The sequence below is a fragment of the Sphingomonas longa genome (genome assembly GCF_016892685.1).
Lineage (GTDB): Bacteria > Pseudomonadota > Alphaproteobacteria > Sphingomonadales > Sphingomonadaceae > Sphingomonas > Sphingomonas longa.
The window spans coordinates 55,697-113,367 of sequence record NZ_JAFEMC010000004.1; the positions used below are offsets into that span (position 1 = coordinate 55,697).

The following is a 57,671-nucleotide window of genomic DNA, read 5'->3' on the forward strand; positions in this document are numbered from 1 at the left end:
GGGGTCCAACCGCGCTATTTTGGAGTAACCTTAGGCCGTGAGGCCCTCAGTTACGCCGCAATCGCGAGTGCTTCGTTATCGTTGGCACTTGTGTAATGGGCCGTTACGGTGGTCCCATTCCGAGCGAAGAGCAGCGTTTTTCAACACACGTCGATCCTAGTTCGGCCCCGTCAGTTACGCCGTCCCGCCACCCGCCGAAACGGTTGCAGATCGGCGTAAATGGTGGAGCCGCCGGGTACCGCCCCCGGGTCCGCTGCATCTATTGCGCGCCGCCTTTTATCGCCATAGCCGGGTAAACCCGGCAGCCACGGATGTAGGTAGTCGCGCGCATCGACGCAACGTCTTTCACGACATCGGGTCCGGGGCCTTCCGCTTGCCACAATGCGGGTCCATAGCGGCCCGATCATGTTGACCCAGCGTTCCCGTTATGCCCTGCGCGCCATGCTGTTTCTGGCACGCGCGCCGGCCCAGAGCCCGCCCATTCCGATGACCCGGATCGCGGCGGAGGCGAACGTCCCGCGCAAGTTTCTGGAACTGATCTTCGCCGACCTCCGCGATGCCGGACTGGTGCACAGCCACCGTGGCAAGCTCGGCGGCTATTGCCTGTCCCGCCCGTCGCACCTGATCTCGCTCGGCGACATCATTCGCGTGATCGAAGGACCGCTGGCGCTGGTCCCCTGCGTCAGCCGCACCGCCTATCGTCGCTGTGCAGACTGCGCCGACGAGGCCGCCTGCGCGATCCGCCATGCGATGATGCGCGTCCGCGACGAAACCGCTCGCATCCTCGACGGCACCAGCCTCGCCGACGCCACCGCCGAGGACCTGGTCGCGGCGTAAGCCGGATGCCGATCCCGGCCTGTCATGCCGGCGCGAACCCATTCCGGAACGTCATGGCAGCACCGGCGCGCGCAGGCGAGCGCGGATAGCGGTGTCTGAACGGACGTCGGCGCTATGGCGCACCGATCGACCGTCGCTCACCCTCCGGATTTCGAAATTACGACCCGTCGCGATCAAGACCCTGTAACTACTTCACAAACAAATTTTGCGCCCGACCGATCGCTGTTCTAGCTCCGGTCAAGATCAGGATCGATCTGCGTGGAATATTGACTCGCGTTCGATGCTGACGGATTGTCCCCGCAATTGTCAGGGGGATAATCAAGATGACCGTCGACCGATTGGTGTTCATCCCGTTCAAAAGGGATCAGGCCGGTGATTTCATCGCGGAAACCAAGAAGGCGGAGGCACTCGGCGCCAGCACTCATCACGGGCGCAAGTTCGCGCTCGTATGCTATGACGACCCTGGCAAACCCTTGGCGAGTCTCGGATTTTCTCCGATGACACGGGTCATGATCGCCGGTCACGGGTCGGCGGGACGGCCGTACGTCAGCAACTCGGCGGGTTACGGGCAGAAGGAATATCTGCCGTACAATGTCGTCGTCGACAGGTTGATCGAGAAGGGCCTGCCGAAGCGCTATCTCGGCGCGATCTCCTGCGACGTGTGCTACAGTTCCATCAAGAACGACAACAATCCTGCCTTTGCCGATCTCGTCGCCCGCTACCTTCACAAGAAGGGATATCGGCTTGCCCACACGATTGGGTATCTCGGTCCGTTGGGAGCGGTGCCGGAGAAGATAAGCGACAAGCACAAGTTCCTGCACCGCGTCGTTGATCTGATGAAGGACGGAGTCGAAGTAACGGTGAAATCCACCGATGCGAAGGAGCGTTTTCTGGGTGCCCGGTCGATCCCGCGGCATCTCGAGAATCTCGCGGCTGTCGCGAACACGTGCCCGGCCTATTGATCGACCGCCTACGATCGACAGACGACATCTGCGCCTGATCCGGGATGCTTGTTCGAAAGCATTCCGGCCGCGCATTCGTGAGACGCGTTTCGCACCGTCAGAACGTGGGAGCGCGTGCCATCCGCTCGAACCGTTCGTGTCGAGCCCTGGCGAAGCACGCGCGCCTTGCCGCCGATCACGCCGACCGGCTCCCGTTAGCGCAGTGATGGGAGCCGACAGGTGGGCAGCGAAGCCTCAGACGCGCGGCCGCGCCTTCAGCTCGTCGCGGATTTCGCGCAGCAGCGTCACGTCGGCCGGTTCCGCCGTCGCGGGAGCTTCGGGTTTCGGCAGCAGCTTGCTGACCGATCGCACGATCAGGAAGATGATGAAGGCGACGATGATGAAATTCACCGCCTGAGTCACGAACTCGCCATATCCGAGCAGCGGCACGCCCGCCTTCTTCAGGGCGGCATAGTCGCTCGACCCCTGCAAAGCGGCCGGCACCGGTCCCATCGTCAGGAAGTAGCTGGAGAAATCCAGTCCACCGAACAGCTTGCCGATGATCGGCATCAGCACGTCCTCGGTCAGCGAGGTCACGATCTTGCTGAACGCCGCGCCGATGATGACCGCGACGGCCAGGTCCAGCACGTTACCGCGCGCGATGAACGCCTTGAATTCCTTGAGCATCATCGGCCCCTTTCGCCGTCGTTGATCCTGGCGCGAGGTTAACCCCCGTTTTCCCCTTCGCCAAGCGGCACGAGTGTCCTATATCCATAGGACAGACAGCAGGAGCTTCACGCATGTCCCGTCGTTCGATCACCGTTCTCATCGGCGCTTCGGCCCTGTTGGCCGGGTGCGGCATCAACTCGGTGCCGACCGCGGAGGAGAATGCGAAGGCGCGCTGGGCCGATGTGCAGAACCAGTATCAGCGGCGCGCCGACCTGATCCCCAACCTCGTCTCGACCGTACGTGCCGCGGGTGCGCAGGAGAAGGACATCCTGACCCAGGTGACGCAGGCGCGCGCCTCCGCCAGCCAGATCCGCGTTGCACCGGACCAACTGACCGACCCTGCCAAGGTTCAGGCGTATCAGCAGGCGCAGGCCGGGCTGACGCTGTCGTTGCAGCGCCTTCAGGAGGCGTATCCCGAGCTGAAGTCGCAGGGCAACTACACCACCCTGATGAGCCAGCTGGAGGGGACGGAGAACCGCATCACCATCGCCCGCACCGATTATAACCAGGCGGTGCAGGCGTATAACACGCGCATCCGCACCTTCCCCGACGCGGTCGGCGCGCGCATCTTCTACGGTGCCAAGCCGCTGACGCCGTTCGCGGCGACGTCGCCCGGCGCGGAGCAGGCGCCGGCGGTGAACTTCGGTAACGCCAGTTAATCGGGCCAGCTGAGCGTCATGATGCGCTGGATCGCCGCGCTGCTCCTGCTGATGACGGCAGGAACCGCGCAGGCGCAGACCTTCCCGAAATTCACCGGCTATGTGGTGGACGCGGCCGATGTTCTGTCTCCGGAGACGGAGGCGGTACTGACGACGAAGCTGGAGGCGTTGCAGAAGGATACCAAACGGCAGGTCGTGGTCGCGACGATCGCCGACATGCAGGGCTATCCGCTCGACGAATACGGGTATCGGCTCGGCCGCAGCTGGGGCGTCGGCCTCCGTGACGTCAACAACGGCGCTGTGCTGTTCGCCGCGCCGAACAATCCCGCCGGCCAGCGCGGTCCGCGACTGGAAGTCGGCACCGGGCTGGAGCCGATCCTGACCGACGCGTTCAGCAGCGTCATGATCCAGCAGCAGATGATGCCGAAGCTGCGCGCTGGTGACGACATCAACTCGGCGATGATCGCCGGCGTCGACGCGATCGACAAGCAACTGCGCGCTTCGCCCGAAGAGGCGCAGGCGCGCACCGACGCGGCGATTAAGGAGTTCGATCGCACCCACAAGACGCAGCGTCAAAGCAGCGGCGGCGGCATTCCGATCGGCCTGATCTTCTGGCTGGTCGTGCTCGGCTTCGTCATCCTGCCCGCGATCTTCGGACGCAAACACGGTCGTGGCCGACGCTTCAGCAACGACGGCGGCGCGCTGCCGATCGTGCTGTGGTCGATCGCGAACGAGATCGGCCGATCGAGCCAGAACGGCGGCGGGTTTGGCGGTGGCTGGGGTGGCGGCTCGTCGGATGGCGGCGGCGGTGGCGGCTGGGGCGATGGCGGCTTCTCCGGCGGCGGTGGCGGCGGCTTCAGCGGCGGCGGCGCTTCGGGGGATTGGTGATGCAGTTGAGCGAAGCGGATCGCACCCGCGTCACCCAGGCCGTCACCGCGGCGGAACTCCAGACCGATGGCGAGATCGTCACGATCGTCGCGCGCCAGTCGGACGCGTATCACGATGTCGGCCTGCACTGGGCGGTGGTGACGATGCTGCTCGCGCTGGCCTTGCTGGCGAGCGTACCGGGGCTGCCCGACTGGCTGCACGCGCTCGTCGCCGACCCGTGGAGCGGACCGGCGACGCCCGCCGCGCTCTACACGATCGCGCTGGTGGTGGTGACGGCGGCGTTCCTGATCGGCCGTTACGTCTTCGCGCTGCCTGCTTTGCGCATGGCGCTGACGCCCGGCGCGACCAAGGCGCGGCGGGTCCGCGCCCGGGCGATGACGCTGTTCCGTACCGCCGCCGAACAGCGCACGCGCGGCCGGACCGGCGTGCTCCTGTACCTGTCGCTGGCGGAGCACCGGGCGGAGATCGTCGCCGATGCCGCCATCCACAGCCGTGTCGCGCCCGAACGCTGGGGCGAGGCGATGGCGGCCTTGGTCCTCGCGGTGAAGGACGGTCGCCCCGGCCACGGCATGGCCGCTGCCGTGACGCAGATCGGCACCGTGCTCGCGGAGCATTTTCCGCGCTCCGATAACGACACCAACGAATTGCCGGACCGGGTGATCGAGCTATGAAGACCGTCGTTTGGGAAGGCCGCTTCCTCACCGTGGTGACGGAGGGGACGTGGGAATATGCAGAACGCAAGGGCCAGATCGCCGCGGCGGTGATCGTCGCCGTCGATGGCGAAAACCGACTCGTGCTGGTCGAACAGCACCGCATCCCGGTCGGCAAGCGCACGATCGAACTACCCGCCGGTTTGATCGGCGATGAAGAGGCCGGCGAGTCGGTCGCGACCGGCGCCCGCCGCGAACTGGAGGAGGAAACCGGCTTTCGCGCCGATTCCGTCGAGGAACTGGGGCTGTTCTACTCGTCGCCCGGCATGACCTCCGAATGCTTCACGATCGTCCGCGCCACCGGCCTGACCCGCGTCGGCGACGGTGGCGGCGATGCGCAGGAGGACATCACCGTGCATCTGGTGCCCGTCGAGGACGTACCCGCCTTCATCAGCCTGAAGCGGGCGGAAGGGTTGGGGATCGACGCCAAGATCCTGCTGGTGCTCGACGCGGCGACAATGTGAGAGCTGCCTGCGCAGGATCGCAGGCCGTTACCAGAGCCCTCCGGCGACGGCAGACGCGCAGGTTCGGCAACGCCACCAAGATTCCACGCGTCGGAGGCGATTGAATTCCGGCCCTTACCGGGGCCGCACATCGGGGCTGCAAGCACCGCCGGTAAACCGCTGTCCTACAACCCGGCACCAGCGTAAACCGCGAACACGAGCCGCTCTTTGGACATGCCTTAAAAACGAACTCAGCCCTTCGCGAAAGACCGCGTTGGACTAACCTTAGCCTAACCTTCCGACGCCTCTACGGGCTCGATTCAGCGGAAATTGTCCGCGTAAGCCTGCAACTTCAGCATCTTCTGCGGCGCGGGGATCACGACCGACTCATGCCCCTCCCGCTCGCACCACGCGACGGCGGCCTCGGCGGTGGGGAAGAACAGGCGGAGCTGTTCCCGCGTGTCGCCGCTGCCGGCCCAGCCGGTCAGGGGGTCGGGATGCTTGGCCTCGGAGGGCTCGAATTCGAGTTGCCACAGGTCGGTGCGCGCCTTGCCGGACTGCATCGCGTTCTTGGGGCGCTGGAATATGCGAGCAATAGCCATATGCCTCCCCTAGCCGGATCGCGCGCGCCGTGCATCCGCATTTTTCGTCCGCAGCGTCGCACTCGCCGCTGCCGGATCGTCGGGCCAGGGGTGACGTGGATAGCGTCCGCGCATCTCCCGGGCGACATCGGCCCAACTGCCCGCCCAGAAGCCCGGCAGGTCGCGCGTGGTCTGGATCGGGCGACCCGCAGGGGAGGTCAGCGACAGCACCAGCGGCACCCGCGCCTCGCCGATCACCGGATGCTCGGCCAGCCCGAACAGCGCCTGCGGACGCAACTCGACGCGCGGCCCACCCTCCGCCGCATAGTCGATCGCATGCGTGCTGCCCGCCGGACTGGTGAAGTCGGCGGGTGCAAGCCGGTCCAGCCGCTTCAGATCGTCCCACCCGATCAGCCCGCGCAGCGCGTCGGTCAGGTCGCCCGGCGCGATCGCATCCAGCCGACGCCGGCCGGCCAGCAGCGGTACCAGCCACTCCTCCGCCCGGTCGAGCAGGTCGGCATCGCCGAGCGCCAGCCCGGCGTAATCGGCCCGCCGCCGCAGCGCCTCCGCCGCCCGACTCCACGGCAACAACTCCAGCCCGTGCGTCCGCACCCCCTCCAGCAGCGCCGCCGCAATCGCCGCCGGATCGGCATTCGCGTCCGGCCCGGATTGCAGGCGCAGGCTGCCCAGCCGCCGCTCGTGCAGCGCCTGCACCCCGCCCGTTGCCGGGTCGAACGTCACCGTCCGCCGCCGCTCGATCCGGTCGGCGAACAGCGCTTCGATCGTCGCAAGGTCGATCGCCGCCGCCGCCAGAATGCGCGCGCCGGACGCCGCCCCTTGCGTCTCCGCCACCGCGAGCCACTCGGCCGACGCCAGCGACGATGTCGGATCCAGCCGGAAACCGCGGCCCCCGGCGGCGGCCCATAGCTCCCCCGACGCATCCCGCCGCCGCGCGACCCGGTCCGGAAAGGCGATCGCGATGCAGGTGGCGACGTCCTCCGCCGATCGATCCTCCCTCGTCTTCGGCGGAGGGGTGCCGGCGCGCGCCACGTCGCTGGATCGCGCCCACCGCACCGCCAGCTTGCGCGACGCCTCCGCCTTGGGCCCACGCTCGGTACGCCAGCGTCGCCGCCGGACCTCCAGATCGGGATCGTTCCCGCCCAGCCCGCGCTCCGAGAGCAGCACCGCGACCTCCGCCGCCACCTCCGCCAGTCCGCGTTCGCTCGCCCGGACCAGCATGTGCGCCAGCCGCGGCGACATCGGCATCGCCGCGATTGCGCGGCCATGCGGCGTCGGCCGGCCGTCCTCGTCCAGCGCCTCCAGCAGCGTCAGGCGGGCGCGGGCCTCCGCCACCGCCGCCTCGGGCGGCGGGTCGAGCCAAGCCAGTGCACGCGGATCGGAGACGCCCCAGATCGCGGTCGCGAGCAGCAGCGCCGACAGGTCCGCCTCGACGATCTCCGGCGGGTCGAACCGCGGCAGGCCCGCCGTCGCCGCCTCCTCCCACAACCGGTAGGCGACGCCCGGCCCCTGCCGCGCCGCACGGCCAGCACGCTGCGTCGCGGCGGCCTGGCTGGCGCGCTCGGTGACGAGGCGGGTCATGCCGGCCGCACGGTCATAACGCGGTCGCCGCGCCAGCCCGGCGTCGACGACCACGCGAATGCCGTCGAGCGTCAGGCTGGTCTCCGCGATCGAGGTGGCGAGCACCACCTTGCGCTCCGCCGAAGGCCGGATCGCGACGCGCTGTTCGGCCGGGTCGAGGCTACCGTGCAACCGGTGCAGCATCGTGCCCGCCGGCAACCGGTCGAGCCGCTCCGCCACCCGCTCGATCTCGGCGACGCCGGGCAGGAACGCGAGCACCCCGCCCTCGTCCGTCGCCAGGGCGTGGCGAACGGCGGCGGCGACCTCGTCCTCGATCCGCTTCGCTCCGTCGCGCCCGAGGTAGCGCAGGGCCAACGGATAGCTGCGGCCCTCGCTCTCGATCACCGGCGCGGGTTGGCCCTCTGCGCCCATCAACGCCGCGAACCGCGCGCCGTCGAGCGTCGCGGACATCGCCACCAGCCGCAGGTCGGGCCGCAGCCCTGCCTGCGCATCCAGTGCAAGCGCCAATCCGAAGTCGCCGTCGAGGCTGCGTTCGTGAACCTCGTCGAACAGCACCGCGGCGATGCCGGCAAGTTCCGGATCGGCCTGTATCCGCGCAACGAAGATGCCCTCGGTCACGACGGTGACGCGCGTCGCGGCGGAGCCTTTGCTGTCGAGCCGCGTGGCGTAGCCGAAGGTGCGGCCGACCGGCTCCTCCGCCAGCGCGGCCATGCGTTCGGCCGCCGCCCGCGCTGCCAGCCGCCGCGGCGACAGCAACAGCACCTCGCCGTCGCACCAGTCCTCCCTCAGCAGGGCCGGTGCGACGGCGGTGGTCTTGCCCGCTCCCGGCGGCGCGACGAGCACCGCGTTCGGCGCTTGCCGCAATGCCATAAGCAGGTCCGGCAACACCGCTTCGATCGGCAGGCGCTCGCTCATACGAGCGTCGCCGGCGACGGGTCGAACGGAGGAAGCAGCGGGCCGGTCATCGGCGCCCCATGCCACAGCCGGGGCGCCTTAGGACAGGGTCAGGCGATCGCGATGGTCGCCTTGGGACGACGGACGCGGGCGGCACCGCCGACGGCACCGATGCCGACGATCATCATGCCCCATGTGGCGGGCTCCGGCACCGCGCCGGCGACCTCGAAGTTGTACGTCGTGCTGCCGCCGACCGTGTACAGCGTCACGTTGTCGGCAAAGGCGTGATACGCACCGGCACCGCCGCCCGAGCCGACGCTGATCGCCGCCACGAACGAGCCGGCGGCGTACCGCTGCGCCCAGTCGGCGACGGTCCGGCCATTATTCTCGTTCCCCGCACCGACATAGAAGGAGTCGGCCAGTGTCGAGCTGTACCAGGTGTCCGGCACCGTCTGCGGCCCGTAGGCGCCGTTATACGCACCCTCCCAGATGATCTCGCGGCGGACGCCCGCACCCGCATCCCAGATGTGGAGGCGCAGCGCCGGGGTGTAATCCGGGTTGTAGGGGTTCACGGAGTCGCCGGCGATCCGCCAGTCGAAGGTCAGGCCGGTGACCTGATCGAGAGCGATCAGCGGCGTCGTCTGTGCGTTGGGATAGATGTTGCCGATCGCGAAGCGCGTCCGGGGGCCGGTCAGCTCCAGCGAACCGTTGCCGGACCGCGGTGCGGTATCGGTGATGCCGGCGGTCGCGTTCTCGCGCAGTTCGCCCGGCAGGTTCCGCCACGCAGTGTCGGTCGGCAGCACCTTTACCTCGCCGGCAAAAGCCGGGACGGACAAGGCAGTGGTGGCGATAAAGGCGGCGCGCACGGCGGCGCGAGCAAAATGCTTCATGATCTCAGATATCCCCCGAATCCGCCGCCCCGATGGTCGGCGTTGACAGTTTCGTAACCATGAAGGATTTTCGAGAGAAGCGCTAAAGATAGTAAATTCATAAGCTTCTCAATTTGGTACAGATTACCGGATCAGCGACCTGTCCTGCGATCGATTGTATTTCGATGCGGCGCCCTCCAAGGATGGGCTTTATCTATGGGAAGTCGGCGCGATGGGCATTCTGGACGGCACCATGGGACAGATTCCCGGCGGCTTCGACGCGGAGTCGCTGGCGGCCCGGGTCGGGCTGACGCCGGATCAGGTGGGTGCAGCGCTGGCAGCGCTCGGCATCGCACAGGCCCACCCCGGCGACACCGCGGCGGAGGCGGCAGATTCGTCCGGCTTGCCGATCGAACCGCTCCGTGCGCTGCTGGAGCAGATCGGCGGCGAGGAGGTGCTGGCGAAGATGGGCGGGGTCGGCGGACTGGCTGGCGGATTGGGCGGCCTGTTCGGGCGCTGATCTCCGTCATGTCGCGGATATGAGGTACAGGCACCCCGGCTGGCTTCGACGGCATTGGGTCGCTCGCGCGGAACGACCCGGCGTTCAGTAGGCCCGCGCCACCGCGAACTCGACCGCTTCGATCATCGCGTCCTTCGCCTGTCCGTCCGCGAAGCCGGCGATCGCGTCGATCGCGCGCCGGCCATAGTGGCGCGCACGGGCGATCGTGTCGTCGACTGCGCGGGTGCGCCGGACGAGGTCGATCGCGTGCGCGAAATCCTCATCCGAGTCGCGGCGTCCCTCGATGGCGTCCTTCCAGAACTTGCGATCCTCGGCATCGCCGCGCGCATGGGCCAGAATGACGGGCAGCGTCATCTTGCCCTCGCGGAAGTCGTCGCCGGCGTCCTTGCCCATCGTACCGGCGTCCGACACGTAATCGATCGCGTCGTCGACCAGCTGGAACGCGATGCCCAGATTGCGGCCATAGGCGTCCAGTGCCATTTCGTCGCGATCCGATCGCTCGGCGACGACGGCGGAGATGCGACACGCGGCGGCGAACAAGGCGGCCGTCTTCGCACCGATGATGTCGAGATAGCGGTCCTCGCCCAAATCGACGCGGCGGGCGGCGGTCAACTGGTTGACCTCGCCCTCCGCGATCACCGCGCTGGCGTTGGACAGGATCTTCAGCACCTTCAGGCTGCCGTCCTCGACCATCAGTTCGAAGCTGCGGCTGAACAGGAAATCGCCGACCAGCACGCTGGCGGGATTGCCCCAGATGATGTTGGCGGTGCGCTTGCCCCGGCGCAGGTCCGATCCGTCGACCACGTCGTCGTGCAGCAGCGTCGCGGTGTGGATGAACTCCACCGCCGCCGCCAGCCGGTGGTGACGATTGCCGGTGTAGCCGATCAGCCGCGCGCTCGCGAGCGTCAGCATCGGCCGCATCCGCTTGCCACCGCCCGCGATCAGGTGACCGGCGAGTTCGGGGATCAGCGGGATCTCGGACTGCATCCGGTCGAGGATCACGGCGTTGACGCTGTTCATGTCGCCGGTGACGAGACGGACCATCGGGTCGAGCGAAGGCTGCGGTCGTGAACCGAGGCGGTGGATCGTGGCGGTCATCGGATCGGCACCCTCTACGGTAACCGCCGGGTGACGCAAGCCTTGCCGGGCTTGTGATACGATCCATGACGCCGCATTGAGCGCGAAACAGGGGGCACCGGATGACGGACGACGTGTTGCAGGGTTATCGGAAGTCGATCGACAACATCGACGCGGCGCTGGTCCACCTGCTCGCCGAGCGGTTCAAGGTGACGCAGGCGGTCGGCCGCTACAAGGCGACGACCGGACTGCCCCCCGCCGACCCGGGCCGCGAGGAGCGGCAGGTCGCGCGCCTGCGGCATCTGGCCGAAGAGGCGGAGCTCGATCCCGAGTTCACCGAGAAGTTCCTGCGCTTCATCATCGACGAGGTCATCCGCCACCACGCCCGGATGCAGGCGTGACCGGGTTCCTGCTGGCGATCGAGGGTGGCGACGGCGCGGGCAAGGCGACGACCGCGGCGGAGGTCGCCGCGCAGCTCAACGCCGCCGGCCGCACCGCCACCGTCCTGTCCTTCCCACGCTACGGTGCGACGATCGGCGGCCATGTGCTGGGCGAGTTGCTGGGTAGCCGCTTGCCGCATGCAGCTTCTCCGAAAGCGGCGGCGGTGCTGTATGCGCTCGACCGGCTGGAATCCGCGGACGCGATCCGCGGTGCGGCGGCATCGCACGACGTGGTGGTGTTCGACCGCTATATCGCGTCGAACATGGCGTATCAGGCCGCGCAGGGCGCCGCCGACGACGCCGCCGACCTGATGCGCTGGATCGCGGCGCTGGAAACGGAGCAGTTCGCCCTGCCTGCTCCCGACCTGTCGGTGTATCTCGACACGCCCGTCGACGTCGCCCACGGCCTGATCCTGCGCAAGCGAAAGCGCAGCTACACCGACGAGGCGCTGGACGCGTACGAAGCCGATGGCGGGTTGCAGGTTCGTGTGCGCGCCAATTACGCGACGATGGCGGCGGGGGGCCTGCTCGGCCGCTGGGCGACGGTGCCGACGATATCGGGCGGCCTGTTGCGCACGCCGACCGACATCGCCACCGAGATCGTGGAGATGATCGCGGCCTGATCCGCCGCTCCGGCGTGGGCGCTCAGGCCGCCAGTCGCGCCGCGTTCCGCCCCGCTGCTTTTGCCCGGTACAGTGCCCGGTCGGCGTCGCCCAGCAAGCTCGCCGCGCTGGCATCCTCACTGAGCAGCGCGACGCCGACGCTGACCGTCACGCGAGGTCCGACCTCGACACCGCCGCCGCTCGCGGCCACCGCCGTACGCAGTTGCTCGGCGATCGCCACCGCGTTGGCGGCGGGCGCACCGGGCAGCAGCACCAGGAATTCCTCGCCCCCGAGGCGGCCGACCAGATCGGTCGGTCGCACCGCTTCCTTGGCTACCCGTGCCACGCGGCGCAGCACCGCATCGCCCGCCGCGTGACCGTACCGGTCGTTGACCCCCTTGAAATGATCGATGTCGAAGATCGCGACGGCGAGCGGCAGGCCCGCCGCCCGACTGTCGACGATCGCCTCGTCCAGTGCCGCCATCGCCTTGCGCCGGCTCGACACGCCGGTCAGCGCGTCGATGTCGACCAGCCGCAACGCCTGCGCCGCCGCGTCCTCCGCGGCGCGCTTGGCGGCTTCCAGTTCGCGGCCGGCGATCACTTGCAGCGTCACGTCCTGGAAGATGCCGAACAGGCCGATGAACACGCCGTCGGGATCGAACTCCGGCTGCCCGCGCGAGATGATGTGCCGCACCTCGCCACCCGGCCGCACGATCCGCCCCTCGAAATCAAAGCCGACGCGCAATGCCATCGACTGGCCGACCAGCGACCCGATCCGTGGTCGCTCCTCGGGCAGGTAGAAGCGGATCGCATCCTCCGCCGTCGGCATCTCGTTCTCGGCGATGCCGTGAATGCGGAACACCTCCGGCGACCAGAACAGCGTGCCGTCCGCAACCCCCAGCCGCCAATGCCCGACACCCGCCGCCCGCTCCGCCAGGGCGAGCAGGCGGTTGGTTTCCTGCATGCGCTTCACGGCCCGGACCGCATCGAGTTCGGCCCGGTGGCGCGCATCGACATCGCGGATCGAGGCGATGACCTCCGCCGGGGTGCCCGGCGCGGCATCGACGATCCGGTACGCCGCCTCCAGCCAGACATAGCTGCCGTCGCGGCGACGGTGACGATAGACGACGAGGCTCGCGTTCGGATCGCCGGTCAGCAGCCGCAGCCAGTTGGCGCGCACCATCTCGCGGTCGTCCGGGTGGATCGGCTCCATCACCGGGGCGGCGATCACTTCCGCCGGGGTCATGTCGAGGATGCGGATGACGGCGGGCGAGATATAGACCGGATGGCCATCGTTGCTGAACCGGACGATGACGTCGCTCGACGTATCCGCCAGCAGCCGGTGCAATCGCTCGCTGTCCGCGCACTGCCGCCCCAGCCGGTCGCGCGCGGCGAGCAGCGCCGCCAGCGGCAGCGCGGTGGCGAACAACACGACCAGATAGAATTGCAGGAAGAACGACATCTCGATGCGGCTCTGGAGCATCAGGCCCAGCGGCCCCCTCCCCATGCCCGTCATCAGCGGCGCGACGATGGCGATGATCGCCACGCCGCTCGCGGCACCCACCGGGCCGAGGCCATAGGTCGCCGCCAGCAAGGCGACGAGCGGCAGGAACAGCAACGGGTAGGAATTCTGGGCGAATACCGCCAGCGTGACCGCGAAAACCATCGTCAACAGCCCGGCGGCTCGACGTGCGGAACCCTGACACACCGCGGCCCGGCTTTGGGGGTTGACCAGCGCGAGCATCAACAATGCCGTCGGCGTGACGATCAACATGCCCAGCGTGACGGTGACGAACCACGATGGCAGGAACAGTTCGCCCGGCTGCCCGGCCGCGATCCAGGCGATCGTCGCGCTCCACAGCGCGGCGATGACCGACGCTGCGGTAAAGGCGAGCACGTCGCGTGGAACGATGAACGATGGTCGGTGGGGGCTCCAGTGGCGCAGCAGCGCGCTGGCCACCAGCGCCTCGGCCATGTTCGCGATCGTAAAACCGATCACGGTCGCGGCTGTCAAGCCGGCCATCGCGTTGGCAATGACGCTGCCGATCGCGGCGAAGCCGAGGCACGGCCAGCGCAGGCGGGCGGGAAGGACGATCAGCGCGGCGAACAGGATCCCGCTCGCCGGCCACATCGTGGCGACGCCGTCGGCCCCGTTGGTGAGCGCCAGCGACATTGCCGCCGCCGCCCAGTACAGGATTCCGACACCCAGCGGGGCCAGGATCGTCCGGTGAACCACGTATCCCCCTCGTTCGTAACGCGACTTGGCTAACCTAGGACGGTTAACAAGGCGCTAACCGGCACCGCCGGGGAGCGGGACGACCACGACACCGGAAGTAACAGGGATACAATGATGCGGATCGGACGGACGGCAGTAATCGGATCGATCCTCGGCAGCCTGGCCGCGGCCTGTGCACCGATCCGTATCTTCGACGCGGTCATACCAAAGGACGGCGGCGTCGTGGCGGTCGCGCGCGATGTCGCGTTCGGCGCCGACCCCCGCCAGCGGCTGGACGTCTATGCGCCGCGGCGGGCGGGCTCGGCGTCAGTGCCGGTCGTCGTCTTCCTGTATGGCGGATCGTGGAATTCGGGGACCAAGGGGGGCTACGGGTTCGTCGGCCGGGCGCTGGCGGCGCGCGGCTTCGTGGTCGTCATTCCCGATTACCGACTGGTGCCGGCGGTGCGCTATCCGATATTCCTCCAGGACAACGCCGCGGCCGTGCACTGGGTGCGCAGCCATGTCGCGGCGCTGGGCGGCGATCCCGACCGAGTGGTACTCGCCGGCCACTCCGCGGGGGCTTACAATGCCGCGATGCTGGCGATCGACCCCCGCTGGCTGGGCAAGGATCGCGCCGCCGTCCGCGGCTGGGTTGGCCTCGCCGGACCTTACGACTTCCTGCCCCTCGACGAGGATGTGACGCGTGAGACGTTCGGCGACGCCCCGGACCTGCCAGCAACACAGCCGGGGGCGCACGTTGCGCCGGGCGACCCGCCCGCGCTGCTGGTTACCGGCGACGACGATACGCTGGTCCGTCCGTCGAACAGCGACACGCTGGCACGGCAACTCACCGCAGCGGGCGTCCCGGTCGAGCGTGTCCGCTATGCCGGCATCGGCCATGCCGGGCTGCTGACGGCGATCGCCCGCCCCTTCCGCCGCCGTGCGCCGGTGCTGGCGAACATGGCGGCGTTCGCGACGCGGGTGACGGCGCCCTCGGTTACAGCGTCCGGACGGTAACCGTCTGCTCCGCGGCACGCGCCAGCGGGTTGCGGAGCGGCAGCGTAAACGGCGCCGCCTCGATCTCGAACACGTCGCCCTCCTGCGTCGTCACACCATCCGCAAAGGACAGCGTCGCGGTGCCGAAGAAATGGACGTGGATGTCGCCCGGCCGCCGGAACAGCGCGTACTTGAAATGATGCGCTTCCAGATTGGCGAGGCTGTGCGACATGTTCGCCTCCCCGGACAGGAACGGCTTCTCCCACAGCGCCGCGCCGTCGCGAACGATCCGGCTGCTGCCCTCGATATGCTGCGGCGGCGGACCGACCAGCAGTTCGGGGCCGAGCGCCGCCTGACGCAGCTTCGAATGTGCCAGCCACAGGTAATTGTGACGCTCGGTGACGTGGTCGCTGAACTCGTTGGCGAGACAGAGCCCCAACCGGAACGGCGTACCGTCCTCGCCGATCAGATAGATGCCCGCAAGTTCCGGCTCCTCGCCGCCATCGTTGGCGAAGGACGGCATCGTCAGCGGCTCGCCCGGCCCGACCAGCCCGGTGCCGTCGCCCTTGTAGAACCACTCCGGCTGCTGCCCGACCTGACCCTCGGCGGGCTTGCCGCCCTCGACGCCCTCCAGGAACATGCGCATCGAGTCGGTCTGCACCGCCGCCTCGGACGCCGCGCGGTGCATCTTGTCGCGCCCCTCGGCCGACCCGAGATGGGTCAGTCCGGTGCCCGTCATCACCAGATGCGCGGCATCGTCGTGATCGATCGGAGAGAGGATGCGACCCGCCGCCAGTTCCGCCGCGATGTCGACCGCAGCGCCGCGCCCGCAGGCGTCGATCGCCGTCGAGAGATCGGTCCCCGCCGCGATCGCCTTCGCCGCCAGCCCCCGAACGCTGTCGACGCCGGCCACGAATGCCGCACCGGCATCGTCGGCCACGATCACGCTCCGGGCACCGTCATCACCGCGATGCTGCAAGAGGCGCAGGGTCATGTCTCTCTCCTAGGTCGGTCGTCTATTTCAGTTCCTCCCCTGCAAGGGGAGGTGGCGCAAAGCGCCGGAGGGGTGTCGACGCTGGCGGTGTCACTCCTCCGTCAGCCCCGCGGGCTGCCACCTCCCCTTGCAGGGAAGGACCAAAGGTCCCTCAGTTGGCCGAGCCGGCCACCAGCGTTCCGTCGAGCAGCAGCGGCGCATCGCCCGGGCCACCGTCGCGCAATACCGCCGGCAGCAGCGCGGCACTCAGGTTCTGGTAGCTCACCGGCCGCAGGAAGCGATCGATCGCCAGACTGCCGACCGAGGTCGTGCGCCCGTCCGACGTGGCCGGGAAGGGCCCGCCGTGAACCATCGCGTGCGCCACCTCGACGCCGGTCGGCCAACCATTGGCGAGGATGCGGCCCGCCTTGCGCTCCAGCACCGGCACCAGCTTGGCGGCGAAGTCGGTGTCCGCCTCGTCCATGTGGATCGTCGCGGTCAGCTGACCCTCGGCTGCCTTCAGCACGGCGGCGAGTTCGTCGGCATCGCGGCAGCGGACGAGGATGGACGACGCGCCGAACACCTCATGCCCGAGCGCCGCATCGGCGAGGAACGCCTGCGCATCGGTCTGGAAGAACGCGGCCTGACCGCGGGCGACACCCTCGCCCACCTTGCCGCGCGCGACCGTCTCGACCTTGTCGTGGCTCGACAGGTCCTGAAGCCCGCGCTCGTAGGCGGCGTGGATGCCACCCGTCAGCATCGTCTGCGGCTCGGCCTGCGTCAGCGCCTCGGCGGCAGCGGACACGAACGCGTCCAGCCCCTCGCCCTCGACCGCCAGCACCAGACCGGGGTTGGTGCAGAACTGGCCTGCGCCCATCGTCAGCGACCCGACAAAGGCGGTGCCCAGCGCCGCGCCACGCGCCGACAGGGCGGCCGGACACAAGACGACCGGATTGATGCTCGACATCTCGGCATAGACGGGGATCGGCACCTCACGCGCCTGCGCCAGCTTGACGAGCGCGAGCCCGCCGCCACGCGAACCGGTGAAACCGACCGCGGTGATGCGCGGGTCCTGCACCAGCGCCTGACCCAGCTCATTGCCGGGGCCGACGAGGTGACCGAACACCCCCTCGGGCAGGCCGCACGCCTTGACGGCGGCACGGATCGCGCCGGCGACCAGCTCGCCCGTCGCCGGGTGCGCCGGATGACCCTTCACCACCACGGGGCAGCCGGCGGCCAGCGCGGACGCGGTGTCACCACCCGCCGTGGAAAACGCGAGCGGGAAGTTGGACGCGCCGAACACCGCAACGGGACCGAGCGGGATCATCCGCAGGCGCAGGTCGGGGCGGGGCAGCGGCGCACGGTCGGGCATCGCCGGATCGATGCGCAGGCCCATCCAGCCGCCGCGACGGACGACGCCGGCGAACAGCTTGAGCTGGCCGACGGTCCGCCCGCGCTCGCCCTCGATCCGCGGACGCGGCAGGCCGCTCTCGCGACAGGCCGTCTCGATCAGCGTATCGCCGAGCGCGACGATCTCCTCGCCGATCTTCTCCAGGAACGCAGCGCGCGCCTCGTTGTCGATCGAACGATAGGTGTCGAACGCCGCTTCGGCTGCGGCGCAGACGGCCTCGACATCCGCTACGCCGTGCGTCGCAAGGGGCTCGCCGGCGGGCTCGCCGGTGGCTGCGGTGATCGAGCGAAAGCCCGTGCGTTCCATCACGTCCATATCGTCATCTGCCTGTGTTTATGATTTAGTCCGACATATGGTAACGCGCCCGATTCTGCAACCGGGCGGCACCGTCATTCGGCGGCTTCCACGGGCTGCTGGTCCGGCAAGGCATGCGTCGCCTTCGATCCCCACAGTGCGTAGAACAGGATGTAGAGCTCGCACGCCGCGGTCAGCAGGAACGAGGTCTGCAAGCCGTACATATCGGCCAGCTTGCCCTGCACCACGACCAGCGCACCACCGGCGATCGCCATGATGAGCAGGCCCGAACCTTCTTCGGTCAGCGGGCCGAGACCCTTGATGCCGAGCGTGAAGATCGTCGGGAACATGATCGAATGGAACAGCCCGACCGAGATCAGCGCCCACATCGCGACGTGACCGGTCGTGAACACCGACACCAGCATCACGACGAATGCGCCGACCGCGAACACTGCCAGCAGCGTTTCCGCCCGCACCTTCTGCATGATCGCGGAACCGACGAAGCGGCCGACCATCATGCCGCCCCACAGGAACGTCAGGTAGTTGCCCGCCTGCTCGTGCGTCAGGTTGGCGATATTCGGCTGGCTGACGAAATTCACGAAGAGGTTGGCGACGCCGATCTCGGCGATCAGGTAGATGAAGATCGCGGGGATGCCGAAGACGAGGTTGCGGTGCTTCCACAGCGAATGGTTCTTGCGATCCGCCTTCGCGGCGCGGCTGGTCGACGATCCCATCGCCGGCAGCGGGAAGCGAGCGATGACCACCGCCAGCACGACCAGCACGATCGCGACCAGCACGTACGGCAGGATGACCGACTGCGCGTCCGCCAGCCGCTGCGCCGGGGTCAGCACCGTGTCCGCCTTGGCGGTGCCGCCGACCGAGCGGCCGAGGATCAGATACGCCCCGAACGAGGGCGCGAGCATCGTGCCGAGCGAGTTCAGCGCCTGCACCAGATTGAGGCGCGACGACGCCGTCTCTGGCGGACCGACGACCGCGACATAGGGGTTGGCCGCGACCTGCAGCAGCGTGATGCCGCTGGCGATCACGAACAGCATGACAAGAGTTACGCCGTAGGACGGGATGCTGGCGGCCAGCACCATGCCGAGCGCACCCGCCGCCATGATCAGCAGGCCGCTGACGAGCGATTTCTGGTATCCGATCCGCTCGATTAGCTTCGCCGACGGGATCGACGCGAAGAAATAGGCGATGAACCACACCGATTCGATCAGCGTCGTCTGGGTGTAATCCAGGTCGAACACGCTGCGCAGATGCGGCAGCAGCGTGTTGTTGATGACCGTGATGAAGCCCCACATGAAGAACAGGCTGGCGAGCAGCGTCAGGGCGGAACGATAGCTTTTGCCGTCGCCGCCCCCGGCGGCGGTCGCGCCGGTTGTCGCAGCGTGGGACGTGGGTGCCATGGCCATGCGGGTGTCTCTCTCCGGATCGGGGGTCCGATGCCGGCCTCCCATCATCTGGTCTGACTAGATATCGCCGCCCGCCCGGTCAACGCTGCTCGTGCCCGGCCTCTCTTGATCATCCGCCAGCGCATCCTGCTCGATCCCCTTCAGCGTCGTTCCCGACCGATACGCCGCCCGTCCCAGCAACTGGGCCCCGATCGGCAGCGTCACCAGCAGGAACAGCACCGCCAGCGCGCCGCTCCCGACCCCCTCTCCGCGCAGCGCCAGCACCGCGCCCGCGACCGTCAGGGCGGTGCCCAGCGTCCCAGCCTTGGTCGCGCTATGCATCCGTTGCAGCGCATCGGGCAGGCGGATCACGCCAATCGCCGCGATCAGCAGGAACAGGACGCCGAGCGCCATCAGCAGCGTGGCGATCATTCCCCCGCTCCGTCGTTGCGTTCGAGGAACAGCGCGAACGCGGCGGTCGCGACGAAATTCACCAGCGCCAGCCCCAGCGCGACGTCGAGGAACGCGGCCCGCCCCGTCGATACCGCCGTCAGCGCCGCGAATCCGACCGCCACCGCCGTCAGCATGTCGAACGCCACGAACCGGTCCGCCGCACTCGGCCCGCGCACCATCCGCCATCCCGCCAACGCCAGCGCGGCGACCAGCGGCAGTTCCAGCCAGTCGACGATGCCGGTCATCGCTCCAGCTCCAGCAGATGCCGCTCGTATACGCGGCGGAACTTGGCGATGCTCGCCTCCGGATTGCGCCCGTCGAGCAGGTGCAGGTACAATCGCTTGCGGTCGTCCGACACGTGCAGGCACGTCGATCCGGGCGTCAGCGACGTGAAGCACGCCAGCAGCGCCACCGCCCACGGTGTCCTGACCTCCACCGGCATCGCCACGATCGCCGGATGCGTGCGGATCGTCGGCGCCAGCACGACGCGCGCCACCGCGAACGACGACAGCAGAAGATCGGCGACGAAGCTGGCGAGCAGCGCGACGAGGGCAAGGGGCTTCCGCATCACGACCCCATCCGCGCCAGCGCCGCCGCCGACAGCTTCGCGACGATCGCCACCCGCTCCGGCAGCAACCCGATCGCCAGCGTCGCTCCCGACAGGATCGCCATGCCCGCCAGCATCGACCACGGCACGCGCCGCACGCGCCGGCCCTTCAGCGATTTCCAGCACGCCTCCGACCACAGGCTGGCGACCGACACGATCGTCAGCAGCGCGGCGACCAACGCCGCCACCGCCAGCCACGCCGCCCCGCCCGCGAACGCCGCGCGCACCACCAGCAGCTTCGCCCAGAACCCGGACAGCGGCGGGATACCGGCCAGCGACAGCATCGGCACCGCGAACAGGAACGCGAACAGCGGGTTGGACCGGATCATGCCGCCCGTGCCGCGCAGGTTCCAGCTTCCCGTCGCGCGGTGGATCGCGCCCAGTCCGAAGAACAGGTTCGCCTGCACGATCATGGAATGCACCATGTAGAACACCGCCGCATCGACCCCGGCCGGCGTCGCCATCGACAGACCCGCCGCCATGTATCCGACCTGCGCGACCACGTGATAGCCGATCAGCCGCCGCATATCCGTCTGCGCCAGCGCCGACAGCGCGCACAGCAGCATCGTCGCCGCCGCGATCACGCGCAGCGCGGGCGTCAGGAACGTCGCGCCCAGCCCGAACACGCCCGCGACGACGACGAGCAACGCGTAGAAGCCCATCTTGGTCAGCAGCCCGGCGAACACCGCCGCCGCCGGCAGCGGCGCCGCGGCATAGGAGGACGGCAACCAGACGTGGAACGGCACCAGCCCCGATTTCAGCGCCAGCCCGCCGACCAGCAACGCCGCCGCCGTCGCCGTGGCGACGCTCGGACCCTCGTCGCCCAGCACCCGCGCCAGCGTCACCAGATCGAGCGTTCCGGTCACGCCATAGATCAACGCGATCCCCGCCAGGATCGCGGTCGCGCCCAGCATGCCGAATGCGGCATAGCGGATCGCGCCGCCGATCTGCGCCTGCCGCCGGTCGAGCGTCACCAGCCCGAGCGCGGCGAGCAGCGCCAGCTCGAACCACACATACAGGTTGAACAGATCGGTCGTCAGGAACGCGCCGTTTACCGCCGCCAGCAACGCCAGCATCAGCGCGTCATAGCCCGCCCGCCGTCGCCGTGGCCCGATCGCCGCATGGCCGAACACCGCGCCCGCGAACGCGATCAGGGCACTGACCAGCACCAGCCCCGCGCCCGGCAGTCGTGCCGAAAAGCCGACGCCGATCGCCGCCGGCCAGCCGCCGAACACCGTCAGCGCCAGCGGCCCGTCCTGCGTCGCGCGTCCCAACAACATCATCGCGCCGACCAGCACGATCCCGTGCACGACCAGCGACACTGCCTCCGCGACGCCGGCGCGGCGACGCAGCAGCGCGGCGACACCGGCCCCCAGCATCGGCAGCCCGACGGGCAGGATCAGGAGCCATGCGTCAGTCAGCGTGCGGCTCCCGGATCTCCGGATCGTCCGGCTGCTCGGCCGCGTCCAGATCGCGCGCATCGAGCGATCCCGACGACCGCCAGCCGGTGACGACGATCGTCGCCAGCACCACCGTCAGCGCGAAGCCGATCACGATCGCGGTCAGGATCAGCGCCTGCGCCAGCGGATCGGCCGCCTCGCCCAGCGCCTTTTCGCCGGCGCGGATCAGCGGCGGCTGACGGCTGCCGAAATCGCCCGCGACGAACAGCATGACGTTCACGCCCGTCGACAGCAACGCCAGCCCCAGCAGGATGCGGACGAGGTTGCGCGAGAGGATCATGTACAATGCCGCGCCCATGATCGCGGCGGCGCAGAACGCATAGAGGATCGTCATCGCGCTCCCTCCCGCCGCAATCCGAACAGGAAGGTCAGCACCGCCCCCAGCACGACGAGGAACACGCCCAGATCGAACGCGATCGTCGTCCCCAGCTTGGGCAGCGGCACGCCCGCGGGCGGCTCCCACCACAATTGCGACAGGAACGGCCCACCGGCGATCATCCCCGGCAATCCGCTCAGCACCGCCAGCAACAGTCCGATCGCGACCAGCGTCGTCGGCCGCGCCCGCAGCCGGGTCTCCGCCGACCGCACGCCCCGCGCCAGCGCGAACACCGCGAAGGCCAGCGCCGCGACCAGCCCGCCGACGAAGCCGCCGCCCGGCTGGTCGTGCCCACGCCACAGGATCAGGACGGAGGCGACGATCAGCAACCAGAACAACGGCCCGCTCGCCGCGGCGAAGCTGTAATGGACCGCACGGCGTGGCTGTGGCTCCGTCTTGCGCGCGCCTAGCAGCGACGCACCCAGCAGCGCCGCGACCGCGATCACCGTCGTCTCGCCCAGCGTATCGAACCCGCGGAAATCGACGAGGATGACGTTGACGACGTTCAGCCCCTTGCCCGCGACATAGCTCATCCGCCCGAACCAGTCGGCGGCGGGAGTCGGGTGGCCCGCCCCCGTCATGTCGACCATCGCCACGAACATCACCGCCGCGAACGCCGTCGCGATCGCGGCGTCGCCGGCGCGCTGGCGGGGGCGACGACTGCGCGCGGCGTCCAGCGGCACCGCCAGCAGCAATGCGGTCAGCAGCACGACCAGCAGCGCCTCGACCGTGAACTGCGTGATCGCCAGATCGGGCGCGCCATTGACCATGAAGGTGATCGCCACCGCGAACCCGGTGATCCCGACCGCGACCATCGTCGTCAGCAGGTTGCGCGCGCGTACCGCCGCCACCGCACCACCGACGCCGATCAGCGCGACCAGCGCCTCCGCCGGCCGGAGCGCGTCCACCACCGGCCAGCGGATCGCCGCGCCCGCGACCGCCAGCGACCACAGCACCAGCGCGACGAGTGCGACGGCGGTGGTCACGACGTAGCGCCGCAGGTCGCCATGCTCGACCCAGCCGGTCACGGCGGCGCTCACCCGCAACAGCCCGCGCACCGTCGTCTCCCACAGCCGCTCCAGCCCGATCTCCTCGATCAGATAGGCGTCACGCAGGAACGCGTGGATCGACCGCCACCAGCGGACGATCGCCGCACCGATCGCCACCACGATCAGGCTCAATCCCAGCATCGGCGTCCAGCCATGCCACACCGAGACATCGACCGGCACCGCACGCCCATAGACCGCCGCCACCGCCGGCCGGATCGCAACGCGCGTGATCCAGTCGGGATCGAGACTGATCGTCAGCCCAGCCAGCGCCAGCAGCAGCGGCGGCATGAACAGCGATACGCTCTCGGGATGCTCGACCTTCACCGGCTTGACCGGCTTCAGGAAGAACGGGCGCAGCGTCACGACGCCCGCCACGCCGACCATGACGGCGTTGACCAGCACCGCGATCGCCAGCGGGATCAGTTCCCAACTGCTCTCCAGCTGCGCCTCGAACAGGAATTCCTTGGAGATGAAGCCCAGGAACGGCGGGATGCCCGCCATCGACAGGCTCGCGCCGGTACACGCGATCGCCGTCATCGGCAGCTTGCGCGCCAACCCGCCGAGCGACCGCAGCGTCCCCGTGCCGGTGGCGTGCAGCACCGATCCCGCGCAAAAGAACAACGCCGCCTTGTAGATCGCGTGCGCCAGCAGGAACCCGATCATCGCCACCGTCGCCGCCGGTCCGTCGAGCCCCACCAGCAGCACGAGAATGCCGAGCGACGCCATCGTCGAATAGGCGAGCGCCGACTTGAAGCTCTCCGCGCGCAACGCCTGCACCGACGCGACCGCCATCGTCACGCAGGCGACGGTGATCAGCGTCGTGCGCCCCCACCACGTCGCGGCGATCACCGGCTCGAACCGCGCGAGCAGGTAGATGCCCAACTTCACCATCGTCGCCGAATGCAGGAACGCGGACGCGGGCGTCGGCGCCTGCATCGCGTTGGGCAGCCAGAAATGGAACGGGAACTGCGCCGATTTGGTGAAGGCGGCGATCATGACGCACAGGATGATCGGCACGCCGTAGGGGCTGGCGACGATCTGCGGCGCGTTCCCGGCGACGGCGGCCAGCGACCAGTTGCCCGTCACCTGCGCGATCATCGCCGCCGCCGCGACCAGCGCCAGCCCGCCGCCCGCCGTCACCTGCAACGCCATGATCGCCGCCCGGCGCGACCGCGCGCTGCGGCTGTCGAACCCGATCAGCAGGAACGACAATATGCTGGTGGCCTCCCAGAACACGATCAGCAACAGCATGTTGTCGGCCAGCACCGTGCCGAGCATCGCCGTCATGAACAGCAGGATCAGCGTGAAGAAACGCGACCGCTCAGCGCGCGGCTTGTCGGTCAGATACCCGCCCGCATACACCGCGACGAGCCCGCCGATGCCGGTGATGAGCAGGCAGAACAGGAACGAGAACCCGTCCAGCCTCAGCGTCAGGTCGAGCCCGAGCGAAGGCGCCCACGCGATGCCCTCGCCCCGCACCCATCCTCGCTCGACGACGGGCGCGTAGGCGACGAAGGCGGCGGCGAGCCCGAACGGCAGCAGCGCGACGATGAACCCCGCGCCCTTCCCCACATACCGCGCCGACAGCGGTACGATGCAACTCCCGAGGAGCGCGACGAGGAGCAGCACGAACATGTGCCTGTCCTAATGCCGCAGCGCCGCGATGGATGCACGATGTTCCCGTCGGCGGGGATTGGCTCGTCCAGCGCTCCCGGCTTTACCGTCCTCCAAACCGTCATGTTCGAAGTCCGCTGTCCTACACACCCAATCGGGAGTATCGCGAAAGACGCTCTTTGAAATCGTCGACGTTCACGCCGCGGCGAAACGCCGCATTGGACTAACCTTAGCCTAACCTTCCGAACGCTCGTCGAGCGGAAATCCAATCAGCGCCGGTACTTATGGTCCAACCAGTCGAACACCGGCAGCGCCTCGGTCCGCTTCAGGTCGAACCACGCGGCGTTCTCCCAGTCGGACCCCTTGCCCCACCGCGTGCCGCAGCGCGTCGAAACCCAGTTCGGCTCCCAGTACACCACGCCGATCCCCCCGGCATCGACCGTCAATTGCGTCAGGTCGATCATGAACTTGCGCTGCCCCGCCGGCGTCGCCGGATAGCCCTTCACCAGCGCATCGGTGCCAAGCAGGTTCTTCGCCGTATCACCCGCCTCCAGCGTAAACGGGTATCCCGTCTCGACCACGATCACGTCCGCGCCGAACCGCGCCTTCGCAGTCGCGATCACCTGCTTCAGTTGCGGCAACGAGTATTTCGACCATTTGCTGTAATAGCTGATGCCGATGATATCGTAACCGGTCACGCCCGCCGCCTTCGCTGCGGTGAACCACGGCAGCACATGCTCGGGTTGCGCGATGTGCAGCATGACGCGCGGATCGATCGAGGCGGTCTTGCCGACCTCCCGCACCGCCCTGATCCCGGCGTTGAACAGCGCGGCGTTGCGTGCCCAGTTGATCGGGGTCATCTCCTTGCCGCCGAGCAGTTCCGGGTTCGTCTCGTTGCCCACCTGTACCATCTCCGGCATCGCGCCGTCGCGGTCCAGCCGCAGCAGCGTGTCGCGGGTGAAGTCGTGCAGCGCCTTCGCCTGCGCCTCCGTCGACAGTCCCTCCCACGCCTTCGGCGTCAACTGCTTGCCGCCGTCCGCCCAGTCGTCCGAATAGTGGAAGTCGAGCAGCACCTGCATCCCCGCCGCCTTCGCGCGACGGATCGTCTTCAGCACGTCCGCATAGTTGCTGTACTTCGTCCACGTCGCGTTGTTCCATAGGCGCACCCGGACGATGTTGCCGCCGCGGGCATTCAGATAGGCGAACGGATCGACCGGCTTGCCGGCGGCCCGGTACACCGCTCCGCAATCCTCCATCTCGTTCACGTACGACAGGTCGCCGCCCAGATAGAGCCCGCCCTTCGGCAGCGGCGCAAGCTCTCCCGCCTGCGCCGTGGAGGCAAACAGCGCAGCGGCCAGGATCAAACGGCGCATCAGGATACTCTCGGCCATCAGGAATCTGCCGGCATAGCGACGATGCGGACCGCGTCGCCCTTCAGCCCATCGGCGGACACGGTGGCGAGGATCGGTCCCGGCTTGGCTCCGACCCGCAGGATCGCCTGCGCCAGCCCGTGGAACGCCCGCCGCTCGCTCGCGACATCCGCCTCCAGACTGGTCGGATTACCGTTGCCGACGCCGATGATCGCGCCGTCGCCCTGCACCGAAAAGCGCAGCATCTGGTCCGCGTCGGGCACCGGCCGCCCCTTGGCGTCGACCACCTCGGCGCGCAGCATCGCGACATCGTCGCCGCCCGCCTTCGTCATGCGCCGGTCGGCGGTCAGCCGCACCGCCGCCGCCGGACCCGCCGTCTCGCAGACCGACCGCGTCACGCGACGCCCCTTGTTATAACCGCGCGCCTCGATCCGACCGGGTGCATAGGGGACACTCCACGCCAGATGACCGTTGCGCGGCATCGCCTTGCGCCCCAGCGAGCGGCCGTTGAGCAGCAGCTCGACCTCCTCGCAATTGCCATGCGCCCACACCTCGATTGGCTGACCCTCGCGGCCCGGCCATGTCCAGTGCGGCAAGAGGTGGACCAGCGGCTCGTCCGGCCGCCACCACGCGCGGTAGTAATAGTAATTGTCCTTCGGGAACCCGCACGTGTCGAGGATACCGAAGTAGCTGGAGATGCTCGGGAACTGCGCATAGGGCGTCGGCTCGCCGCGATAATCGAAGCCGGTCCATACGAACCCGCCCGCGATATACGGCCGCGCCGCCGCGATCGTCCACCACGCCTCCGCGGTCGATGCCCACCACGGATGCTCGGTGTCGTAGGCGCGGGCGACATGCGCCGCGGCATCGTTGGCATAGGCTCCGCGCGTCGCGACCGTGCTGCCCGTTTCGGACCCGTAGGTCGGCACGGTCGGGAAGCTCTGGTGGAACCCCTCGATCTTGTCGGTGCGATAGTTGAAGCCGACCACGTCCACGACCTTCGCCGCGCCGTGATCCCAGCTATTGTCGAACGCGAACGTCGTCGGCCGCGTCGGGTCCAGCGTGCGGACATGCGCCTGCATCGCCGCCGTCACCCGCGCGCCCTTGTCGGTGCCCTGCTGCGGCTCCTCGTTGCCCAGCGACCACGCGATCACGCACGGATGATTGCGGTCGCGGCGCAGGATGCGGTCGAGCTGACCCATCGCCTCCTCATCGCTGCTGTTCAGCCGCGCTTCAACGATCATCAGCATGCCCATCTCGTCGCACAGGTCGAGCAGTGCCGCCGCCGGCGGATTGTGCGCGCTGCGCCATGCGTTCGACCCCATCGACTGCAACTGCGCGATCCGGAACGCGTGCAGCGCGTCGGGGATGCCGCTGCCGACACCGGCATGATCCTGATGGTTGCAGGTGCCGAGCAGCTTGACCTGCTTGCCGTTGAGGAGGAATCCGCGCTCCGCATCGAACCGCACCGTGCGGATGCCGAACCGCGTCTCGTCGGCATCGATCACGCGATCGCCGACCACGATTTCACACGCGAGCCGGTACAGCTTCGGTGTCTCCACCGACCATAGCACCGGCGCGGTCACCCGCGCCTCTCCGTCCAGCGTCGTCCGTTCGCCCGGCGCGATGCGGAACGTCGCATCGGGCAGCGCGACCTCACGCCCGTCCGGCCCGACCAGCTTGCGCCGCAGCGTGCCCGACGCCTCCGCCGCGCCGCTGTTGAACACTTCGGTCGCGGCAGTGACGCGCGCACCGTCCGCGCCAACCTCGCTGCGCACCACGCTATGCCATTGCGGCATGCGCAGCGGATCGGCGCGGACCAGATCGACATGGCGGTACAGCCCCGCCCCCTCGTAGAACCATCCCTCGCCCAGCGTCGCATCGACGCGCAGCGCCAGTATGTTCGGCCCGCCGTCGTAATCGAGGAAGTCGTCGATCGCGACCGCGAACGGCGCGTAGCCGCTCTCGTTCCGACCGACGATGTGCCCGTTCACGAACACCAGACAGTCGCGAAACACCCCGTCGAACTCCAGCCACAGCCGCCGTCCGCGATCCGCCGCCGTCACCGCGATCGTACGCCGGTACCAGCCGATGCTGTTGCCGGGGAAAGACCGCCCGATCGCCTTGAAGCCGTGAGCGGCGGCGGCGTCCTCGCTGTCCTTGCCCGCCGGCTTCTCCGGTCTGGCGAAGGGCAGCGCCACCGCCCAGTCGTGCGGCACGCGCACCGCCTGCCAACCCGCATCGTCGAACTTGGCCATCGCCGCGTCCGCAGTGGAGTTGCCCGCCTTGGCGAACGTCCGCTGATTGCGACCGAAGCCGAAATCCCGCTCCTGATCCGCCGCGTGCCCAAGATGGAAGCGCCACTCCGCCAGCCGCTCGCGCAACCGCGGCGATACGGTCTCCTTCGCCCCCGCGCCGCTCGGGATCGCCACTGTCGACGCCAGCACCGCCGTCGCTCCGGTCGCGAGCACGCCCCGCCGCGTGAAGTCCTCGATCATGCTGCTCTCCCTAATTGTCTGATGAATGAGGGAGGCGCTGGAATCCAGTGGAATTTCAGGAACAGGATCAGGGGCGATGCTCCGGCACCGCCCCCTGATCGCTCAGGCGGCGACGCGGACCCGCGTGGTCGGCCGGCGCAGACCCGCACCGATCCCGCCGATGCCGACGATCATCAGCGCCCAGCTCGCCGGCTCCGGCACCATGCTGGCGGCCGAGAAGTTGGCGACCGTCGCGAGCTGCGCCTTGCTCAGCCCGGCGACATCCGGCCGCGCCACCAGCGACAACCCGCGTCGCGTCGCCAGCGCGACGTCGCTCGCCAGCGGCCCGTCGATGTCCCGCGCCAGGAACGCGTAGTTCAACAGGCTGACGGTCTGCCCCGCCCCCACCGTCAGGTCGAAGGCCGCGTTGTAGAAGTTCCGCGTGATCGCCTGCCGCCCGCTGCCGGTATTGCCAGACACCAGCGCCAGTACCGCATCGTCGATGCACGCCCCCGCGCCGTCGCTCTCGCAACTGACCATCAGGCCACCCCCGTCGTAGCCGACCAGCTCGTCGCCGTCCGACCCCAGATTGCCGAAGAACGACACCGTCGTCATGATCGTCGCACTGCCGGTGTTCGTGAAGCTGTCGAAGAATCGATAGGTGTTGCCCGACAGCAGCTCGACCTGTCGGTTCAGCGTCAGCCCGCCGAGCGTGCCGTTGAAATAGCCGAAATTGTCGAACGTATCGAAGCCGCCGTCGGCGACCGAGCCGAGTGCCCGGTTGGACGGCTGCACCGTACCGCCGCGCCCGACATAGCGGTCGGACGTACCGGTACCGGTAAAGATGTCGGCCCCCGCCTGGAATTGCTGGGCACCGGCCGCAGTCGGAAGGAGCGCGGCCGAAAGCGAGAGCGCGAGCGTGAAGGTCTTCATGTCAAATCTCCGGAATAGATCAGGTGCGTCGCCGGCTTACTTGCGGCGGGCGGTCAGCCACTGGTCGGGGGTCAGCGCACGGCCGACGAGGCGCAGTTCGCCGATATGGCCGAAATACCCGTCCTCCATCGCGCCGTCCCAATGCGTCGCGCCGATCACCCAGGGCTGGTTGACGTTCTGCGACCGGATGCCGGTCGTGCCGTTGACGTTGCGCAACACCGGCGCGCCCTCGACGTACAGGATCGTGTCCCGGGTCGCTGGATCGTTGACGATGGCGACGTGGTACCAGGTGTTGGCCATGATCTCGCCCGACCAGTTCGCCTTGGGCTGGCTGGAATTGCTGGCGGGCACGATCTCCCACTGCACCTCGCGCAGCGACGAAATCGCGAACAGCACCGACGACGCCTCTCGATCACCGCCGCTGAACCCCGGCAGATTGCCGCGATTGCCCATCCGCGCCAGGATGTTGCACCATCGGTGGTTCTCGCGGGTCCAGTTCGCGTCGACCTTGATGAACGCCTCGACCGTGTAGCCGTCCCAGAAACTGCGGTTGTTGACGCCCATCCCCGGCGCGGTCGCGAACGAGCTGCAACGCCCGGTGACCTTGTCCGAATTCAGGAAGCGCAGGCTGCCCGGTGCGGACGACAGGTAATGCTTGTCGTCGGTCCAGATCACGTCGCCGACCTGCGCCGGCCCGGTCAGCGGATTGCGCGTCATGTCGAAGCCGTTGCCGCTGATGTCGGCCAGCGTTTCGCCGATCGCGACCGCCTGTCCGGCCTTGCCGCCGGTCGCGCGCCAGTGCGCGTAGGTGTCCGGCACGACCGGAAAGTCGTTCGCGTCGCGGGGCGGCGTCATCACTGGCGGCACCGGATCGGTGTAATCCTTCAGCAGATTCGCCTTCACCACCGGCAGGATCGGCGCGCCGGTCGTCGCCAGCGTCGGCCTGAACTTCTGAAAGCCGGCGAAGCGCTTCTTGAAGTTGATAGGGATCGTGAACTGGTTGTTCGCCTCGGTCAGGACGGCACGGTCGAACTGGTTCAGCGTGGCCTTCGGCTTCTGGACGACCCAGGGCGAGAAGGACATGACGTTGATCCTGTTCGCGGTGAAATCGATCTCGTACAGCCGCATCAGCGCGTTGCCGCCCTGATAATCCATCTGGTAATCGACCACCATCTCCTCGACCTGATTGCCGAAGTCGTTGGTCTTCGACAGCCAAGCCGCGCCGTGATGATGGCCGTTCAGCGTCATGAAAATCTGGTCCGTATCGCGGATCAGCTTCTCCCACAGCATCTTGCCATATTCGGTTTCGAGCGGGCTGACGCCGTCCTTGTCGATGTTGAGCAATTGGTGGTTGGACAGGATCACCGGCAGCGTCGGGTTGCGCCGGATCACGTCGCGCGCCCACGCGATCGCAGCATCCGAGATGCGCCACGACAGCGACAGCACCATGAACTCGACCCCGTGCGCCTTGAACACATGCGCCTCGTGGAAACCGCTGCTGTCGCGCTCGCGGAACGTCGCCTGCGTCGCGGCGCGGCTTTTCGGAAACCATTGGAGGTACGGCTCCGCGCCGAGGTTGCGCTGCGCGTCGGTGCCCGACGACTGGTCCCACGGTCCGCGATATTCGTAATCGGTGACGACGTCGTGATTGCCCGCCAAAATCGAATACGGAATGCGCGCCGCCTCCAGCTGCTTCATCGCGGCATCGGCGATGCGCCACTGGTTGGGCTTGCCGACCTGATCGACCACGTCGCCCAGATGGATGACGAACGGAATGTTGTAGGCGGCGGCGTTGTCGGCGATCCACTTGGTCTGCGCGGCGAACGGCGTGCTGCCATATTTGCGCTGGAACTGCTCGCTTTCGTCCGTCGTCGCATAGCGCGAATAGAATTGCGTATCGGGCAGCACCGCGATCGTGAAGCTGGTGGTGGCGGTCGACGATCGCACCGCGCCTTGCGTGGTGATCGCGGTATCGGCAGCGGCCCCCGCTCCGCCCTCTCCGCACGCGCTCAGCAGGCCGGCCCCCAGCGGCAGGATCGACAGGCTGGCGGCACTGCGCAGCAACTCACGACGATCGGAAACACGGCGCAACAGCCGCTCGTTATCGACAGACATTTCAGATTTTCCCCGTAGACCCGGACACCGGTCCGCTGGGGGCTCGCCTAAGCACGCTTGGCGACAGGAGCGTTGCGGCTGCGTGCGACTTCGATGACGCAACGATGTCGTTGGGGTTACAATCGTATACCGCGGACGGTCCGGCGGGCGGAACGTTCACCGGACCATCCGCGATCACATTACAGGAACGGCCGCCCCCCCGTCACCGGGATCGTCGCGCCGGTGATGTAGCTCGCCTCGTCGCTCGCCAGCATCACGTACGGCGGCGCGAGTTCCGCCGGTTGCGCGGCCCGGCCCAGCGGCGTGTTCTGGCCGAACGTCTTGACCGCCTCGGGCGGCATCGTCGACGGGATCAGCGGCGTCCACACCGGCCCCGGCGCAACCGCATTCACGCGGATCTTCTTCTCCGCCAGCAATTGCGCCAACCCAGCGGTGAAATTGTGGATCGCCCCCTTTGTCGTCGCATAGGCGAGCAGCGTCTCGCTCGGCTGGTCGGCGTTGATCGAGGTCGTGTTGATGATCGACGCGCCCTCCTGCATGTGCGGCACCGCCGCCTTCGCCAGATAGAACATCGCGTGGATGTTGGTCGCGAACGTCTTCTGCCACTCCTCGTCCGCAATGTCCTCCAGCGAGGAAAAGCTGGCCTGATGCGCAGCGTTGTTGACCAGCACGTCGATGCGGCCGAACGCCTCCACCGCCTTCGCGACGACCGCGCGGGCATGATCGGGCTGGCTGATGTCGCCGGCGACCAGCACCGCCTGCTGCCCCGCCGCCTCGATCAGGCGCTGCGTCTCGCGTGCATCCTCGTCCTCGCTGAGATAGGCGATCAGCACGTCCGCGCCCTCGCGAGCAAAGGCCAGTGCGACCGCCCGGCCGATACCACTGTCGCCGCCCGTGATGATCGTCTTCTTTCCCGTCAGGCGGCCGTGCCCGACATAGCTGTCCTCGCCGTGGTCGGGACGCGGCGTCATCGCATCGGTGGTGCCGGGCATCTCCTGCTGCTGCTCGGCCTGGGGCGGTTCGGGACGATCGGTCATCGGGGGACTCCTGACAGGTTGGACTCGGCCCCGACAATCGGTCGGCCCGCCCCCACGTTCCCCGGAAAATGCCCGCTCATGATGTGGGTTAGCCGGTTTCCCGCAACTGCCCGGCGACCAGCGGCGCGACCTTGTCGGCGATCCGCGCCACGCCGCGCACGTTCGGATGCACCCGGTCGCCCTGCATCAACTCGGGGTCGCCGATCACCCCGTCGAGGATGAACGGATACAGCCCGCCCCCGTACCGCTTCGCCAGATCGGGCCAGATCGTATCGAACGCCGCGACGTAATCCGGGCCGAGGTTCGGCGGTGCCTTCATCCCCGTCAGCAGCACCGGTATCCCGCGCCGCTTCAGCTCGTCCAGCATCGCCGTCATGTTCGCCCGCGTCTCCGCCGGCGCGATCTGGCGCAACACATCGTTCCCGCCTAGCCCCAGCATCACGAGGTCGGGCTTCCGCTTCAGGTTGTCGAGCACGAACCCCAGCCGCTGCCGCCCAGCCGCACTGGTATCCCCCGAAACGCCGGCATTGACGACATCGGCGTTCACGCCCGCGCGCCGCAACCGCGCCTGCACCGCATCGGGCAGGCTCTGTCCGCGATCCAGCCCGTATCCCGCGTACAGGCTGTCCCCGAACGCCAGCACCAGACGTTCCTTGCCTGCCGGCCGTTGCACCGAAGCGGTCGCCCCCGGCGTCGGCGATGGCGCAGGGTCCGGCGCAGGCTGTCCGCAACCGCCGAGCAGCAGGGCTTGGACGAACGCGACGGCTGTCGCATAGCGCGGCAACGATCCCAACAGGCTATCCTTCCACTATGACCGACCCCGCTATGGTGATCGATGCCCGCGATGTCACCCTGACGCTCGGCGAAACCGCGATCCTGCGCGGCGTCGACCTGTCCGTGTCACGCGGCGAAAGCGTCGCGCTGCTCGGCACATCCGGATCGGGCAAGTCCTCGCTCATGGCGGTGCTCACCGGGCTGGAACGCGCGAGCGGCGGACAGGTGCTGGTCGACGGGCTCGACTTCGGCCGGCTGGACGAGGATGCGCTGGCAAAGGCGCGCCGAGGCCGGATCGGCATCGTCCTGCAAGCCTTCCATCTGCTGCCGACGATGACCGCGCGGGAGAATGTGGCGGTGCCGATGGAGCTTGCGGGCATGGCCGATGCGTGGCCACGCGCGGAGGCGGAACTCGCCGCCGTCGGCCTTGGCCACCGGCTCGACCATTATCCCACGCAATTGTCCGGCGGCGAGCAACAACGCGTGGCGATCGCCCGCGCGCTCGGCCCCCGCCCGCCGCTGGTGTTCGCGGACGAACCGACCGGCAATCTCGACACCGCGACCGGCGACGCGATCATGGACCTGCTGTTCGACCGTCGCGCCGCGCTCGGCGCGACGCTGGTCGTCATCACCCACGACGCGCGCCTCGCGGAACGCTGCGACCGTGTCGTCACGCTCGCCGACGGACACGTCGTTTGAGCAACTGGGCCTTTGCGTGGCGGCTGGCGCGGCGCGAACTCGACTGGCGGTTCCGCGGCCTGCGCCTGCTCGTCGCCTGCCTGTTTCTCGGCGTCGGGGCGCTGGCGGCGATCGGCGGCCTCGCCGACACCGTCGCCCGTGAGCTGGCGGTGCGCGGCAGCGCGATCCTCGGCGGCGATATCGAGGTAGCGACTTCGCAACGCCTCGCCACCACGCAGGAACGCGCCGCCCTGACACGGCTCGGCCGCGTGTCCGAAACCGTGCGGATGCAGGCCAACGCCGTCGCCGGCACCAACGCCGCGCCGATCCAGCTCAAGGCGGTCGACGCCGCCTACCCGCTCTACGGTGCCCTGAAGCTGGCCGATGGGCGCAGCGTCCGTGCCCCGGCGGGCGGAGAAGTCTGGATCGCCCCCACCCTCGCCTCCCGCCTAAGCCTCAAGCGCGGCGACGCCCTGCGCATCGGCACCGCGACCCTGCGCGTCGGCGGCATCATCACAGACGAACCCGACCGGCTGGGCGAGGGCTTCACGCTCGGCCCCGTCGCGATCGTCGCCATGCCGACGCTGGCCGCGACCGGACTGGTGCAGCCGGGCAGTCTGTACGACAGCCGCTACCGCGTTGCCCTGCCCGCCGGCTGGAGCCCCGATACCGCGACGACGCGCTTCCGCGACGCATTCCCGGCGGGCGGCTGGGCGGTCAAGACCCGCGACCGCGCCTCCCCCGGCGCGTCGCGGTTCGTCGGTCGCATGGGCGAGTTCCTGACGCTGGTCGGCCTCGCCGCGCTCGCGATCGCCGGCATCGGCGTGGGCAACGGCGTCGCCTCGTTCCTGACCGCACGCCGCGGCAGCATCGCCACGCTCAAGGTGCTGGGCGCGACCGCCGCCGATGTCGCACGTATCCATGCTTTGGAGATCGGCGCGGCGGCGCTGGTCGGCACGATCGGTGGTCTCGCGGTCGGCATCGTTGCCGTGCCGCTGCTGACCCGCGCGCTCGCCGGCACGCTCCCGATCGCCGCCGGCTTCGCGATCGAGGCGTGGCCGCTCGTCCGTGCAGCCGCCTATGGCCTGCTGATCGCCATCGCCTTCGCCGCGCCGCCCCTCGCCGCCGCCGGAGCCACACCCGCCGCCGGCCTGCTCAGGGGCGCACTTGCCCCCCTCCGCAGGGCGTCGTGGCGGGGCCGCACCATCGCCATCGCCGCGGGAGCCGCCGCCGTCGCGCTGGCCATCCTGTCGTCGGACCAGCCGCAGATCGCCGCCACCTTCCTCGCCGCCGTCTCCGGCGCGCTCCTGCTGCTGGCGGGACTCGGTCGCCTCGTCCGCATCGCCGCCGCTCGCCTGCCCCGCCCGCGCCGCCCGCTGATCCGGCTTGCTCTCGCCGCGCTGCACCGGCCGGGCGCGCGGACGGAAGCGCTGGTCGTCGCGCTCGGCCTCGGCCTGACATTGTTCGTGCTGCTCGCGGCGATCCGCACCAGCATCGACGCGAACATCGCCACCACCGTGCCCGCCCGCGCGCCCGCCCTGTTCGCGCTCGACGTGCCCCGCCCGCGCGAGGCGGAGTTCCGCCGCACCGTCCGGTCCGCCGCCCCCGGCGCAGCGATCCGCACGGTACCGATCCTCCGCGGCACGATCACTGCCTACAAGAACGTCCGCGTCGCCGACCTGAAGACCCTTCCCGAGGGCGCATGGGCGCTGCGCGGCGAACGCGGGCTGACCTATGCCCGCACCATCCCGGACGGCAACCGCCTGACCGCCGGCCGCTGGTGGCCCGCCGACTACAGCGGCCCGCCCCTCGTGTCGGTGGACGAGCGGCTGGCGCAGTCGCTCGCGCTCAAGGTCGGCGACACGCTGTCCGTCAGCCTGCTCGGCGTCGAGCGCACCGCGCGCATCGCCTCCCTGCGGCGGATCGACTGGGACACGCTCGGATTCAACTTCGTGCTGGTCTTCTCCCCCAACACGCTCGCCGACGCGCCGCACAACCTCGCGGCGACGATCGACCTTCCGACCGGCCGCGAAGGCGCCGTCACGCGCGCCCTGCTCGCCCCGTTTCCGTCCGTGTCGGTGATCGAAGTGCGCGGCGTGCTCGCGCAGGTCCGCGACATCGTCGGTCAGGTCGCCGCCGCAATCGCCGCCGCCGCCGGTGTTGCGGTGGCCGCCGGCATCGCCGTGCTGGTCGGCGCGATCGCCGCGGCACGGGAGGCGCGCACCTATGACGCCGTGATCCTGCGCACGCTCGGCGCGACCCGCGCGCAATTGCTGGCGGGACAGGCGATCGAATATCTGCTGCTCGGCCTCGTCGTCGCGGCGGTCGCGGTCGCCCTCGGCCTCGGCGGCGCCTGGTACGTCGTGGTGGAGATGTTCGGCTTCACATGGTCACCCGATCCGCTCGCGGTAGCAGTGACCCTCGTCGCCGGACTCAGCATCACCGTCGCGATCGGGCTGGCCGGCGCCTGGCCGATCATGAGCGCACGGCCGGCGCGTGCCCTGCGACAAATCTAGCGGAACAGCCGTGCGCTTCCAGCGCTATAGCGGCCATGACCGACCAACCCGCCCGCCAGGCCACGCTGTACCGCATGGTACTTCCCGACCACACCTGCCCGTTCGGCGTCCGCGCCAAGCAGTTGCTTCAGGCGGAGGGATGGCAGGTCGACGACCGCATCCTGCGCACCCGCGAAGAGGTTGACGCGTTCAAGGCCAAACACGGCGTCGACACCACGCCGCAGGTCTTCATCGACGGCGAGCGCATCGGCGGCAGCGACGACCTGGAACGCTGGCTGGCCGACGCGGTCTGACGCCGATCTCCCTGCCCGATCCAAGCGAAAATCCGATGTTCTTGAGGGATTAACGCTTTCGACAATGAAAGATATTATCCGGTTCCCATGATCGGCGCGGCCTCCCGCCGCCTGTCGATGGGGATTTCCATGTTTGCAAACCAGCCGATCGGCCGAAAGATCGCGACCTGCTTTTCCGTCATCGTGCTCGCCGTGCTGGCGATGATGGCGGTGCTGTACAACGCCAATGCCAGCATCGCCGATGCCGCCGCGCGTAGTGTCCGTAGCGAGAACATCCACCGCCTCACGCTGGAAATGGAAATCGCGATCCTGCGCCAGAACAGCCAGGTCCGCGGTTTCCTCATCACCGGCGATGAAGGCTATCTGAAGCAATTCCGCGAGGCACGCGACAACGGCTCCGCAGCCGCCAAGACCCTCGCCAGCCTGTTGACCCTGCCGCAGGATCGCGCCCGCGTCGCGCAGTCCGATGCCAGGATTCGTGCATGGCGTGTCCGGTGGGGCGATCCGCTGATCGCGCAGGTGCGTGCGGGCGATCGGTCGGGTGCGCAGGCAAAGCTGTCGGCATCCAGCAAGACGGTGACGATGGTGCCCGTCCTTGCCCCGCTCCGCGATTTGCGCGCCGATGCGCGGCAGGTCATGTCCGATACCCGCGCAGCGCAGGACGCGGCGCTGCGGACCAGCCTGATCGCGCTTGCGGCCGGCGGTGTTGCGCTGCTCGGGCTCGCCATTTCCTTGTCGATGCTGCTGGCACGCCAGCTCGCCCGCCCCGTCGTTCGCCTGACGACGGCGATGGCCACGCTGGCGGCCGGTGACAATGGCGTCGTCGTACCGGACACGGATCGTGGCGACGAGCTCGGCCGCATGTCGCAGGCCATGCTGGTGTTTCGCGACGCCGCCATTGCCAAGGCGAAAAGCGACATGGACCAGCATGCGGCGGTCAGCGGCATCGGCGCGGCGCTCAGCCGGCTTGCCGACGCCGATCTGACCACCCGCCTGTCCGGCTTCCCTGATGGCTATGGCACCATCGAACGCGACTTCAACGCCGCCGTCCAGAACCTGTCCGCGGCCCTGCTCGCCGTCAGCGATCGTTCCGCGGGGATCGACGTCAGCGCCAACGAGATCGCGCGCGCCTCGGACGATCTCGCCGCCCGGACCGAGCGGCAGGCGGCCTCTCTGGAGGAAACAGCGGCGGCGATGGACGAGATCACCTCGACCGTGCGCGACGCCGCCGATGGAGCCGCCAGATCCAGCAATATCGTCAACGCCACGCGTTCGGAAGCGGAGGCGGTAGGCACCATCGTCCGCCAGGCAGTCAACGCGATGGGCGGGATCGAGCGCACCTCCAGCGAAATCGGCGAGATCATCGCGCTGATCGACGGGATCGCGTTCCAGACCAATCTGCTGGCGCTGAATGCGGGTGTCGAGGCCGCCCGTGCCGGCGACGCCGGCCGCGGGTTCGCGGTCGTCGCGTCGGAGGTCCGCGCCCTCGCGCAACGCTCCGCCGACGCCGCCAACGACGTCAAGTCGCGCATCGTCGCCAGCCGGACACAGGTGGAACTGGGGGTCTCGCTGGTCGCGCAAACGGGCAAGGCGCTCGGCAGCATCATTGGCCGGATCGAGGAGGTCAGCGTCCTGGCTGGCCAGATCGCCACCTCCTCCGCGCATCAGGCCTCCGGAATGGGTCAGGTCAACATCGCGGTCAACGAGATGGAAAGCGTCACTCAGCAGAATGCGGCGATGGTCGAGCAGAGCAACGCCGCTGCGCGCACGTTGTCCAGCGATGCCGCCGAGCTCATGCGGCAGGTCCGCCGCTTCCGCATCCAAAGCGACACACCCGCGACGGCCGCGACTCCCCTGCAGCGAACCCCCGTCGATGCCCGCTACGCCGCCTAAGAACGATCGGTTGCCACCGCGGGAGGTTGGTAACCGACCGCTCCATCTCCCCACCGCGACCCCGGACCTGCTCCGGCACTACGCCGCTTAATTACGCGGCGGAGTAGCTGCCCCGACCGGCCGGGCACGGCGGGGGGACAGGCCGGGCTCCCAAGGGATCGGGGGGCCGTCCTATCGAACCCGAGGTGCACGCTGGACATCGGGCGCAGGCTCTCACGACCAACAAACGCTGTCCTACGCCCCACCTCCCGTGGCAAAGCGACCGCGATGACCACCATCTTTCCATCCCCGACCACCGCAACTTTCGTTCCGCCTCGCCTCCTGAACTTCACCCCCGCCAGCACCTCCACTTCCTCCACTTCGCCCCTTTTTCGGGCAGTGCGATGAGCGTTCTCGGCGTTGCCGCGTCATTTCTGGGCCAGCCCTGGCGCTGGCGGTCCCTCGCGGCGGATGCGCGCGACGGCGGCATGGGAGAGGCCGATCTCGTCACGCAGCTGCTGCTGTCGCGCGGCTGCCCGCCGGATGCTCTGGAGGCGCATCGCACCCCCTCGATCCGCGGCTTCATGCCCGATCCCTCGATCTTCCGCGACATGGACCGCGCCGCCGCGCGGCTCGCCGACGCGGTTCAGGCCGGTGAGCGGGTGGCGATCTTCGGCGACTATGATGTCGACGGCGCGACGTCCGCCGCCGTCATGATCCGCGTCCTGCGATCGCTCGGGCTCGATCCCGTCGCCTACATCCCGGACCGCCTCACCGAGGGCTATGGCCCAAGCGGCGCGGCGCTCGTCCGGCTCGCCACCGATGGCGCGACGCTGATCGCCACCGTCGATTGCGGCGCGCAGGCATTCGAGGCGCTGGAGGCCGCGCGCGACCACGGCGTCGACATCCTCGTCGTCGATCACCACAAATGCGCCAGCGCCCTGCCCCACGCCCACGCGCTGGTGAACCCGAACCGACTTGACGAGCTCGCCGACGCGGCCGCGCACGGGCATCTGGCGGCGGTCGGCATGTGTTTCCTCCTCGCCGCCGCGCTGGTTCGCGAACTGCGCACCCGCGGATATTTCGCCGATCGCGCGGAGCCGAAGCTGATCGACCTGCTCGATCTCGTCGCGCTTGGCACCGTCGCCGATGTCGCGCAGTTGCGCGGCCTCAACCGCGCCTTTGTCGCACAAGGCGTGAAGGTGATGGCGCGGCGGGCCAATCCCGGCCTCGATGCGCTGATCTCCGCGTCCCGCCTGACGCGGGCACCGACCGCCACCGATCTCGGCTTCGCGCTCGGCCCGCGCATCAACGCCGGTGGCCGCGTCGGCCGTGCCGATCTCGGCGTGCGCCTGCTCACCACCGACGATCCGGCGGAGGCGCAGGCGCTCGCTTCCGAGCTCGACCGCTACAACGAGGAACGCCGCGCGATCGAGGCGGCGGTGCAGGAACATGCCGACACGCTCATCGATGCATCTGCCCGCGTCGTCGTCGTCTCGGGCCGCGGCTGGCATCCCGGCGTCATCGGCATCGTCGCCGGACGCCTGAAGGAGCGGCTCGGCCGACCGGTCGTCGTCATCGCGCTGGACGACGCGGGCGTCGGCAAAGGCTCTGGCCGCTCGATCACCGGCGTCGATCTCGGCGCGGCGGTTCTCGCGGCGAAAGAACACGGGCTGCTTGCGGCGGGCGGCGGTCACGCAATGGCCGCCGGCCTGACCGTGGCAGAGGCGGACATTCCCGCTTTCGCCGCTTTCCTCGACGATCGCCTCGCCGCCGCCGTCGACCGCGCCCGCGAAGATCGGGCGCTTCTGCTGGACGCCGTGCTGGCCCCCGGCGGAGTCACCCCCGACTTGGTGCGCTCACTGGAGGCCGGCGGCCCTTACGGCGCCGGCTGGCCCTCCCCGCGCGTTGCCGCCGGCCCCGTGCGCCTCGTGAAGGTCGACATCGTCGGCAACGGCCATGTCCGCGCGATCGCCACCGGCGACGACGGCCGCGGGTTCAAGGCCGTCGCGTTCCGCGCCGCCGACACGCCGCTCGGCCAGACGCTGCTCGCCTGCGCCCCCCACCGCCGCCTCTGGCTCGCGGGCCGCGCGAAGATCGACGACTGGGGCAGCCGCCCCGCCGCCGAACTTCATCTCGACGATGCCGCGTGGGCGGATTGACGCGCCCGCTCTCTTGCCCTAGCAGCCTCCTCCGCTGGCCCCTTCGTCTAGCGGTTAGGACGCGGCCCTTTCACGGCTGAAGCACGGGTTCGATTCCCGTAGGGGTCACCATTCCGGCTTTCGATGCTCCGGTGATGTGTGAATGGCACGGTCGCCATGCGATGGCGCTCCGCTGTGCACGATCGGGAACGGTCGTGCCGTATAAGTTTTCTAACATGGATGAATATCCAGCGACTTAAACATCGCCGCGTGGCCGTCGCGCTACCGGCGAAAGACGAAGAGGATCGTCTGCCCGCCTGTCTAGCCGCCTTGGATGTCGCGGCGGGGCGGTTCGGGGGATCGGTCGCGATCGTCGCCGTCGCCAACAACTGCACGGACCGCACCGTCGCCTGCCTCCGCTCGACGCGCCTGCGCCATGCGGTCCTGCACTGGTCGGCGGTGTCGCTGATCGGGGAGCATCGTCATGCCGGCTGGGCCCGGCGGCTGGCGCTCGATACCGCCGCCGATCACCTCATCGACACCACCGACGTCCTGATGTCGACCGACGCGGACACGGAGGTCGCGCCCGACTGGCTGATCCGATCGCTGTGGCACATCCACACGGGCGGCGCGGACGCCGTCGCCGGCCGCGCGCTGACCCGCCGGACCGAACGGGCGGCGCTCGGCTCCGACGCGATGCGTCGCCTCAACATGCTGGGTCGCTATTATACGGCACTGGACTGGTTGCGAGCCGATCGCGAGCCGACGTCGGACGACATTTGGCCACGCCATTATTACGAGGGCGGCGCAAGCATCGCACTGACGCTGGACCTGTACCGCCGCATCGGGGGGGCACCGACTCCGCCGGTAGCTGAGGATCGTGCGCTCTTCGATGCGGTTCGCCGGGCAGGAGGGCGCGTTCGCCACCCCGTCGATGTCCGCGTCTTCACCTCCGGCCGTACCGAGGGTCGCGCACCCGGTGGCATGGCCGATGCCTTTGCGCAGTGGATCGCGCAGGGCGAGGACGAGCCCCTTCACGAAACCTATGCCTTCCCGGCGGCGCTCACCCCGGCGCAGGCCCGGTCGGAAGACCGGCTGAGCTTTCGGACGCTTGGCGGGGCGATCGACCGCGCGGGTGCGATGATCCGCGCGCGCCAGTCAGCACCGACGCCACAGATCGAGCCGATACTGCTCCCGCCGCTCCTCGACCACGACGCTGACATTGGTCGCGAGCGCAATCCGCAGTTCCTCGACCGCGGCATCGCCGGACTTGGGGTAATCGGTGTCCCCGAGCCAGTGGACGAGCAGCAGATGCCCACCTGACGGCATGGCCCCCGTCAGGTATTCGGCCAGACGCTTAAGGTCGTCGCTGTCCCAGTAATACACGACCTCGGACAGCAGGATGAGATCGAACGGACCCGGCGGCGCCTCCTCCGGCAGGCGACGCTGCTCCAACGTGACGTTGGTCAGGCCGGTGCATCGCTCTGTTGCCGCCGCAAGCGCGGTGGGGGAGACATCGACCCCCAGCAGACGATCGCACCGCGGCGCCAGTCGTTGCGTCAGCACGCCGTTCGCGCATCCCACCTCCAGCACCGACCCGAACCGGTCATGCGGCAGACTGGCCAGCGTGTGATCGTATTTCTCCCGCTCATAGGGGCTGGTGGCGAAATGCCACGGATCGCCACCGTCCTTGTACAACGCTTCGAACCATTCGGAATCGATGGACGTCTCACGACGCATGGCGCGCCTCCAGCAACAGCATGTGGGGGGCGTCGACCAGCCGTCGCATGGCCCTGGGCAGCACGAAGCGTTCGGCGGCGCCGGTGATGCGCCCGCCCAATTGCGTGCGGTGGCAGGCGAGTGCACGACGCTGGTGCCCCCGCCAGCGGGCGACCGGCATCGCGGTGATGCGCATGGCCTTCAGGCGAGCGTCGAGGTCGGGAAGTGTCCACGCCCACACCGCGTAGAAGCGTGGCACGATCCGGAGCCGAAGGCCGACCGCCCGCGCCAGCACGGACGCTGCTTCGTGGTCGCAGTGCGGATCGGCCTCCCAGCTTGCGACGATGTTGCGGATGCGGCGCCGACGGCACAGCGCGACCAGCCGGCGTACCGTGGCATCGAACTCTGGCGTATTCGCCGGAAAGGGAGCCGCATCGCGCCACTCCAGTGACATGGGCATGCCGCGCCATCCCAGCATCCGCAACGCGCCAAGAGCCTCGTGCGTGCGCGCGTCGGCCACCCGCCGCGCGCTCCAGCCGGGGGCTTCGACATGACTGCCCGAACCGTCGGTCAGAAACGCGACCGACACATGCCCGCCGGCCCCGGTCAAGGCGGCGATCAATCCGCCCGCACCGAGCGTCTCGTCGTCGGGGTGCGGTGCGATCACCAGCCATCCGCCGCTTCGGACGGCTTCGACAGGCGACATCGGCCGCGCCCGCCGCAACGACTTCGCCCATTCTCTGCGTCCCGGTGTCACCACCAGGGATCGTCGCCCCAGCAATCGGCCTCCATCCATGCCGCCGCGGCGCGGTCGCGCGCCTGATCAGGAACCGGCTGGCGAAGATACAGGCCCAGATCGCGGGTGATCCGGTCGATCCGGCTGCCGGCGAAGAACGACGCCGTCCCCACCGCACGGGCTGCGCCTTCCATGACCTGCAACCCCGCGTCCTCGACGATGCCGCGCGTCATCATCACGCAGGCGATCGCATGCGGTCGTGCGGTTTCCGCCAGGCGCGCCGCCCGCGCGACCCAGAGGTTTGCAGAGCGGGTGGCGGCTACGGCCGCGCCGAACCGGACCCGCTGGATCGGATCGGCGCCCTTGCCCGTCGCCAGCAGATGGGTGCGCCAATGCCGCAGCAGCGCCTCGATCGCGCCAAGCTGGACGGCGGTGAACCGCCAGGCTCCCGCCGAAAAGCGCGGCTCGCGCTCGTAATCGCCCGGACCGCCGATCAGCGCATCGCGGGAGACGATCATACCGTCGAAATCGAACGTTCCGCTCATCGAGCCGCGCATGCCCCGGACCTGCCATGCGGAGTTGTCGACACGGTCGGGTTGTCCGGCGATGTCCGCCAGCACCATCTGCTTGGCGCCATCCGGCAGCGTCGCGGTGATGAGCGCCCGGTCGAGATGGCCGGCACCTGTCGCGAAGCACTTGGCGCCAGACAGTGCGAACCCGTCGCCGTGACCCGCCAGAGTCATGCCCGGCGTCGGTTCGGTGTTCCACACCGCGAACGTGCGATGCGCCGCCAGATCCTCGATCAACGTCACGCGTTGTTGAGCGGACCCATAGGCCTCGACCAGCTGGACGGCGTTGATATGCCCTTCGAACACACGACCCAGACTCAGATCGGCACCGCCGACTTGTCGCAATACCGTCAGCAAGTCCGCGATCGCTGCTTCATCGGGCAGCGCGACGAAAGCGTCCAGTGCTCCCAGCCGGGCGAGGTCCCGGAGACGAGCCGCGGGAAAGTCTTCGGGCCCGTTCGCCCGGTCCCAGTCTGCGGTCACAGCCCGCACCTGATCGACCACGACCGCCCTGTCCGCGCGCCGGTCCGGGAACGAACCAACGTCGGTGGTCGGCGAGACCGCCCGAAGTGCGTCGTTGCTCATGAGCGAAGCCTGTTCCTGCGCGGGGTTATCGAGGATCAAACACGAAAGGGCGCCCGACATCGTCGAGCGCCCTCCAGTTCGAGCCGCGCTTGGGTACGGCCCGATCTGTTCCTGTAAACCCTCGAATTCGGATCACATGCCGTTCGACAGGTTGGTGTCGGGATCGTTGGTCCGCATGTCTTCCGCCTGGTTCTGGCCCGTGTCGCGAACCGCGTCCGCCCGGTTTTCCAGCCGGTCTTCCGCGGCGTCGGTCGTCGCGTTGTCCGCGGCCTCTTCCAGATTGTCGGCAACGGCCTCGCTGTTCGCCTCGATATTATCGGCCGCCTGTTCGGTGGGGGTCGAGTTGCACGCCGCCAGCGAGGCCAGACCCGTCGCGGCTGCCAGAATAAGCATCTTTTTCATAGTTCGACCCCTGTTGAAGCTGCGTATCAGCCGACTGCGAAATGGATCGCGGCACGGATTTGTTCCGGCCGTTCAACGATCTGACAGGACCGCGCCCCCCGCACGCATCGCCTTGCCGGACGCGATTCCGGCCGGATGTTCGCTGTCGCCCGGCATCAGCGTCAGTGGCCACAGCGTCTGGACGACCGGCGGCGCACCGTCGTCCTCGCCGCCCGCTTCCTTGCGGACGAGCTTCGGCAGCAACGCGCGGGCGAGCCCGATCCCCAGTTCGCGCAGATCGAGCGAAAAGCATGTCAGCCGCGGCTGCAACGCGGATGTCGACGGGTTCGCCCGCGCTCCAATGACCGCGATATCCGCCCCCGGCACCAGCCCCAGCTGGCGCAGGCCGGCATAGACGCCGACCGGAGCGGTCTCCCCCATCACCAGCACGGCGGACGGCGGATCGTCCAGGCTCATCAACGCCGCAATCGCCTGTTCCCCGGCGATTTCGTCACCGGCGCCCTGCCGGATCAGTTGCTCGTCCACGGCCAGCCCGGCGGCGCGCAGCGTCTCGCCATATTTGGCGATCACGACGTAACTGTTGTTCACCGTCGCCGGTGGCGCGACGAGGCCGATCCGCCGGTGCCCCCCAGTCAGGAAACGGGTCAGCCCGTTTTCGACGAGGCCCTCGAAGTCCAGGTCGATCCACGGCTGATCTCCGCCCGATGCACTCCGCCCCAGCGTTGCGAACGGAATATCCTTGTCGAGGAGGAACGGGATGCGCGGATCGTTGCGCTGCGTGGCCGACAGCAGCCAGCCGTCCGCGATGCCGCGCGACACGTTGCGACGCAGGAAATCGAGCTGATCCTCCCCCTCGCGCGCCAGCAGCACGATCAGGTCGATATCCGCTTCCGCAAGGCCGGCCTGGATCCCTTCGAACAGCGCCATGAAGAACGGATCGCCATGCGCCGCGCTGTCATGCTCCAGCGTCAGCATGAAACCCACCGAGCCCGTCCGCCCCCGCCGCAGCGATCGGCCGGACTGGTTCGGCGTGTAACCGTGCACCGCCGCCGCCGCGACCACCCGCTCTCGGGTTGCGGGATTGACGTCCTTCTTGCCGTTCAGCGCCCGCGAAACCGTTCCGATCGACAGGTCCAGATGACGGGCGAGCGCGCGGATATCCATCCCGCTTCGTCGCGACATCGGGCGTCCGGCGCAAGTACGTGTTGACAGCAGGATCGATCGGAACGATTGTCCGTAAACGTTTACGGAAGGCTGCGACAGACAGCGCCGGGATTGAGGATCGGACTGGAATGGACACGCTGACGCTGGAACCGGACGCCGTTTGCTGGTCGTACGACGGCGAATGGTTGCGGATCGAGGCGCATGGCCGGGACGGACTGCGGCTGCGCGCATCGATCTATCCCCAGCATGACCAACCGGCCGGTGCGCTGCTCCCCTCCGACGATTCGGCTGCCGTCGTCGCGCGCGACGGCAACATCGCGCGCATCACCAATGGCCGCATTGTCGCGGAGGTGGATCTGCAAGGCCGCGTCCGCTTCCTGAGCGGCGATGGACGCGTATTGCTGGAGGAGAAGTGGCGCCAGCGCGACACCGTCACGAAATACTGGACGATCGGCGAGCCGGAAACGCGCAAGATCAGCGCCCTCGCCCTCTCCGGTCGCGAGTTCAAGCCCCTGCACGGCGGCACGTCGAGGATCACGGTCCGGTTCGAGGCGAAGACGGGCGAGCGTCTGTTCGGGATGGGGCAATATCAGCAGCCCAATCTGGACCTCGCCGGCTGCTCGCTCGAACTCGCGCAACGCAATTCGCAGGCCAGCGTACCCTTCGTCGTCTCCAGCGACGGCTATGGACTGTTGTGGAACTCGCCGGCGGTGGGCGAAGCATGCTTCGCCGCGAACGGCATGCGCTGGACGTCCGATGCGGCCCGCACAGTCGATTATTGGATCACGGCGGGCGACACGCCGGCAGAGATCCTGCACAACTATGCGGCGGTGACCGGCACGGTCCCGATGATGCCGGACTATGCGACCGGGCTCTGGCAGTGCAAGCTCCGGTACCGGACGCAGGACGAACTGCTCGACGTCGCACGCGACTACCACCTACGCGGCATTCCGCTGGCGGTGATCGTCGCCGATTTCTTCCACTGGCCGATACAGGGCGATTGGCGGTTCGATCCGCGCGAATGGCCGGACCCCGCCGCGATGACTGCCGAACTTGCGGCGATGGGTACCGCGCTGATGGTATCCGTCTGGCCGACGGTCGATCCGCGTTCCGAGAACTACGCCGAAATGGCCGAGCGCGGCTATCTGGTGAACACCAAGCGCGGCATCGACATCCACCAGGATTTCCTGGGCAACACGCGCTTCATCGACACCACGCATCCCGGCGCCCGTGCATTCGTGTGGGATGTCGCGAAGCGCAATTACCGCGACAACGGCGTCAAGCTGTTCTGGCTGGACGAGGCGGAACCCGAATTCAGCGCCTACGACTTCGACACCTACCGCTACCATGCCGGCGACGTGCAGGAGGTCGGCAACGCCTATCCGCTGCACTACGCGCAGGCGTTCCACGACGGGCTGAAGACGGACGGCGAGACGGAGATCGTCAGCCTCGTCCGTTGCGCCTGGGCGGGCAGCCAGCGTTACGGCGCGCTGGTCTGGTCCGGCGACATCCAGAGTTCGTTCGACTCGATGCGCAACCAACTCAGCGCCGGTCTCAACATGGGGCTGGCGGGTATCCCGTGGTGGACGACCGATATCGGCGGCTTTCACGGCGGCCATGTCGACGACCCCGCGTTCCACGAACTGCTCGTCCGGTGGTTTCAGTGGGCGGTCTTCTCGCCGATCCTGCGCATGCACGGCCACCGCGATCCGATCACGCCCCCGGAAGTACCGTTCCGCGACGGCATCGCCCAGTGCGACACGGGCGCTGGCAACGAGTTGTGGAGCTTTGGCGACGACGTGTACGCGATCCTGCGCCGCTATGCCGCGCTGCGCGAGCGACTCCGACCCTATATCGGCGATCTGATGCGGGCCGCACACGAACGCGGCGACCCGCTGATGCGGACGATGTTCTACCAATATCCGGCCGATCCGCGCTGCTGGACGATCAACGACCAATATATGTTCGGACCCGACATCCTCGTCGCGCCGATCCTGGCCGCGGGAGCGACCGCGCGCTCTGTCTATCTGCCGGACGGCGACTGGATCGATCCCTGGACGGGTGACCGGCTGAAGGGCGGCGACACGATCGAACGCGACGCGGCGCTGGACCGGATACCGGTCTTCGTCCGCGCCGACGCGGCGGTGATCGACGCCTTCGCCGACACGAACGACGAGTGAATCAACACGGTACGGCGCGCGCGACAGCACCGATCGATCGGGAGGGCAAGATGGGCGGAATGGCGGTGATGGAAAACGGCGGAAGGGTCGGCGACGGCACGCCCGGCCGCAGGGCGGTCAGTGGGCTGCCGGTGCCCTTCTTCGAAAAGGTCTGTTACGGCCTCGGCGACGCCGGCGGCACGATCATCACCGGCCTGATCGCGAACTTCCTGACCTTCTACTACACCGACGTGTTCGGGCTGGCGCCTGCGGTCGTCGGCATCATCTTCGTCTCGCTGCGCATCTTCGACGCCATCTCCGATCCGCTGATCGGGATCATGGCCGATCGCACCCAGACGCGCTGGGGCAAATTCCGCCCCTATCTGCTCTGGACCGCGCTGCCTGTCGGCATCAGCTGCTTCCTGACCTTCCAGTCGCCCGACCTCGGCTATGACGGCAAGGTCGCCTATGCGGCCGCGACCTATTTCCTGCTCGCCCTGTCCTACTCGCTCAACAACGTTCCCTATTGCGCGCTCATCACCCGCATGACCGACAGCGCGGAGGACGGCGTATCCTGTCAATCGGTGCGGTTCGCGCTGGTGGCCGTGGCGTCGTTCACGGTATCGGTCGGGCTGCCGATCATGGTCCGGTATCTGGGCGGCGCGGACATCGCGCGCGGCTACCGTGACGGCGTCGCCATCCTCAGCGCCATCGCGGTCGTGCTGTTCCTGATCTGCTTTCTGTTCGTGCGCGAACGCGTCACCGACACCGCCGCGTCCGAAGAGGCGTCGCTGCGGGTCGCCGTCGCCAACACGCTCGGGAACACGCAGCTTCGGCTGACCTTCGTCATGACGCTGCTGCTGATCGGCATCTTCAATACGAAGGGCGGCGCGGCGCTGTACTTCATCACCTACGTCCTGAACGGCGATGCTACCTATCAGGCATTGTTCTTCGGCACGGCGACGATCGGCGGCTTCATCGGATCGATCGTCGTCCAGCTATTCACGCGGCGGTTCGCGATCCGCGACGTGTATGTCTGGGTCAACCTGATCCTGGTCGCCGGCCATTTCGCGGCGTTCTTCGTACCCGGCGATATGCCGAACCTGTGGCTGGTGCTGGTCGCCCTCTGCTGCATCGTGCTGGGCTGCACGCTGCCGCTGCATTTCACGTTGATCCAGCTCGCCGACCAATATGGCGAATGGAAGACGGGGATGCGCTCGTCGGGGATGAGCTTCGCGTTCAACCAGTTCTTCGTGAAGCTCGCCTGGGCGCTGGCCGGCGTGCTCATCAGCACGGTGCTGGTCGCGGTGTCCTACCGGGCGGGAGCGGGCAACCAGACGCCGCTGTCGCTGACCGGCATCACCCTGTTGTCGACCATCGTACCCGGCATCCTCCACCTGCTGCTGGCGCTGACCGCCAGCCGACTGGTCCTGAACCGCGCGACGATCGCCGCGATGACGGCGGGACGCCCGACATGATCGCGCGTGCCATCCTCCTGCTCCACCGAAAGCGCATCGCCATGATCCAGACACCGGCTTCCGTTCGCAAGCGCGCCGCGTCGATCGCCGCCCTGCTGGGCGCGGCCAGCCTCTGCGCCGCGGCATCGCCGGCGCAGAACACCGTGCCGCCGGCCGCGATCCGCGCAGAGGCGGGTCGGCTGACGGTAGACCTGTCCAGCGACACCGGCCCGTATCACGGTGGCGCGTCGGGCACGCTCTACGGCCTGTATGATGCACGCCTGCCCTTCCCCAACCTCGTCGAGGGGATCGGGCTGCGGACCGTGTCGACCAAGGCACAGGACGGCCCGCAGCATCCCGGCGCCGATGCCCTCGAAGTGGCGCGGCTGCTGACCGACGCGTCGGGTGGCGACACCTACATCTACATGACCGACATCACGCGGCACTTCCCCTACCGGTGGAAAACCGGCGACTGCGCCGCGTCGGTGACCAGCTACATCGAGAAACTGCGCGCGCAGGTCGAGCAGGTGAAGACGCTAGCGCCCCGATACCGCGCCCGCATCGTCTTCGTGCCCTACAACGAGCCCGAGGGGAACATGTTCGGCGACGGGCCGGAAAGCTGCGACGGCACCGGCTGGCAGAAGAACCCCAGGGTTTTCTTCGATGCATGGGATCGCGCCGTCCGGATGATCCGCACCGCGATGCCGGATGCGCGCATCGCCGGACCGAACACCAGCCGCCTGTTCGACGAGAATCTCGGTTTCCTGCGCCATGCGGTCGCCGCCGACACGCTGCCCGATGTCATGACGTGGCACGAACTCAGCGATCCCGCCACGGTTCGCGCCAGCGTCGGCCGCTATCGCCAGTGGGAGGATCAGGTCTTCGCCGGCACCCGACACCGCGGCAAGCACCTCCCGATCAACATCAACGAATACGCGTACAACTACCACACGTCCGTGCCCGGCCAGATGATCCAGTGGATCGCCGCAATCGAGGATGCGAAGGTCGATGCCGACATCGCCTATTGGAACATCGACGGCAATCTCAGCGACTCCGCCGTCCAGGCCAATCGCGGCAACGGTCAGTGGTGGCTGCTGAACGCCTATGCGGGGATGACCGGCCACACGCTGGCCGTGACGCCGCCACGACCGGGCCAAAGCTACACCTTGCAGGGTGTCGCGACGCTCGATCCGGCGAAGAAGCAGGCGCGCGTCATCCTCGGCGGCGGCAACGGCGCGAACACGCTGACGCTCGCCAACATCCCCGCGGCGACGTTCGGCCGCAACGTCCGCGTCGCGGTGCGGGAGATCGGCTGGAGCGGACAGCTCGGCGATGCGCCGCCGCCGCGCGTGGTGGCGGACCTGACGATGCCGGTCGCCGCCGGCTCGCTGGATATCGCGTTTGGCCGCGGTGCGCTGCCACTTCTGCGCGAGGAGTCCGCGTACGAGGTGATCGTGTCGCCCGCCGGTGGCGGCGCGGCGGCCCGCGATCCGGTCCTGTGGCGGCAGGATTACGAGGCGGAGAAGGCGGCGCGGCACGGCACCGGCCTGACCATCAAGGGACCGGAGGGGTCGCCCAAGGCGGTCGATCGCTTCTACACGTCCGGTGGCTATTCGGTGGCGGGGTTCGCGACCGATCGCGATGTCCGCCTCGATGTCGCGGTCGATGTTCCGCGCGACGGCCTCTACGACCTGCGCGTCATCGCCAACAGCTTCAACAAGGACGCCGCCGTCGCCGCCCACGGGGCGACCAACGCCTTCCTGCGCATCGACGGCGCCACCGCGGGCGAGCGCGAATTGCTGCTGCCGCTCGGCTACAAACCCTCGGTCTGGGATCATGCCGACACGACGGTGTCGCTGACCCGCGGGCGACACGTCGTAACGCTCGCCACGCGGAGCCACGACGGCCAACGCCGCACGGTCGGCAACGCAGCGATCGACCGCGTCACGCTGTCGCTGCCCGATCCCGCGGCAACGGATACGGTGTACGAGGCGGAATACGCCTCGCTCGCAGGCACGACGCCGACCTATGGCAGCTTCGCCACGTCCGGGCCGGGCGCGGTGGCCCTCCCTCGCGGCGCAACGGCCACCTTCTGGGTCTACGCCCCCTCGGACGGACTGACACCGGTGGGTATCGACACGGTCGGACGCGGAGGTACCAGCGTCACCGTCAACGGCACGCCGCTCGCGGCCGGATCGACGGCGTTCCTGCTGGGCGGCATCAACAAGCTGGTGGTCAGCGGCACGACGCCGACGACGCTGCTCGACCGGATCCGTATCGGCAAGCCGGTGATGACGGGGGCTCGCGTCTACGAAGCGGAAGCGGCGACGATCGCCGGCTCCGCCGCGATCGCCCCGGCATCGCGCGCCATCGGCGGCCACGCCGTCGTCGGTATCGGTGGCGAGCCGGGGAACGGCAACACGCTGACCTTCGCCGACGTCGTCGTCGACCGGTCGGGGCGGTACGCGCTGACCATCCGCTACGCGAACGACGAACAGTCGCAGGCGACACACTACAACCCGGACCCGCTCGCCCGCCGCGCATTGATCGCGGTGAACGGCGGCGCGGCGATGCCGGTGACGTTCCCCAACAGCTTCCACCGCAACAACTGGTGGGAACTGACCGTCCCGGTGACGCTGCGCGCCGGTCGCAACAGCGTACGCTTCTCGGGCGAGGAACAGCCGAACTTCGACGGCCGCAGCTACGCGTCGCAGGCGTGGCCCGGCGTGCTGCTGCGATCCCGCTTCGCGCCCGACATCGATCGCATCGCGGTCACGCCGCTCGCCGCCACGCAGCCGGCCCGCCGCCGACCGTAGACACCGCAACGACAACGATAATCGCAATTGGGAGAAGGACGATGATGGGGTATCTTTCGCGCTTGCTGCTGACCACGTCCGGGCTGGTGCTGGCGACGACCGCCGGCAGCACCGCGGCCTTGGCGCAGGTCGCGGATCAGGCGCCGGTAGATCGGGGCTCGACCGGTCGCAGCGTGGCGGGGGGTGCGACCGACCCTGCGACACCGGCGACGACCGACCCGGCCGGCGTCAACCCGCAGGCCGATCCGTCGCCGGCGATCGCCGACACGTCGGGCGAAGACATCGTCGTCACCGGCATCCGCGCCAGCCTGCAAAGCGCGCAGACCATCAAGCGCGACTCCGTCGCGATCGTCGATGCGCTGGTCGCCGAGGACATTGGGAAGTTCCCGGACAACAACGCATCCGAAGCGCTCGCCCGCGTCACCGGCGTGCAGGTGGGCCGCTACCGCGACGAAGCCAACGGTGTGCTGATCCGCGGCCTCCCCAATGTGCAGACCACCCTCCAGAACCGCGACATCTTCACGGCGGACGGACGCGCGGTCGCGTTGCAGGATTTCCCCGCGCAGGCGCTGTCGAAGGTCGAGGTTTTCAAGGCCACGACTGCCACGAACATCGAGGGCGGCATCGCCGGCCTCGTCAATATCGGTCTGCGCCGGCCGTTCGACTTCAAGGGGTTCGAGCTCGCAGGCGCGATCCGCGGCATGTACAACGACGAATCGCGCAAGTACGACCCGATCGGCAGCGTCCTTGTCTCCAACCGCTGGGACACCGGTATCGGCGAGATCGGCGCGCTGCTGAACTTCAGCTACACCCAGTCGCAATATCTGAACTCGATCCGCTATCAGGGCTTTCAGGACTATCTGCTGCCCGATCAACAGGTGCTGCCCGCGTCGGTCGGTCGCCAGTTCACCTATCCGCAGGACATCGGCCTGTTCTACGCGCGCGGTATCCGCAAGCGGCCGTCGCTCAACGGATCGTTGCAATGGCGACCGAACGACAATCTGGAAGTCTATGTCGACGGCCTCTGGCAGGCCTACCGGAACAAGCGCGGCGACGATTTCTTCGGAATCCCGCTCCAGGCCGGATCGCCGACGCTTCGCGATCTCGTCCTGACCGCGGACGGCAAGACCCCTGCCAGCTTCAACGCCCAACTCGGCATCGTCAACGGCCCCTCGAAGCAGGTGGGGGTCGAAAAGACGGACACCTATCAGGGTGCGGTCGGCGCGAAATACACCGCGGGCAACGCCGTGTTCACGACCGACCTCGCCTACACCAAGTCCATCGTCGACAACGTCTATTATTCGTTCGACACGCAGCTGATCCGGCCGATCGCGGTCGACGTCGGCCTGAACGTCGAGGGCAGCGTCGACTTCACGCCCACCGGTCTCGATTTCAACGATCCCGCCAGCTACAATTTCCGCGGCTTCTACGACCAGCGCAACCGCGCCACCGGCGAGCAGATCCAGTGGCAGGGCAACATGGTCCTCGACACCGGATCGGAGCTGTTTCCGGAATTCCAGATTGGCCTGCGCTACGCCAATCGCGACGCCAGCGCACGGTCGGGGGATCGCTACGCCGCCTTCCCGCAGCTCGGCATCCCGATCGCGCAGGTGCCCGGCGTCGACGAAGGCGGCATCATCCGCGCCGGCTTCCGGGGATCGGATACGCAGCAATTCCGCCGCTATTACAGCATCTCCGCGGACGGCGTGCTGAACAACATCACTGGCATCCGCGATTTCGTCCGCGCCGGTCTGGTGCGATCGGGAGCTGACGCCGGCACGATCGCGACCTGGGCACCGGGCGTACCCGACTACAACGCCGTCAACGCCTTCTCGGCCAACGAAGTTACCTATGCGGGCTACACGCAGCTCAAATTCGCCGGCGAGGCGCTGGGCATCAAGGTGGACGGCGTGATCGGCACCCGCATCGTCATCACCGACAATACGCTCGACGGCACGTCGGCACAGAACATCACGATCAACGGCGTGCCCAGTACCGTGTTCGTGCCCGTGCAGGCGAACAACCGCTACGTCGACGTGCTGCCCAACATCAATCTGACGTTCCACCTGACCGACAAGCTGCAATTCCGCGCGACCCGGACGGAGGCGTTGAGCCGGCCCGGCTTCAACCAGATCAACCCCGCGCTGACGATCCAGCAGGGCACGATCGGCGGCATCATCTCCTACACCGGATCGGGCGGCAATCCGAACCTGCAGCCGATCCGTTCCGACAATTACGACGCCTCGCTGGAATATTACTTCTCCCGCACCGGGTCGGTGTCGGTCGCCGGCTTCTATCGCAAGATCAACGGGTTCATCAGCAGCTTCGGCACGCAGGAGATCAATCCCACCTTCGGCCCGATCCTCGTCTATCGCCCGCAGAACGCAGGCTCCGGGCAGATCAAGGGGATCGAGGCGGCATTCACCACCTTCTTCGACTTCCTGCCCGGCTTCCTCAGCGGCTTCGGCATTCAGGCCAACGGCACCTATATCGACGGTTCTCAGAGCCTGCCGCCGGTGCCCGGCCTGACCCGCACGACGGGCTCGCTGCCAGGCGTGTCGAAGTGGAGCTACAACGTCATCGGCCTGTACGAAGCGGGTCCGGCATCGGTGCGCCTCGCCTATAATCATCGCAGCGCCAACGTGGATTCCTACACCGCGCCCGGAGTCTTCGCGACCGCCTACTCCGCCCCGGTCGGTCGCCTCGATCTGTCAGCCAGCTACGACTTCACGCCCAACGCGACGATCACCGTCGACGCGACCAACCTGCTGAAGCAACCGTATAAAAGCTATGTCGAGGCGCCCGCCTATCCCCGCGATGTCCGCTACGAGGGTCGAATCTTCTCGATCGGCGCACGCCTGCGGTACTGACCTGCGGACCGCTTCCGGTTCGGCCGGATCATCCCCCAATCTGCCGAGGGGGCGATCCGGCCGATCCACGCGATCGACCGACCGCCTCAGCGGCGCACGAAGTCGAGCAGGTCGGGATTGATGACGTCGGCGTTGACGGTCAGCATGCCGTGGCTGAACCCGGGATAGATTTTCAGCGTGGCGTTCTGCAACAATTCGGCCTGCTTGATGGACGCGTTCCGATACGGCACGACCTGATCGTCATCGCCCTGCAAGACCAGCGTCGGCACGGTGATCGCTTTCAGGTCCTCGGTCTGGTCGGTCTCGGCAAAGGCCGCGATGCCGAGATGATGCGCCAGCGCGCTACCCATCATCCCCTGACGCCACCAATTGTCGACCACGGCCACCACCACCTCCGCGCCGTCGCGATTGAACCCGTAGAATGGACCTTCGGCAAACTCGCGGAACAGCTTGGCACGATTGGTCGCCAGTCCCGCCCGAATGCCGTCGAACACCTCCATCGGCAGGCCGTCGGGATTGCCTGCGGTCCTGACCATCAGCGGCGGCACCGCGCTGACCAGCACCGCCTTGGCGACGCGGCCCTGCGGCTGACCGTACCGGGCGACGTAGCGAGCGACTTCGCCCCCACCCGTCGAGTGGCCGATGTGCACCGCATTTCGCAGATCGAGATGCTCCGCCACCGCACTGGCATCCGCGGCATAATGATCCATGTCATGGCCCGTCCCGATCTGGCTGGAACGACCGTGGCCACGCCGGTCGTGCGCCACCACGCGGTAGCCCTGATCGAGGAAGAACAGCATCTGCGTGTCCCAATCGTCCGACGATAAGGGCCAGCCGTGATGGAAAACGATGGGCTGCGCGTCCCTGGGACCCCAATCCTTATAGAAAATCTCCGCACCGTCCGCAGTGGTCACATAGGTCATGGCAGGGTCCTTTCCGGTGGTGGTGATCGTCTTGGGCAGCACCTTAATCGCGGTCTCCCGCATCAAACATCCCGATAAGATGGCGCTGATCGTTCGAGAAAATCGAACGGTGCACGCGGTCTGTTGATCTGGATCAACGCGATAGGCGCTCACATTCCTGCGGATAGGCGCACTCGTTCGTACCCGACCGGTCCGCTGGGCCGTTAGCTCTCCCGAACCCGAGGAGTTTCCATGCACGATCATAGCGCCCTGAATGCCGGCAACGGCGGCGAAACCCATCAGATCGCCGATGCCGATCATCCAGTGCTGACCACCAATCACGGCACCCCGATCAGCGACAACCAGAACCAGTTGAAGGCCGGCGCACGCGGTCCGGTCCTGCTGGAGGACGAGGTCTACCGCGAGAAGATCAACCACTTCGACCACGAGCGTATTCCGGAGCGGATCGTCCACGCCCGTGGATCGGCGGCGCATGGCTATTTCGAGTGCACCGAAAGCCTCGCCGACATCACCGTCGCCGACCTGTTCCAGAAGAAGGGCCAGCGAACCGAGGTGTTCACCCGCTTCTCCACGGTCGCGGGCGGTGCGGGATCGGTCGACACGCCGCGCGACGTGCGCGGTTTTGCGGTGAAGTTCTATACGCGACAGGGCAATTGGGACCTTGTCGGCAACAACATCCCGGTGTTCTTCATTCAGGACGCGATCAAGTTCCCAGACCTGATCCACGCCGCCAAGATGGAGGCCGATCGCGGTTATCCGCAGGCGGCGACCGCGCACGATACGTTCTGGGACTTCATCAGCCTGATGCCCGAATCCACCCACATGGTGATGTGGGCGATGTCGGACCGCACGCTGCCGCGCACCTTCGCCAATATGGAGGGGTTCGGCGTCCACACCTTCCGCTTCATCAACAAGGAGGGGAAGAGCACCTTCGTCAAGTTCCACTGGAAGCCGAAGGCGGGCCTCGCCTCGACGATCTGGGACGAGACGATGAAGATCGCCGGTGCCGATCCCGATTTCCAGCGCCGCAACCTGTTCGAGAGCATCGACCGCGGCGACTTCCCGACCTGGGAACTCGGCGTGCAGTTGTTCGACGAGGAATTCGCCAACAGCCAGCCCTATGACGTGCTCGACGCGACCAAGATCATCCCGGAGGAAGTGCTGCCGGTGAAGATCGTCGGGCGGATGGTGCTCGACCGCTATCCCGACAATTTCTTCGCGGAAACCGAGCAGGCGGCGTTCGTGCCGAGCCATGTCGTGCCGGGCATCGGCTTCTCCAACGATCCGCTGCTGCAGGGTCGGCTGTTCAGCTATACCGACACGCAGCTGTCGCGGCTGGGCTCGGTCAATTTCCACCAGCTGCCGATCAACTCGGCCAAGGGTCGTACGGCGGCGGCGGGCTGCCCGTTCATGAACCAGCAGCGC

The 57,671-nt window shown here is 68.1% G+C and carries 47 protein-coding genes, 1 tRNA gene, 1 other RNA gene and 1 pseudogene (2 of these 50 running past the window's edge); 22 read left to right on the forward strand and 28 right to left on the reverse strand.

The genetic code is table 11. The annotated features are described in order from the left end of the window. Positions 1 to 343, reverse strand: a transfer-messenger RNA (tmRNA) gene (gene ssrA, locus ILT43_RS13620) (it extends 24 nt beyond the left edge of the window). A 62-nt stretch (positions 344 to 405) separates the two neighbouring features. Here ssrA and ILT43_RS13625 point away from each other — a divergent pair. Continuing rightward, positions 406 to 837, forward strand: coding sequence for an RrF2 family transcriptional regulator (locus ILT43_RS13625; RefSeq protein WP_204199526.1), 432 nt, complete (start codon positions 406 to 408; stop codon positions 835 to 837). A gap of 323 nt (positions 838 to 1,160) precedes the next feature. Then, a complete protein-coding gene (locus tag ILT43_RS13630; protein ID WP_204199527.1) occupies positions 1,161 to 1,799 on the forward strand; it encodes a hypothetical protein in 639 nt (212 codons plus the stop codon). A 234-nt stretch (positions 1,800 to 2,033) separates the two neighbouring features. Here the strand turns inward: ILT43_RS13630 and mscL are convergent, their stop codons facing one another. Then, the gene (gene mscL, locus ILT43_RS13635; RefSeq protein WP_211534548.1) at positions 2,034 to 2,465 is read right to left on the reverse strand and encodes a large conductance mechanosensitive channel protein MscL; all 432 of its coding nucleotides are present in this window, start codon (positions 2,463 to 2,465) and stop codon (positions 2,034 to 2,036) included. A gap of 113 nt (positions 2,466 to 2,578) precedes the next feature. Between mscL and ILT43_RS13640 the strand changes: the two genes are divergently transcribed. From ILT43_RS13640 to ILT43_RS13655, 4 genes are read left to right on the forward strand one after another with little or no spacing between them, the layout of a single operon-like run. Continuing rightward, complete coding sequence (locus ILT43_RS13640) at positions 2,579 to 3,166, forward strand: LemA family protein (protein WP_204199529.1); 588 nt, start codon at positions 2,579 to 2,581, stop codon at positions 3,164 to 3,166. Between the two features lie 18 nt (positions 3,167 to 3,184). Then, entirely contained in the window at positions 3,185 to 4,054 is an 870-nt protein-coding gene (locus ILT43_RS13645) for a TPM domain-containing protein (RefSeq protein WP_204199530.1), read from the forward strand. After that, positions 4,054 to 4,725 carry a TPM domain-containing protein gene (locus ILT43_RS13650; protein WP_204199531.1) on the forward strand — a complete coding sequence of 224 codons (672 nt, stop codon included), beginning with the start codon at positions 4,054 to 4,056 and terminating at the stop codon, positions 4,723 to 4,725. Before ILT43_RS13645 ends, ILT43_RS13650 begins: the two co-directional genes overlap by 1 nt. After that, positions 4,722 to 5,228, forward strand: a complete 507-nt coding sequence (locus tag ILT43_RS13655; protein ID WP_204199532.1) for an NUDIX hydrolase — start codon at positions 4,722 to 4,724, stop codon at positions 5,226 to 5,228. The genes ILT43_RS13650 and ILT43_RS13655 overlap by 4 nt, the downstream gene beginning before the upstream one ends. 299 nt (positions 5,229 to 5,527) lie before the next feature. Here the strand turns inward: ILT43_RS13655 and ILT43_RS13660 are convergent, their stop codons facing one another. From ILT43_RS13660 to ILT43_RS13670, 3 genes are all read right to left on the reverse strand, one after another. Then, on the reverse strand, positions 5,528 to 5,809 hold the full coding sequence (locus tag ILT43_RS13660; RefSeq protein ID WP_204199533.1) for an ETC complex I subunit: 282 nt from the start codon (positions 5,807 to 5,809) through the stop codon (positions 5,528 to 5,530). A gap of 9 nt (positions 5,810 to 5,818) precedes the next feature. Then, positions 5,819 to 8,302 (reverse strand): ATP-dependent helicase HrpB, encoded by a 2,484-nt coding sequence (gene hrpB, locus ILT43_RS13665; protein ID WP_204199534.1) that lies wholly within the window; start codon positions 8,300 to 8,302, stop codon positions 5,819 to 5,821. An 89-nt stretch (positions 8,303 to 8,391) separates the two neighbouring features. Next, on the reverse strand, positions 8,392 to 9,171 hold the full coding sequence (locus tag ILT43_RS13670; protein ID WP_204199535.1) for a PEPxxWA-CTERM sorting domain-containing protein: 780 nt from the start codon (positions 9,169 to 9,171) through the stop codon (positions 8,392 to 8,394). Positions 9,172 to 9,325: 154 nt separating this feature from the next. On the opposite strand from ILT43_RS13670, the gene ILT43_RS13675 reads away from it, so the two are divergent. Continuing rightward, positions 9,326 to 9,670: a hypothetical protein gene (locus ILT43_RS13675; RefSeq protein WP_204199536.1), complete on the forward strand. Its 345-nt coding sequence runs from the start codon at positions 9,326 to 9,328 to the stop codon at positions 9,668 to 9,670. 84 nt (positions 9,671 to 9,754) lie between these two features. Here the strand turns inward: ILT43_RS13675 and ILT43_RS13680 are convergent, their stop codons facing one another. After that, positions 9,755 to 10,768 (reverse strand): polyprenyl synthetase family protein, encoded by a 1,014-nt coding sequence (locus ILT43_RS13680; RefSeq protein ID WP_204199537.1) that lies wholly within the window; start codon positions 10,766 to 10,768, stop codon positions 9,755 to 9,757. A 101-nt stretch (positions 10,769 to 10,869) separates the two neighbouring features. Between ILT43_RS13680 and ILT43_RS13685 the strand changes: the two genes are divergently transcribed. Together ILT43_RS13685 and ILT43_RS13690 are read left to right on the forward strand one after the other, a co-directional pair. Further along, the gene (locus tag ILT43_RS13685; protein ID WP_204199538.1) at positions 10,870 to 11,148 is read left to right on the forward strand and encodes a chorismate mutase; all 279 of its coding nucleotides are present in this window, start codon (positions 10,870 to 10,872) and stop codon (positions 11,146 to 11,148) included. After that, the gene (locus ILT43_RS13690) at positions 11,145 to 11,810 is read left to right on the forward strand and encodes a dTMP kinase (RefSeq protein ID WP_204199539.1); all 666 of its coding nucleotides are present in this window, start codon (positions 11,145 to 11,147) and stop codon (positions 11,808 to 11,810) included. The genes ILT43_RS13685 and ILT43_RS13690 overlap by 4 nt, the downstream gene beginning before the upstream one ends. Positions 11,811 to 11,832: 22 nt before the next feature. Here ILT43_RS13690 and ILT43_RS13695 read toward each other — a convergent pair whose 3' ends face one another. Then, positions 11,833 to 14,025: a diguanylate cyclase gene (locus tag ILT43_RS13695; protein ID WP_204199540.1), complete on the reverse strand. Its 2,193-nt coding sequence runs from the start codon at positions 14,023 to 14,025 to the stop codon at positions 11,833 to 11,835. A gap of 111 nt (positions 14,026 to 14,136) precedes the next feature. Here ILT43_RS13695 and ILT43_RS13700 point away from each other — a divergent pair, with 111 nt between their 5' ends. Continuing rightward, positions 14,137 to 15,021 carry an alpha/beta hydrolase gene (locus ILT43_RS13700; protein ID WP_204199541.1) on the forward strand — a complete coding sequence of 295 codons (885 nt, stop codon included), beginning with the start codon at positions 14,137 to 14,139 and terminating at the stop codon, positions 15,019 to 15,021. On the opposite strand, the gene araD1 is transcribed toward ILT43_RS13700, so the two are convergent. The 15 genes from araD1 to ILT43_RS13775 all read right to left on the reverse strand — a co-directional run bounded on the left by araD1 (position 15,002) and on the right by ILT43_RS13775 (position 33,365). Then, positions 15,002 to 15,994: an AraD1 family protein gene (gene araD1 / locus ILT43_RS13705; protein ID WP_204199542.1), complete on the reverse strand. Its 993-nt coding sequence runs from the start codon at positions 15,992 to 15,994 to the stop codon at positions 15,002 to 15,004. The two genes, ILT43_RS13700 and araD1, sit on opposite strands and share 20 nt — an antisense overlap. 151 nt (positions 15,995 to 16,145) lie before the next feature. After that, on the reverse strand, positions 16,146 to 17,690 hold the full coding sequence (locus ILT43_RS13710) for an aldehyde dehydrogenase (NADP(+)) (protein ID WP_204199543.1): 1,545 nt from the start codon (positions 17,688 to 17,690) through the stop codon (positions 16,146 to 16,148). Positions 17,691 to 17,773: 83 nt separating this feature from the next. Then, positions 17,774 to 19,096 carry a sugar MFS transporter gene (locus ILT43_RS13715; protein WP_425530308.1) on the reverse strand — a complete coding sequence of 441 codons (1,323 nt, stop codon included), beginning with the start codon at positions 19,094 to 19,096 and terminating at the stop codon, positions 17,774 to 17,776. A 63-nt stretch (positions 19,097 to 19,159) separates the two neighbouring features. Further along, complete coding sequence (gene mnhG / locus ILT43_RS13720; RefSeq protein WP_204199545.1) at positions 19,160 to 19,513, reverse strand: monovalent cation/H(+) antiporter subunit G; 354 nt, start codon at positions 19,511 to 19,513, stop codon at positions 19,160 to 19,162. Beyond that, the gene (locus ILT43_RS13725) at positions 19,510 to 19,779 is read right to left on the reverse strand and encodes an MrpF/PhaF family protein (RefSeq protein ID WP_204199546.1); all 270 of its coding nucleotides are present in this window, start codon (positions 19,777 to 19,779) and stop codon (positions 19,510 to 19,512) included. The genes mnhG and ILT43_RS13725 overlap by 4 nt, the downstream gene beginning before the upstream one ends. After that, on the reverse strand, positions 19,776 to 20,102 hold the full coding sequence (locus ILT43_RS13730) for a Na+/H+ antiporter subunit E (protein ID WP_239474828.1): 327 nt from the start codon (positions 20,100 to 20,102) through the stop codon (positions 19,776 to 19,778). Before ILT43_RS13730 ends, ILT43_RS13725 begins: the two co-directional genes overlap by 4 nt. Continuing rightward, entirely contained in the window at positions 20,102 to 21,622 is a 1,521-nt protein-coding gene (locus tag ILT43_RS13735) for a proton-conducting transporter transmembrane domain-containing protein (protein WP_204199548.1), read from the reverse strand. The genes ILT43_RS13730 and ILT43_RS13735 overlap by 1 nt, the downstream gene beginning before the upstream one ends. Then, complete coding sequence (locus tag ILT43_RS13740) at positions 21,555 to 21,935, reverse strand: sodium:proton antiporter (RefSeq protein WP_204199549.1); 381 nt, start codon at positions 21,933 to 21,935, stop codon at positions 21,555 to 21,557. The genes ILT43_RS13735 and ILT43_RS13740 overlap by 68 nt, the downstream gene beginning before the upstream one ends. Then, entirely contained in the window at positions 21,932 to 24,661 is a 2,730-nt protein-coding gene (mbhE, locus tag ILT43_RS13745; protein ID WP_204199550.1) for a hydrogen gas-evolving membrane-bound hydrogenase subunit E, read from the reverse strand. The genes ILT43_RS13740 and mbhE overlap by 4 nt, the downstream gene beginning before the upstream one ends. A 248-nt stretch (positions 24,662 to 24,909) precedes the next feature. Next, positions 24,910 to 26,013, reverse strand: coding sequence for a glycoside hydrolase family 53 protein (locus tag ILT43_RS13750; protein WP_204199551.1), 1,104 nt, complete (start codon positions 26,011 to 26,013; stop codon positions 24,910 to 24,912). A 17-nt stretch (positions 26,014 to 26,030) separates the two neighbouring features. Continuing rightward, a complete protein-coding gene (gene galA, locus ILT43_RS13755) occupies positions 26,031 to 28,508 on the reverse strand; it encodes a beta-galactosidase GalA (RefSeq protein ID WP_204199552.1) in 2,478 nt (825 codons plus the stop codon). A gap of 102 nt (positions 28,509 to 28,610) precedes the next feature. After that, entirely contained in the window at positions 28,611 to 29,420 is an 810-nt protein-coding gene (locus tag ILT43_RS13760) for a PEPxxWA-CTERM sorting domain-containing protein (protein ID WP_204199553.1), read from the reverse strand. Positions 29,421 to 29,456: 36 nt separating this feature from the next. Then, the gene (locus ILT43_RS13765) at positions 29,457 to 31,535 is read right to left on the reverse strand and encodes a LamG-like jellyroll fold domain-containing protein (RefSeq protein ID WP_204199554.1); all 2,079 of its coding nucleotides are present in this window, start codon (positions 31,533 to 31,535) and stop codon (positions 29,457 to 29,459) included. A gap of 179 nt (positions 31,536 to 31,714) precedes the next feature. After that, positions 31,715 to 32,572 carry a glucose 1-dehydrogenase gene (locus tag ILT43_RS13770; protein ID WP_204199555.1) on the reverse strand — a complete coding sequence of 286 codons (858 nt, stop codon included), beginning with the start codon at positions 32,570 to 32,572 and terminating at the stop codon, positions 31,715 to 31,717. Between the two features lie 88 nt (positions 32,573 to 32,660). Then, positions 32,661 to 33,365, reverse strand: a complete 705-nt coding sequence (locus ILT43_RS13775; protein ID WP_204199556.1) for an arylesterase — start codon at positions 33,363 to 33,365, stop codon at positions 32,661 to 32,663. A 17-nt stretch (positions 33,366 to 33,382) separates the two neighbouring features. On the opposite strand from ILT43_RS13775, the gene ILT43_RS13780 reads away from it, so the two are divergent. The 7 genes and pseudogenes from ILT43_RS13780 to ILT43_RS19905 form a co-directional block, all read left to right on the forward strand. Beyond that, positions 33,383 to 34,045: an ABC transporter ATP-binding protein gene (locus ILT43_RS13780; protein ID WP_204199557.1), complete on the forward strand. Its 663-nt coding sequence runs from the start codon at positions 33,383 to 33,385 to the stop codon at positions 34,043 to 34,045. After that, on the forward strand, positions 34,042 to 36,540 hold the full coding sequence (locus ILT43_RS13785; protein ID WP_204199558.1) for an ABC transporter permease: 2,499 nt from the start codon (positions 34,042 to 34,044) through the stop codon (positions 36,538 to 36,540). Before ILT43_RS13780 ends, ILT43_RS13785 begins: the two co-directional genes overlap by 4 nt. A 35-nt stretch (positions 36,541 to 36,575) precedes the next feature. Next, complete coding sequence (locus ILT43_RS13790; RefSeq protein WP_204199559.1) at positions 36,576 to 36,833, forward strand: glutaredoxin domain-containing protein; 258 nt, start codon at positions 36,576 to 36,578, stop codon at positions 36,831 to 36,833. 87 nt (positions 36,834 to 36,920) lie between these two features. Then, positions 36,921 to 38,726 carry a methyl-accepting chemotaxis protein gene (locus ILT43_RS13795; RefSeq protein WP_204199560.1) on the forward strand — a complete coding sequence of 602 codons (1,806 nt, stop codon included), beginning with the start codon at positions 36,921 to 36,923 and terminating at the stop codon, positions 38,724 to 38,726. A gap of 383 nt (positions 38,727 to 39,109) precedes the next feature. Then, positions 39,110 to 40,867 (forward strand): single-stranded-DNA-specific exonuclease RecJ, encoded by a 1,758-nt coding sequence (recJ, locus tag ILT43_RS13800; RefSeq protein ID WP_204199561.1) that lies wholly within the window; start codon positions 39,110 to 39,112, stop codon positions 40,865 to 40,867. A gap of 36 nt (positions 40,868 to 40,903) precedes the next feature. Then, positions 40,904 to 40,978: transfer RNA gene (locus tag ILT43_RS13805), tRNA-Glu, on the forward strand. A 108-nt stretch (positions 40,979 to 41,086) separates the two neighbouring features. Continuing rightward, positions 41,087 to 41,509, forward strand: a pseudogene (locus tag ILT43_RS19905) (glycosyltransferase family 2 protein); the annotation flags it as partial. Positions 41,510 to 42,004: 495 nt separating this feature from the next. On the opposite strand, the gene ILT43_RS13810 reads toward ILT43_RS19905, so the two are convergent. The 5 genes from ILT43_RS13810 to ILT43_RS13830 all read right to left on the reverse strand — a co-directional run bounded on the left by ILT43_RS13810 (position 42,005) and on the right by ILT43_RS13830 (position 46,021). Continuing rightward, on the reverse strand, positions 42,005 to 42,586 hold the full coding sequence (locus ILT43_RS13810) for a class I SAM-dependent DNA methyltransferase (RefSeq protein WP_204199562.1): 582 nt from the start codon (positions 42,584 to 42,586) through the stop codon (positions 42,005 to 42,007). Further along, entirely contained in the window at positions 42,576 to 43,271 is a 696-nt protein-coding gene (locus ILT43_RS13815) for a PIG-L deacetylase family protein (RefSeq protein ID WP_204199563.1), read from the reverse strand. Before ILT43_RS13815 ends, ILT43_RS13810 begins: the two co-directional genes overlap by 11 nt. 47 nt (positions 43,272 to 43,318) lie before the next feature. Continuing rightward, complete coding sequence (locus ILT43_RS13820; RefSeq protein ID WP_204199564.1) at positions 43,319 to 44,455, reverse strand: acyl-CoA dehydrogenase family protein; 1,137 nt, start codon at positions 44,453 to 44,455, stop codon at positions 43,319 to 43,321. Between the two features lie 132 nt (positions 44,456 to 44,587). Then, on the reverse strand, positions 44,588 to 44,857 hold the full coding sequence (locus tag ILT43_RS13825; protein ID WP_204199565.1) for a hypothetical protein: 270 nt from the start codon (positions 44,855 to 44,857) through the stop codon (positions 44,588 to 44,590). Positions 44,858 to 44,929: 72 nt separating this feature from the next. Further along, a complete protein-coding gene (locus ILT43_RS13830; RefSeq protein ID WP_204199566.1) occupies positions 44,930 to 46,021 on the reverse strand; it encodes a substrate-binding domain-containing protein in 1,092 nt (363 codons plus the stop codon). Between the two features lie 128 nt (positions 46,022 to 46,149). Between ILT43_RS13830 and ILT43_RS13835 the strand changes: the two genes are divergently transcribed. The 4 genes from ILT43_RS13835 to ILT43_RS13850 are packed head-to-tail and all read left to right on the forward strand — an operon-like array spanning position 46,150 to position 55,323. Next, positions 46,150 to 48,201, forward strand: a complete 2,052-nt coding sequence (locus tag ILT43_RS13835) for a glycoside hydrolase family 31 protein (protein ID WP_204199567.1) — start codon at positions 46,150 to 46,152, stop codon at positions 48,199 to 48,201. After that, on the forward strand, positions 48,198 to 49,658 hold the full coding sequence (locus ILT43_RS13840) for a glycoside-pentoside-hexuronide (GPH):cation symporter (RefSeq protein WP_204199568.1): 1,461 nt from the start codon (positions 48,198 to 48,200) through the stop codon (positions 49,656 to 49,658). Before ILT43_RS13835 ends, ILT43_RS13840 begins: the two co-directional genes overlap by 4 nt. Next, entirely contained in the window at positions 49,655 to 52,453 is a 2,799-nt protein-coding gene (locus ILT43_RS13845) for a carbohydrate-binding protein (RefSeq protein WP_204199569.1), read from the forward strand. Before ILT43_RS13840 ends, ILT43_RS13845 begins: the two co-directional genes overlap by 4 nt. Before the next feature lie 41 nt (positions 52,454 to 52,494). Further along, on the forward strand, positions 52,495 to 55,323 hold the full coding sequence (locus tag ILT43_RS13850) for a TonB-dependent receptor (protein WP_204199570.1): 2,829 nt from the start codon (positions 52,495 to 52,497) through the stop codon (positions 55,321 to 55,323). An 86-nt stretch (positions 55,324 to 55,409) separates the two neighbouring features. On the opposite strand, the gene ILT43_RS13855 is transcribed toward ILT43_RS13850, so the two are convergent. After that, on the reverse strand, positions 55,410 to 56,246 hold the full coding sequence (locus tag ILT43_RS13855) for an alpha/beta fold hydrolase (RefSeq protein ID WP_204199881.1): 837 nt from the start codon (positions 56,244 to 56,246) through the stop codon (positions 55,410 to 55,412). A gap of 231 nt (positions 56,247 to 56,477) precedes the next feature. Here ILT43_RS13855 and ILT43_RS13860 point away from each other — a divergent pair, with 231 nt between their 5' ends. Then, positions 56,478 to 57,671, forward strand: the 5' portion of a protein-coding gene (locus ILT43_RS13860; protein ID WP_204199571.1) for a catalase. It continues 894 nt past the right edge of the window; only the first 1,194 of its 2,088 coding nucleotides appear in the window; its start codon is at positions 56,478 to 56,480; the stop codon falls past the right edge of the window.

Coding starts and splice junctions, on each gene's coding strand:
- ILT43_RS13625 (WP_204199526.1), top strand. CDS start 406: ATGTTGACCCAGCGTTCCCGTTATGCCCTGCGCGCCATGCTGTTTCTG.
- ILT43_RS13630 (WP_204199527.1), top strand. CDS start 1,161: ATGACCGTCGACCGATTGGTGTTCATCCCGTTCAAAAGGGATCAGGCC.
- mscL (WP_211534548.1), bottom strand. CDS start 2,465: ATGCTCAAGGAATTCAAGGCGTTCATCGCGCGCGGTAACGTGCTGGAC.
- ILT43_RS13640 (WP_204199529.1), top strand. CDS start 2,579: ATGTCCCGTCGTTCGATCACCGTTCTCATCGGCGCTTCGGCCCTGTTG.
- ILT43_RS13645 (WP_204199530.1), top strand. CDS start 3,185: ATGATGCGCTGGATCGCCGCGCTGCTCCTGCTGATGACGGCAGGAACC.
- ILT43_RS13650 (WP_204199531.1), top strand. CDS start 4,054: ATGCAGTTGAGCGAAGCGGATCGCACCCGCGTCACCCAGGCCGTCACC.
- ILT43_RS13655 (WP_204199532.1), top strand. CDS start 4,722: ATGAAGACCGTCGTTTGGGAAGGCCGCTTCCTCACCGTGGTGACGGAG.
- ILT43_RS13660 (WP_204199533.1), bottom strand. CDS start 5,809: ATGGCTATTGCTCGCATATTCCAGCGCCCCAAGAACGCGATGCAGTCC.
- hrpB (WP_204199534.1), bottom strand. CDS start 8,302: ATGAGCGAGCGCCTGCCGATCGAAGCGGTGTTGCCGGACCTGCTTATG.
- ILT43_RS13670 (WP_204199535.1), bottom strand. CDS start 9,171: ATGAAGCATTTTGCTCGCGCCGCCGTGCGCGCCGCCTTTATCGCCACC.
- ILT43_RS13680 (WP_204199537.1), bottom strand. CDS start 10,768: ATGACCGCCACGATCCACCGCCTCGGTTCACGACCGCAGCCTTCGCTC.
- ILT43_RS13685 (WP_204199538.1), top strand. CDS start 10,870: ATGACGGACGACGTGTTGCAGGGTTATCGGAAGTCGATCGACAACATC.
- ILT43_RS13700 (WP_204199541.1), top strand. CDS start 14,137: ATGATGCGGATCGGACGGACGGCAGTAATCGGATCGATCCTCGGCAGC.
- araD1 (WP_204199542.1), bottom strand. CDS start 15,994: ATGACCCTGCGCCTCTTGCAGCATCGCGGTGATGACGGTGCCCGGAGC.
- ILT43_RS13710 (WP_204199543.1), bottom strand. CDS start 17,690: ATGGAACGCACGGGCTTTCGCTCGATCACCGCAGCCACCGGCGAGCCC.
- ILT43_RS13715 (WP_425530308.1), bottom strand. CDS start 19,096: ATGGCACCCACGTCCCACGCTGCGACAACCGGCGCGACCGCCGCCGGG.
- mnhG (WP_204199545.1), bottom strand. CDS start 19,513: ATGATCGCCACGCTGCTGATGGCGCTCGGCGTCCTGTTCCTGCTGATC.
- ILT43_RS13725 (WP_204199546.1), bottom strand. CDS start 19,779: ATGACCGGCATCGTCGACTGGCTGGAACTGCCGCTGGTCGCCGCGCTG.
- ILT43_RS13730 (WP_239474828.1), bottom strand. CDS start 20,102: ATGCGGAAGCCCCTTGCCCTCGTCGCGCTGCTCGCCAGCTTCGTCGCC.
- ILT43_RS13735 (WP_204199548.1), bottom strand. CDS start 21,622: ATGCGCGCGATCTGGACGCGGCCGAGCAGCCGGACGATCCGGAGATCC.
- ILT43_RS13740 (WP_204199549.1), bottom strand. CDS start 21,935: ATGACGATCCTCTATGCGTTCTGCGCCGCCGCGATCATGGGCGCGGCA.
- mbhE (WP_204199550.1), bottom strand. CDS start 24,661: ATGTTCGTGCTGCTCCTCGTCGCGCTCCTCGGGAGTTGCATCGTACCG.
- ILT43_RS13750 (WP_204199551.1), bottom strand. CDS start 26,013: ATGCGCCGTTTGATCCTGGCCGCTGCGCTGTTTGCCTCCACGGCGCAG.
- galA (WP_204199552.1), bottom strand. CDS start 28,508: ATGATCGAGGACTTCACGCGGCGGGGCGTGCTCGCGACCGGAGCGACG.
- ILT43_RS13760 (WP_204199553.1), bottom strand. CDS start 29,420: ATGAAGACCTTCACGCTCGCGCTCTCGCTTTCGGCCGCGCTCCTTCCG.
- ILT43_RS13765 (WP_204199554.1), bottom strand. CDS start 31,535: ATGTCTGTCGATAACGAGCGGCTGTTGCGCCGTGTTTCCGATCGTCGT.
- ILT43_RS13770 (WP_204199555.1), bottom strand. CDS start 32,572: ATGACCGATCGTCCCGAACCGCCCCAGGCCGAGCAGCAGCAGGAGATG.
- ILT43_RS13780 (WP_204199557.1), top strand. CDS start 33,383: ATGACCGACCCCGCTATGGTGATCGATGCCCGCGATGTCACCCTGACG.
- ILT43_RS13790 (WP_204199559.1), top strand. CDS start 36,576: ATGACCGACCAACCCGCCCGCCAGGCCACGCTGTACCGCATGGTACTT.
- ILT43_RS13795 (WP_204199560.1), top strand. CDS start 36,921: ATGATCGGCGCGGCCTCCCGCCGCCTGTCGATGGGGATTTCCATGTTT.
- recJ (WP_204199561.1), top strand. CDS start 39,110: ATGAGCGTTCTCGGCGTTGCCGCGTCATTTCTGGGCCAGCCCTGGCGC.
- ILT43_RS13810 (WP_204199562.1), bottom strand. CDS start 42,586: ATGCGTCGTGAGACGTCCATCGATTCCGAATGGTTCGAAGCGTTGTAC.
- ILT43_RS13815 (WP_204199563.1), bottom strand. CDS start 43,271: ATGTCGCCTGTCGAAGCCGTCCGAAGCGGCGGATGGCTGGTGATCGCA.
- ILT43_RS13820 (WP_204199564.1), bottom strand. CDS start 44,455: ATGAGCAACGACGCACTTCGGGCGGTCTCGCCGACCACCGACGTTGGT.
- ILT43_RS13825 (WP_204199565.1), bottom strand. CDS start 44,857: ATGAAAAAGATGCTTATTCTGGCAGCCGCGACGGGTCTGGCCTCGCTG.
- ILT43_RS13830 (WP_204199566.1), bottom strand. CDS start 46,021: ATGGATATCCGCGCGCTCGCCCGTCATCTGGACCTGTCGATCGGAACG.
- ILT43_RS13835 (WP_204199567.1), top strand. CDS start 46,150: ATGGACACGCTGACGCTGGAACCGGACGCCGTTTGCTGGTCGTACGAC.
- ILT43_RS13845 (WP_204199569.1), top strand. CDS start 49,655: ATGATCGCGCGTGCCATCCTCCTGCTCCACCGAAAGCGCATCGCCATG.
- ILT43_RS13850 (WP_204199570.1), top strand. CDS start 52,495: ATGATGGGGTATCTTTCGCGCTTGCTGCTGACCACGTCCGGGCTGGTG.
- ILT43_RS13855 (WP_204199881.1), bottom strand. CDS start 56,246: ATGACCTATGTGACCACTGCGGACGGTGCGGAGATTTTCTATAAGGAT.